Source organism: Sphingomonas sp., from assembly GCF_039595165.1.
In the GTDB taxonomy this organism is placed as follows: Bacteria; Pseudomonadota; Alphaproteobacteria; order Sphingomonadales; family Sphingomonadaceae; genus Sphingomonas.
In genome coordinates this window covers 1-45492 of the sequence record NZ_JBCNMA010000021.1, presented here as the reverse complement: position 1 = coordinate 45492, position 45492 = coordinate 1, and the positions used below count along the sequence as shown (strand labels likewise).

Sequence of the window (45492 nt, the reverse complement as noted above, 5' to 3'; positions counted from 1 at the left end):
CGGGCTTCGCCTGTTACGCGGTCGACCTGCGCGGGCGCGGCAAGTCGGACGGCGAGCGTTTCTTCGTCGACGATTTCGACAAGTACCTGTCCGACCTCCAACTCGCCTTCGATCGCGCGCGCGCCGACCATCCCGGCCTGCCCGTCTTCCTGATCGGGCACAGCGCGGGCGGCGTGATCGCGACCAGCTATGCGCTGCGCCACCAGAGCGAGCTCAAGGGGCTGATCTGCCACAGCTTCGCCTTCCGCGTGCCCGCGCCGCGGCTGGTACTCAACCTGCTGCAGTGGCTGAGCGGCCCCTTTCCGCGGCTCAAGGTGCTCAAGCTCAAGAACGAAGACTTTTCGCGCGACCCGGCATGGGTGGCGATGATGAACGCCGATCCGCTGATCGCGGACGAGAACCAGCCCGCCAAGACCGTGGGCGAGATGTGGAAGGCGGACAAGGTGCTCGAAGTCTCTTTCCCGAGGATCACCCTGCCCGTTCTCATCATCCATGGCAGTGAGGATCACGCCACCTTGCCTGCGGGCAGCCGGATGTTCTTCGACAATGCGGGCTCGGCCGACAAGACAATCAAGATCTATGACGGTCATTTCCACGACCTGCTCGCCGATACCGGCAAGGAGGACGTGATGGCGGACATCCGCGCCTGGCTCGACGCGCGGGTCTAACCCATCGTGCCTCTATCCTCCCCCAGCGGAGAGGATGGAACGCCGTTCTGTCCCACACCTGCGGCATTGACGGCGGCGGCCTGCGCCGCCAGATGCGCGGCGTACGCCGGTCGCCGACCGGCCCATGCGCCGCCTCTTTCGGGTTTCCGGCCCGCGCATGACGTTTCGAGCCCGTGACAGACCGGAGGTCTTATGGCGTGGCTCTTTCTCGGCATTGCAGTGGTTACCGAAATTATCTGGGCGCTCAGCCTCAAATGGGCGGCGGGCGCCGCCACGTGGCAGGCATCGGCGGTGCCGGTGACGCTCAGCTTCGTCAACATGGGCCTGCTCGCGCTGGTGATGCGCGACCTGCCCGCGGGCACGGCCTACGCGATCTGGACCGGGCTCGGCGCGGTCGGGGTGATCCTCGCCGGGATCATGCTCTTCGGCGACCGCGTGTCGCCGCTGCAGGCCGGGTTCATGGCGCTCACCGTGATCGGCGTCGCCGGAACCAAGTTCTTCGCTCCCGCGTGACTTTCCGCCCGCGAACGGGTGACTTTCGCGGCCGCCGCCTCTATCATCCTGGTCCGGTGAAAGGGAAACTGCTCTCGATGTCCAACCGATCGCGGCCGCGTGGTATTGCGGCGCTGCCTCTGCTTGTCCTCGCAACCGCCGCGCCCGCGCTGGCGCAGCAGGTGACCGCGCCGCCCCCGGCGACGAGCACCATCCCCGCGCCCGCGCAGAACGCGCCGCAGCCCGCGCCGGTGCAGATCGCGCCGATCCAGATCCCGCTGCCGACGCTCAGCGCCGAGCAGGCCGATCAGGTCCGCCGCCTGATCGTGCAGGGCCGCATCGCGCAAGGCCTGCGCTACTCGACCGCCGAGGCCGAAGTGCTGCCCGCCGACGACCAGGGCCTGGTGCGCACCGCGCTCGACTATGCCCGCGCGATCCATATCGGCCGGCTCGACACCGCCGACTTCCAGGAGGACTGGGCACTGCGTCCGGCCGCCTGGGATCCGCTGCCCGGCTTCGCGAAGGCCGTCGCCGACAACCGCATTCCGCAGTGGTTCGCCGGCCTCACGCCGCAGTACGAAGGCTATGACAATCTCCGCAAGGGTCTCGCCCGCTACCGCCGGATCGAGATCGCGGGCGGCTGGGGCACGATCCCGGCAGGCCCCGACCTGGCGATGGGAGCGAGCGGCGCGCGCGTCGCCGCGCTGCGTGCCCGCCTCGCGGTCGAGGATGGCGAAGCCATCGCCAAGGGCGACAAGTTCGACGCCGCGCTCAAGGAAGCCGTGGTCCGCGCTCAGCGCCGCTACGGCCTCGCGCCGACCGGAGTGGTCTCGACCGGCACGCTTGCCGCGCTCAACGTCCCCATTTCCAGCCGCATCCGCCAGATCATGGCCAACATGGAACGCTGGCGCTGGATGCCCAAGGAGATGCCGGTCGACCGCATCCAGGTGAACATCGCCGCGGCGCAGGTCGCGGTGTTCGAGGGCGACCGCCCGGTGATGTCGATGCGCGGCGTCACCGGCAAGCCGGGCGGCGGCGAGACGCCGATGCTCCAGTCGACCATCCATTCGGTGGTGCTCAACCCGCCGTGGAACGTCCCCGCCGGTATTGCGCAGCGCGAGCTGTTTCCCAAGGGCGCGGCCTATCTCGCGCGCAACGGCTTCAAGGTGATCGGCACCGGCGCCAATCGCCGGCTCCAGCAGCAGCCGTCGCACTCGGCGCTCGGCAAGTACAAGTTCGACTTCAACAACCCTTTCGCCGTGTACCTGCACGACACGCCGACCAAGGGCACCTTCTCGCGCTACGACCGACTCGCCTCGCACGGCTGCATCCGGCTCGAGCGCCCGGCCGACCTCGCCCGCCTGCTGCTCGAGGGCAGCACTGAATGGACGCCCGAGGCGATCGACGAGGCGCTGGCCAAGGGCGATACGGTGCGCGCCGGCCTGCCCAATCAGGTCGCTGTCTACCTGCTCTACTGGACCGCCTATGCCAGCGGCACCGGCACGATGAACTTCCGCGGCGACCCCTATGGCTGGGACAAGACGCTCGCGACCAAGATCGAGAAACGCTCCGCCGCCCAGGCGCTGGCGGCACGCTGAACCTACGCATGGAGAACCGAATGAACCGCCGCCTTCCTCTCGCCGCTGCTCTCCTCGCCGCCGCATCGCTCGCGGCCTGCTCGGGCGGATCGGACGAAGCCGCGCCGGTCGCCAACGAGACCGAGAATGTGGTCGAGGTGATCGACGAGGCGCCGGTGCAGAACTTCGCCGAGCCCGAGCCGATCCCGACGCCCACCGCCTCGCCCACCCCGATCGTCGAGGACGATCTCCCGACCGACGAGCAGGTGCAGGAGGACGCCGACGCGGTCGGCATGACCGCGCGCCTGCCGCGCGAGGAAGCGAGCAACGAAGGCACGCCGGTCGACTGATCCTGACGATGGTTAACGAAAAACTGGCCAATCGGCACTCGATACGCTAGCGGCACAGTCATGGCTTGGAGCGGGGACCATTGCCGCTCGGGGGATATGGCGTGGCGTTCATGGTGGCGCTCCTGATCGGGAGCGCGAGTGTCGGTTCGACTGGCCTGGTGGCCGAGACGCGGGTAGCGCCCGGCCAGCATGATGCCGCGGTCGCTCGCACCGTGGGCGGCATGATCAGCTACACTCGCTGGCCGGTCGAGCGCGCGGTGCTCAACATCTGCGTCAGCGGCGCGACCGCCTATGCCGGCGGACTCGGCCGCATCGACGACCTGATCGGACGGCATGTCGAGGCACGGCGGTTGCCGCCGGGCAACCCGGCGCAGAATTGCGACGTGCTCTATCTCGGCACGATGGGAACGGCCGACCGCCAGCGGGTGATGCGCTCGATCCGCGATCGCCCGGTCCTGTCGATCGCCGAGGCGGATCCCGATTGCCGCGGCGGCACGATCTTCTGCCTGCAGGTGATGCCCGACCGGATCGGCTTCCGCCTCAGCATCGACGCCGTGTCGCGCAGCGCGGTGCGGATCGACCCGCGCGTGCTGCGCATCGCCCTGCCCGAGGGAGGCGCAGGATGAGCGACGCGGATCGTCTCCCGACGCTGCGGCGCGTGCTCGCGCGCATCCATCTGCGCGTCACCTTGTTCGCGGTCGGGCTCACCGGCCTCACCGTGCTGCTCGCCGGCTTTGCCGCGATCGGCGCCTATGCCGGCCAGAATCTCCACCTGATCGGCCGCTCGGCCGGCTACAGCGCGGCACCTGCGCTGGTATTCGACGATCCCGTCGCCGCGCAGCAGAGCATCACGCCGATGCTGGAATCGGGTGTCGCGGAGGTCGCCGTGCTGCGCGAGGACGGCACCGCCCTCGCCACGGTCGAGCGCCAGGGCGACGACGCCTCGCTGGCGCGGATGATCGCCGACCGGCTGTTCTTCGCCGCGCCGGTCGAGGAACCGGTTACCCATCTCGGCCGGCGGATCGGCACGATCCGCGTGCGCGGCGAGGGCAGCGCGATCGCTTCCTATATCCGCGACGGGTTCCTCGGCACGCTGGTCTGCCTGGTGATCACCGGGATCGCCGCCTATCTGCTCTCGCGCCGGCTGCGCGCCGAGATCGTCGCCCCGCTCAACGCGATCGCCGAGGTCGCGCACGCCTTCCGCCGCGAGGAGGCGCTCGACCGCCGCGTGCCGCCCGCGTCGATCCGCGAGGTCGAGACGCTGCGCACCGATTTCAACGCGCTGATCGGCGAGCTTACCGACTGGCGCCAGCACATGCGCCGTGAGCACGAGACGCTGAGCCACAAGGCGAGCCACGACGCGCTCACCGGCCTGCCCAACCGCGCCTATTTCGAGCGCAAGGGCGCCGAAATGATCGCCGAAGCGCGGGCCGGCGACGCCAGCTTCGTGCTGCTCTACGCCGACGGCGATGGCTTCAAGCGGGTCAATGACGGCCATGGCCATGCCGCGGGCGATGCCGTGCTGGTCGAGGTCGCGGCGCGGATCCGCAGCTGCCTGCGCGCCCGCGACGTCGCCGCGCGCTTGGGCGGCGACGAATTCGCCATCCTGCTCGCCGCGCCCAGCGCCAGCGATGCGGCCGAGCGCGTGACGAGCGAGATCGCCGCGCGCATGGCCGAGCCGATCCAGCTGCCGTCGGGCGAGGCGTTCGCGATGCGCCTCAGCCTCGGCATGGCGATCTATCCTCGCGACGGCCGCGACCTCACGGTGCTCGTCAACCATGCCGATGCGGCGATGTACGCGAGCAAGGATGCCCGTCGCACGCAGAATCAGGGAGGCTAGACATCATGTTTGCGTTCACGCGTACCGGCCTGTTGCTCGCCGCCCTCGCCCTCGTCCTGGGCGGGTGTCAGATGTCGAAGAACGGTTCGCGCTTCACCCGCGCGCAGCTCGCCGTGTTCACCTCCGAAGGCTTCGCCGAGACCCCGCGCGGCTGGGAGTTCAGTATCAACGACAAGCTGCTGTTCGCGACCGACGAGAGCGGCGTGCTCCCCGACCAGGCGGCACGCATCCGCCGCGTCGCCGGGCGGCTGCTCCAGGTCGGCATCCGCCGCGCCGCGGTCGAGGGCCATGCCGACGACACCGGCAGCGCCGAGCACAACCAGCGCCTGTCCGAGCGCCGCGCGGCGACGGTCGCGCAGGTGTTGGTGGAGGCGGGCTTCCCCACGGCCGCCGTTTCCGCGGTCGGCCTCGGCGAACGCTTCCCGGTGGAAGACAACGGTACCGCTGCCGGGCGCCGCGAGAATCGCCGCGTCGTCATCCTGATCGCCGCGCCGTGACGCGGCGCGGTTGACTTTCCCAACATAGCCGTTATTGGCGCGCCTTCGCTTGCCGGGGCCCGCCCTGGCATGCGTACCGTCCGAGACAGTGGGTGACCGGAATTCTCCGGTCTTAATTTCCCGCCAAGACGGGGACAGAGATTTATACCGGGTCCTTCCGTGCGATGGAGTGTCCGGGTCAGCCCGCCGGAGCCATCCGGCCCTGACGATCATGCCCCTCGGACGAGAGGGCCGGGCGTCCGCCCTGCCCTCGGCGTAACCGGCTCCAACCCTCTGGGTTGGGGTATTTTGAGGAGACCGGCATGGATCGTGCTCAGAAGACCGAAGCCGTTGCCGAGCTGAACCGCACCTTTGGCGAGGTCGGCGTGGTGGTCGTCACCCGCAACCTCGGGATGACCGTCAAGCAGTCGACGGACCTCCGCAACAAGATGCGCGAAGCCGGTGCGAGCTACAAGGTCGCGAAGAACCGCCTTGCCAAGATCGCGATCGACGGCACCGATTATTCGGTGCTGGCGGACCTGCTTCAGGGTCCGACGGCGCTTTCCACCTCGATCGACCCCGTCGCTGCGGCGAAGGTGGTGGTCGACTTCGCCAAGACCAACGACAAGATCGAGATCGTTGGCGGCGCGATGGGAACGCAGCTGCTGAACGCGGACGGCGTGAAGGCGCTCGCATCGCTGCCTTCGCTCGACGAACTGCGCGGCAAGATCGTCGGCCTGCTTCAGGCCCCGGCGTCGAAGCTCGCAGCCGTCACCCAGGCGCCGGCGAGCCAGCTCGCCCGCGTGTTCAAGGCATATGCGGAGAAGGAGGCTGCCTGAGGGCGGCGTTCTTTCGCGAACATTTTCGAACCAATCTGACCAAAGGAAACTATCATGGCTGACCTGAACGCTCTTGTTGACCAGCTCTCCGAGCTGACCGTCCTCGAAGCCGCCGAGCTCTCGAAGCTCCTCGAAGAGAAGTGGGGCGTCACCGCCGCTGCTCCCGTGGCCGTCGCCGCCGCTGGTGGCGCTGGTGGCGCCGCTGCCCCGGCTGCGGAAGAGAAGACCGAGTTCGACGTGATCCTCACCGGCGACGGTGGCAAGAAGATCAACGTCATCAAGGAAGTCCGCGCGATCACCAACCTCGGCCTGACCGAGGCGAAGGCCCTGGTCGAGGGCGCGCCGAAGGCCGTCAAGGAAGGCGTGTCGAAGGACGAGGCCGAGAAGCTCAAGAAGCAGCTCGAGGAAGCCGGCGCGACCGTCGAGATCAAGTGAGCCGAGGCGCCGCAAGGCGCATCGGACTCATCCCGCGCAGGCGGGGATCTCGTGCGGCACGCGTTACGCTTGCTAATGAAGGGGCGGTCCGGCAACGGGCCGCCCCTTTTCGTTGCCGGCGAGGCGCCCTATCCCGAGATCATGACGACCGAGCATCCGATCAGCGTCGGCCTGGACGGCGATGGCGATGAGATCGCGGCGATTGAGGATGTCGAAGCGGCGTTCGGCGTCACGCTTGATATTGCCGACGCCCCTGAATGGGCGACGGCGGGCGACGTGTTTCGGTCCCTGGCCAAGGCGCTGCCCTCGGAAATCGCCGCGCATCCCGATACCTGGTCCCGGTTCGCAATCGCGCTCTCGCAACAGACCGGGATCAAGCCGGAGATGATCACGGCCGAAAGCCCGTTGCTGCTTTACGAAGCGCAGCGGTGGCGCTCGCCAAGCGCTGCAGCTTGTCTACTTTGGCTGCTCGCAGCCGGATGCGTCGGCATATTGTTCGGCGCGATCGCCTAAGCTCCTGCCCTCGGTACGTAGCGCTTCGCCGCGAGCTGCCCGAATCCGCTCGCCGCGCGCTCGACCCACAGCGGCCCGAGCTTGTCGCTGCCCGGCGCCGGCGCGGTGCCGACCATGAAGCTGTCGCGCAGCGTGCGGATGCTGAGGCCCGCGTACCATTTGAGCGCGAGCGGCACGATCGGCACGAACATCGCCTTGCCCTGGACCTGCACCACCTGCATCTGCTCGCCAGGCAGGCTGACCTGCGCGTTGAGCTTGTTCACCGCACCGGGCGCGAGGCTGAACGGTTCCGACCCCGCCGCAAGGCGCGACGCCGAATGGAAGCTCGCGATCTGCGCGTCCTGTTCGGCATTGGCGCCGAGCAGCGCGAGCACCGCGCGGATATTGTCGGCCGGTTCGTGGCCGCGATTCTGCACGAACAGCTCGAAGTCGAGCGTCACCTGGCCATCGCGGATCGCCGCGCGCAAGGGCCGGATCTCGGCGACGAGCGGCCCGTCGGGCGCCGGAACCGGCGCGACCGGCGCCTGCGCGCGCGCTGGTGATACGGGCGGGACCGGGGCAGCGGGCGGCGTGTTGCGCTCGAGCGGCGGCGGGCCCGGCGTCGGCGCCGGCGGTGCGACTGGAGCGACCATGACCTCTGCGTCGATCGCCTCTTCGCGCGCCCCGCGGCGGCGTCCGATCCACCAGCCGGCCAACCCGCCGCCTACGAGTAGTACGGCGCCGCCAAGCACCGGCCACAACCAGCCGGGAGCGCTAGACTCCGCAACGGGCGCAGGCGTCGGGGTCGGGACCGGCGTGGCCTGAACCGGGACGGTCGCGGTCGGCGACGGAGTCGATGCGGGTGAAGGTGTCGGCGTCGCCACGGGTGCCGTCGCCGCGGGCGTCCGTGCCGAGCGCGGCGCGCTCGCGCGCGGCGGCACGGCGCGGGTGAGTGTCGGCGTTGGAAGCGGGACCGGCTGCACGATCGGTGCCGCGGTCGGCGCGGGCGTCGGCGCGGCAGTCGGACGCGGGGTCGGCGTCTGGCCCGACGGTGGCAGGCTGAAGTCGCCCACCGGCGGCGTGATCACGACCGGCGCCTGGCCATCCTGCCCGGCGGCCGGCGCTGCGAGAAACACGAAGGGGATCAGCGCAGTCGTCGCGCGAAGGGTAAACACGGTCACGCGCGGCCCGTTAGCATGACCGACATGAACCGGGGCACCAAAAAATGCGTGCAACCGGCCTCAAACAATACCCGTCCCACCGTGCGACCAACGGCGGGACGGGTCGCGCTCCCGCCCGGTCAGACCTTGGCGGGAACGCTGTGAAGCCGTGCCTCGATGTCGGCATACATCGCCGGATCGTCCTGCAGCGCGATCGGAACGAGCTGCTCGCCGCCGTTGACGCGTCCGATGGTGAACGCGGCGGCGGTCCGCCCCTCGCTGCCGTCCGGCAAGCGATAGCGTGCGTCGGCGACCAGCACCGGTGTGAAGTCGTGGCTCTCGCCGGCGACCGCGTCGACCTGCTCGCGCGGCAACAGCACCGACGCGTTGAGCCGCTTGCCGTCGCCCGGTTCGATACGTTCGGCGGGGACGACGTGATCGGCCGGCGGATTGGTCAGCAAGCGCTCGATCTCCGACGCAGCCGCCGCATTGTCGCCCAGCATGAACGCGCCGATCCGCACGTCCTCGGCGGGCGTATCGCCGGCATTGGCCACGGTGAGCTCGAACGCGACGGTCGCGCCGCGGCTGCTCATCCCGGCCTGGGTCGGCCGCATCGCGAGCTCGAGCTGCGGGCGGCCGTCATGCTGCCGCGCGCCGCCGAGCACGGCGTCGATATCTTCCGAATCGGGCGTGACCAGCTCGGGATTCTCCAGCGCGGGCTGCACTTCGTCCGCCTGCCGGGCGGGGCGCGATGATGCCTCAGCGGGCTGGCGCTTGGCCTCGTCGAGCGCGGCGGGGGCCGGCTTCGTCACGAACAGCGGCGCGGCTGCGACCGGGTCGGGCACGCGCGGCGTCGGCGCGACCGGCGGCTCGTGCCGGGCGACGGGCGCGACGCGCTCAGGGGCTACCGCAACCGGCTCGCGCTCGGTGCGATAGGTCTCGTAAGCGAGGTCCTCGTCGCGCGGACGGCGGCGCAACAGCAGGAAGGCGGCGACCGCCGCGGCGGCGAGGCCGAGCGCGGCGAGGATCAGCCACATCGAGCTGCCCCCATTGACCGGCGCGGGCTCGGTCGTGGTGGTTTCGGTGGTGGTGGCCGCGGGCTCGACGGGAGCCGGCGCGACTTCGGCCGGTGGTGTGACTTCGGGCGTGGCGGCGACCGGCGCCGTCGGCTCGGGCGCAACCGGCGCCGCGGGTTCGGGCGCAGCGCGCGGCGCGGGCGCTTCGGCGCGGACCGGCGCCTCCGGGCGCTCCACGGCCCGTGTCGGGCGTGCCGGCCGCGAGGACCGCGCCTCGGCGCGGCGCGCGGCGGCGCGTTCCTGCGCCTCCTGCTGGGCCTGTTCGATCACGCCAGGCGCGATCCGCGTGCGGGATTCGCCGCTCTGAGCGGGTGCAGGAGCCGGTGCGGGGGCCGGTGCAGGCGCCTGCTGGCTCGGCACCAGCACGGGCGGCGGCGTCACCGTCTCCTGCGCCAGCGCGGTGGAAGGAAGGGCAGCGGCGGCAAGAAGCACCGCGATCGCCCGGCGATGCGCGCGACGCGCCATGTCCGGTTGGTGGGTCATAACGGGGGGTCAATGAATGGAACCCGGATTTCGCCGCTTGATCCGCACCCAAATTGCGACGAACCGTTGACTGCCATCGCCCAGACGAGAATCCGTTGCGTGCCCAAAACAAAATGGGGACGGCTCGCGCCATCCCCATATTATTTGCTCGATAGCCTGAATATTCGTTCAGGGAACCGTCACCGTCTTGAACTCGATCCCTTTCAACTCTGGCAGTGCCTGAAGCTGCGGCGTGATCACCTTGAGATCGCCGACGACGACCAATGTCATCTTGTCGAGCGGGAAGTTCTTCGCCGCCTCGCTCATTTGCGCCGGCGTCACCGCGAGCGCCGCAGGGACATATTTGTCCATCCAGTCGCGCGGCAGCCCGAGCGAGTCGCGCGTCGCGATCGTGCCGACCAGCGCGCCGGGGGTCGAGTTCTGGATCACGAACAGGCCGGCCATGTACTGGCGCATGCCAGCCGCCTCCTCCTCGCCCGGCGGGGTCGCCTGCAGCGTGCGGATCTCGTGGAACACTTCCTTGAGCGCAGGCCCGGTCACCGCCGTCGTGACGTCGGCGTTGAAGGTCCATACCGCGTTCGCAGGATAGAAGGCCACGCTCGACCCCGGCGAATAGGTATAGCCCTTCGCCTCGCGGATGTTGCGCGTGATGCGCGAGCTGAACGAGCCGCCGAGCAGCGCGTTCGAGACCCGCATCGGAATGTCCTCGGCGGTCCCCGCGCGCGGTGCCGGATAGGCGATGCTGAAGGTCGATTGGGGCGCGCCCGGCCGGTCGATCAGCAGCACCTGCGGCCCCGGCTTGGGCGTCGGCGGCAGCGACAGCCGCTCGGGTCCCGCGGCCCAGCCGCCGAACGCCTTCTCGATCGCCGCCTTCACCGCCGCCGTATCGAACCTGCCCGCGATGTAGAGGTGCGAGCGCCTGGCGCCGAAATTGGCCGCGTGCCACGCCTTGAGCTGCGCGGCGGTGTAGGCGCCGAACTGCTGCGGAGTCGGCAGCACCCGGCCATAGGGATGGTCCGGGCCATAATAGGCGCGGGTGATCGCCGCATTGGCGAGGGTTCCCGGCTGGCTCAGCGCCACCGCCAAGCGGCGGTTCCAATTGGCCTTGACCCGCGCCAGCTCACTATCGGGATAGCTCGGCCGCTGCGCGACATCGGCGACCAGCCCGATCGCGTCCGCCGCCCGCTCCGACAGCACGTTGAGCGTCACCGCCGAGCTTTCGAGTCCGGCATTGGCGCCGAGCCCGCCGCCCATGTCGGCGGCCTTCTGCGCGATCTGCGCGCCGGTCATCCCGGCCGCGCCTTCCTTCATCATGTCGACCGCGAGCAGCGCCAGCCAGGTATTCTGCTCCTCGTTGAGCGACCCGGCATAGGTCTGCAGCGACACCACCACCTTGGGTGCGACGCCATAGGGGATCAGGGTCACCTTCATCCCGTTGGCGAGCGTGTAGGTCTCCGAGGCCGGGACGTTAAACGCCTTGGGCGCCGGGATCGGCGGCGGCGTGGTGGGAAGCTCCTGCGCGACGACGGGGCCGGCGAGCAGGGTGGCAGCCGTCAGGCTTGCGATGAGGCGGCGCATCTTACTTGGCTCCCGCGGGCTTGGCGGCAGCGGCAGGCTGGGCCGCGCCGGGGTCGATCGCATAGATCGAGCGATTGGTGGGGCGCAGATATTCCTGCGCGGTCTTCTGGATCAGCGCCGGGGTCACCTTGGCGAAACCGTCCTCGATCTGGTTGACCTTGGCGGGATCGTTGTCGAACAGCGCATAGACCGCGAGCAGGTCGATCAGGCCGATCCGGCCCGTCCCGTCGATCGTCGAATACAGCGAGGAACGCATCTTGGTGCGCGCCCGCGCCAGCTCCTCGGCCGAGACCGGCTTGGTACGCAGATCCTCGATCACGCTGTCGACCGCGGCCTTGATCTCGTCGCGGCTGCGGTTGGCGTCGTGCGTGAAGTTGAAGCTCCACAGCATCGGGCCGTGATAGTTGAACATCGTGCCGAGCGGGAAGTTGATCCCGCCGCCGACCTCGCCCGCGATCCCGGTCTCGGCGACCAGCTTGCGATAAAGGCGGCTGTCCTGGCCCTTGACCAGCATCTGATCGATCAGGCCCATCGCATACCATTCGGGCGTGCCGCGCGCGGGGACATGATAGCCCGCCGCCCAGCCGGGCTTGGGTGCGAGGCGGTCGACGCGGCTCTTGAATTTCTCCGCGGTCTGGCGCGGCTCGGAGATGTCGGGGAGCTCGACCGGCGGCGCCTTGGGCATCCAGCCGAAATACTTCTCGACCATCGCGCGGGTCGCCGCATAGTCGATGTCGCCCGCCACCACGAGCACGGCGTTGGACGGCTTGTAGAAGGCATCGTGGAACTGCGTGGCGTCGGCCACCGTCGCTGCCTCGATCTCCTTCAATTCGCCGTAGAAGTTATGGCTGTTGTACCAGTTGGTATTGGCCAGCATCGGCAGGTCGATCCACGGCCAGGTGCTGTAGGGTTGGTTGAGGACGTTGACCTTGACCTCGTTACCGACCACGCCCTGCTGGTTCTTGAGTACCTCGTCGTTGATCACCGGGTTCGCCATGCGGTCGGCCTCGAGCCACAGCATGCGCTCGAGCGCGTTCGACGGCACCACCTCGAAATAATTGGTGAAGTCGAAGCGAGTCGATCCATTGAGGATGCCGCCGGCATTGCTGATCGTGCTGATGTGCACACCCTTGGGCGCGTTCTTCGATCCCTGGAACAGCAGATGCTCGAACAGATGCGCGAAGCCGGTGCGCTCGCGCGGCTCGATGCGAAAGCCGATGCCGTAATAGACGCCAACCGTGACCGTGGGCGAGATCGTGTCCTTCGCCAGCACCACGCGCAGGCCATTGGGCAGCGTGAAATACTGCGTCTCGACCGACAGTTTCTGGGCGGCGCCCTGCGCTGCCGCGGGCGTTGCCGCGAGGCCGAGCGGCAGCGCCGCCCCGGCCAACGCAAGCGCCGCCACCCACCGTTTCATCTTCATGTTGGTCCCCTAAGCAACGACGAACTGTGTTAGCTTATCAGCACAGCATCGCACGTAAAGGGGAGACGGACGGTTGCGCCCACCTTCAAAAGGTTCGTCATTCCCGCGCAGGCGGGAAACCATTGGCTGTGACGATGTGGTTCTTGCCCTGGATTCAGCCAGCCTGCGCGGGATGACGGATTTGGGAGCGGCGATCAGATTCCCCCTGGCACGACCTCGTACCCCGCGGCCGCGAGCTGCACGCCGAGTTGTTCGATGCACGCCTCGACCAGCGCGCCGTCGGTTGCGCGAACGACGAAGTTCGCCCCGGTACGCCCTTCGCGGAAGAAGGGGTAGCTGCCGATCGCGACGCCCTCGAACGCCTTCTCGGTCTCGCCGAGCAGCCCGGCGATCTCGCTCTCCGCGACCCAGCAGCCGATCGTCGCGCTGATCACCGGGCGGCCGCCCTCGAGCGTGCCGGTGAGCGCGTCGAGCATGCCCGCGGTGATGTGCGGCACCCCGGCGAGGATGAACAGGTTGCCGACGCGGATCCCCGGTGCGCCCGACATTCGGTTGGGGATCAGCTCGGCGCCTTCGGGGACGCGCGCCATGCGCAGCCGCGCCTCGGTGAGCCCGCCGCGCGTCGCGTAGTAGCGCTCCATCAGTTCTCGCGCCTGCGGGTGGACGACCACCGGCACGCCGAGCGCCACCGCGATCGCATCGACGGTGATGTCGTCATGCGTCGGGCCGATTCCGCCGGTGGTGAAGCAATAATCATAGCCGGTGCGGATCGCGTTCACCGCCTCGACGATGCGGTCCTGTACGTCCGGTACCACCCGCACCTCGGCCAGCCGGATGCCCTGCACGTTGAGCCATAGCGCGATCTGCGCGACATTCTTGTCCTGCGTGCGGCCCGAGAGGATCTCGTCGCCGATCACCACCAGGCCCGCGGTCCAGATGCGCTCGCTCATGGACCGGCCATAGCGCGCGCACCTCCCCTCGCAAAGCGGGCGCGTTTCGCCTATATCGGCGCGATGACCGAATATGTTGCCGTGACGGCCGACACCAATTTCGCCCGCGACGGGGCGATCAAGCTCTACGGCCCCGACGGGTTCGCCGGGATGCGCGCCGCCGGCCGCCTCGCCGCCGAGATCCTCGACGCGCTGGTTCCGCATGTCGTGCCCGGCGTCACCACGGCGGAGCTCGACGATTTCGTGCGCCAGCGCATGCTCGACGGCGGCGCTGTGCCCGCGACCCTCGGCTATCGCGGCTACACGCACAGCTGCTGCATCAGCATCAACCATGTCGTGTGCCACGGCATTCCGGGGCCCAAGACGCTCAAGGACGGCGACATCGTCAACATCGACGTGACCCCGCTGCTCGACGGCTGGCACGGCGACACCAGCCGCATGTATCTGGTCGGCGACGTGCCGCTCAAGGCCAAGCGGCTGGTCGACGTCACCTATGAATGCCTGATGCTCGGCATCGAGCAGGCCAGGCCCGGCAACACGATGGGCGATATCGGCCACGCCATCCAGAAATATGCCGAGAAGCACCGCTACGGCGTGGTCCGCGATTTCTGTGGCCACGGCCTCGGCCGCGTCTTCCACGACGCGCCCGAGGTCGTCCATGTCGGCCGTCCCGGCACCGGCCCGGAGCTTCGCCCCGGCATGTTCTTCACGATCGAGCCGATGATCAACATCGGCCGCCCCGACGTGAAGCTGCTCGACGACGGGTGGACCGCGGTCACGCGCGACCGCTCGCTCTCGGCGCAGTTCGAGCATTCGATCGGCATCACCGAGGACGGTTGCGAGATCTTCACGCAGAGCCCCACCGGCCTGCACAGCCCGCCCTACGTTTGATAATTGGCGCCTGATGTCCGACAGCAAGTTCGAGCGGCACCGCCAGCCCTGGCGGCCGGACGAGGTGCAGAAGCTGCACACACTGGCCAAGAAGGGCATGGCGCTCAAGGCGATCGCCAAGGCGCTGACGCGCAGCGAGGAATCGGTCAAGGACCGCGCCAAGGCCGACGGACTGTCGATCGCCAAGCTGCGCTAGCGCGCGCCGAGCACTACCTGCCTTAATCTTTCGGCATGGATGTGCGGCTAGTACGGCGGCATGGAGTCGCTCGCCTCGATCGTTGCCCTGCTCTGGCCCGGCGCGCAGGTCGCGGTGTTCGTGCTGGCGCTGGTCACCGCGATCGAGCTGCTCCTCCCGCGTGACAAGCACTCGTTGGCCAGCCGCATCCCCGCGCTGATCTTCTGGACGATCTGGTCGCTGATCGCGACCCTGATCTATGCCGCACTCAGCGCGTTTCGCGCCAGGCTCGGCATCGCCCCACTGATCGTCCTGCCCTCGGCCATTTCATGGACCGGAGCGCTGGCGCTGGTCGCCACGCCGCTCATCGCGGCGCTGGTCAGCGATTTCTTCTTCTATTGGTGCCACCGCGCCCAGCATCGCTGGCTGTGGCGCTATCACGCGGTGCATCACTCGATCCGCGAGCTCAACAGCGCCAATTCCTTCCACCATTTCACCGAGCCGATGATCCAGTCGCTGCTGATCGCGCTGCCGGTCAGCCTGATCCTGTCGGAAAGCGCGGCGACGGCGCCGCTGGTCGTGCTGCTGCTCCACCTGCAGTCGGCCTATATCCATTCCTCCGCTCGGCTGCATCTCGGCCCGCTGCGCCGGCTGCTGGTCGACAACCGGTTCCACCGCATCCACCATTCGCTCGAGCCGCGGCATTTCGACCGGAATTTCGGCGCGATCACGCCGCTTTGGGATCGCCTGTTCGGCACCGCCTGCTTCCCTGCGCGCGGCGAATGGCCCGCGACCGGCATCGCCGGGATCGACCAGCCGCGCACGCTGCGCGAATGGATCGACCTCCCGTGGCGCTATGGCCATGCCCCCCTGCCCGAGCCCGCACCGCTTGCCGAAGGATCGCGCAGCCCGGCCTAGCCGCCGCGCGGCAAAGCGGGCATGGAGCCGCGGTGCCCGCCCCATCCCCCTTCGACGCGATCATTCTCGGCGCCGGCGCGGCGGGGATGATGTGCGCCGCGATCGCCGGACAGCGCGGGCGGCGGGTGCTGCTGATCGATCATGCCGACCGCGTGGGGAAGAAGATCCTGATCTCGGGCGGCGGGCGGTGCAACTTCACCAATCTGCACGTGACGCCCGATCGCTATCTCTCGGCCAACCCGCATTTCGCCAAGTCGGCGCTGCGCCGCTATACCCAGCACGACTTCCTCGCGTTGGTCGAGCGCCATGGCATCGCATGGCACGAGAAGACGCTCGGCCAGCTCTTTTGCGACGGCAGCGCGAAGCAGATTGTCGAGATGATGCTGACCGAATGCGAGACCGGTGGGGTCGAGATCGCGCTCGGCCACGCGATCCGCGACGTGTCGCACGCCGACGGCGCCTATCGCGTCACCTGGGGCAATCGTGAGGCCATGGCCCCTGCCCTGGTCATCGCCGCCGGCGGGCCTTCGATCCCCAAGATGGGCGCCACCGGCTTCGCTTACGACCTCGCACGGAAATTCGGCCTCAAGGTGGTCGAGCCGCGTCCCGCGCTGGTGCCGCTCACGCTAGGCGGAGATGAGATACTGTTCCGCGACCTCTCTGGCGTCGCCGCCCCGGTCGAGGCGCGCGCGGGCAAGGCCAGGTTCCGCGAGGCGGCTTTGTTCACCCATCGCGGCTTCTCCGGTCCCGCGATCCTGCAGATCAGCTCCTATTGGCGGCATGGCGAGCCGGTCGAGATCGACTTCCTGCCCGATCGCGGCACCGGCTGGCTGATCGACACCAAGCGCGCCCAGCCGCGTGCCAGCTTGCGCAAGCTGCTGGGGGACGCCCTGCCCAACCGTCTCGCCGATACGCTGGCCGACCAGCTCGCGCTCGACACCGAACTCGCCAACATCGCCGACAAAAGGCTCGCCGAGGCCGAACGCCGCCTCGCCGCGTGGCGCTTCCACCCCAACGGCACCGAAGGCTTCGCCAAGGCCGAGGTGACGATCGGCGGCATCGCCACCGCCGGCCTCTCCTCGCAGACGATGGAAGCGCGCGACGTGCCCGGCCTCTACGCGATCGGCGAGGCGGTCGACGTCACCGGCTGGCTCGGCGGCTACAACTTCCAATGGGCCTGGGCGAGCGGCTGGGCGGCGGGGATGGCGATCTGACGTCTCCCTATCCTCCCCCGCCAGGGGGAGGTGGCGCCGCAGGCGACGGAGGGGGAGGATGGCGATGTCCTCAATCCTTTCGCGACCCGCGCCCTTCCCCTCCGTCAGCTACGCTGACACCTCCCCCTGGCGGGGAGGATAGGATCGCCGCCTCACTTCGTCGCAGCGATCCAGTCGTCGATCTTCTTCTCGAGCACCGGCATCGGCAGCGCGCCGGTATCCAGCACTTCCGCATGGAAGGCGCGCGGGTCGAACTTGGCGCCCAGCGCCGCCTTGGCCTTGGCCTTCGCCTTGAGGATCGTCAGCTGGCCGACCTTGTAGGCCAGCGCCTGCCCCGGGATCGCGATATAGCGCTCGACCTCGGCGACCGCGTCGGTCTTGGGCATCGGCGAGTTGGCGAGCATGTAATCGATCGCCTGCTCGCGGCTCCAGCCCTTGGCGTGGAGCCCGCTGTCGACCACCAGCCGCATCGCGCGCAGCATCTCGTCGCTGAGCCCGCCCATCCGCTGGTACGGCTCCACTGCGACGTCCAGGTCCTTGTACAGCGTCTCGGCATAGAGTGCCCAGCCCTCGACGAAGGCGGTGTTGCCGCCGAAGCGCATGAACGCCGGCAGCTGGTCATTCTCCTGCGCCAGGCTGATCTGGAAGTGATGCCCCGGCACCGCCTCGTGCAGGTACAACGTCTCCATGCCCCAGGTGTAGCGCACCGGCAGGTCGTGGGTGTTGTAGAAGAACACGCCCGGCCGCGACCCGTCGGGCGTGCCCTGGACATAGCTGCCCGCCGCGTCGCCCTCGGCGCGATAGTCGGGCACCGGGCGGATCTCGAGCGGGGTCTTGGGGATCAGCGAGAATTGCTCGCGCACGCGTGCGTCGACGCGCTTGCCGATCGCCTCATAGCCCTCGCGCAGCGCTTCGGCGCTCTTGGGCTGGAACTGCGGGTCGGTGCGCAGGAAGGTGAAGAACTCGGGCAGCGTGCCCTTGAACCCGACCTTTGCCTTCTGCACCTCCATCTCGGCGAGGATGCGCTTCACTTCCGACAGGCCGAGATTGTGGACGTAATCCGCGGTCAGCGGCAGCGTCGTGTTGCTCTCGATCGCATAGTCGTACACCGCCGCGCCGCCCGGCAGCGCGGAGGTGCCGACGCTGTCGCGCGCCGCCGCGAGATATTCGTTCGCCAGGAAATCCCGGATCCGCTTGTGCGCCGGGATCAGCACATCCTTGACCTGCGCCGCATAGGCTGCGCGCAGTCGCGCCTGGTCCGCCTCGCTCACCCCCTCGGGGAACTTCTTGACCGGCGCGTAGAACACCGAGCCCTCGACACCCTGCGCGATCAGCTTGTCGAACTGGCCGATCATGTTGCGCACAACCAGCTTGGGCTGGACGATCTTGCGCTTCATGCCCTCGCGGAACAGCCCGATCACCCGGTCATAGGTCGCGGCATATTCGACGTTGCGCTTCAGATTGTTGTCATAGTCGACCACCGTCTTGAACGGTGCCGCCCCCTGCCCCGACGCGAAGTCCGGGTAGAAGGTCTGGAAGCCGTTGAAATGATCGATCGGCAGATATTTGGTGACGCCGAGGATCGCCGGGCGGAAGCCTTTGAGGCCGCGCTCCTGATCCGCCTTGAACACGTCATAGGCGATCCGGTTGACCGGGCTCAGCTTCGTGCGGTCGATCCGCTTGAGCCCCGCCAGATCCGCCTCGGCCGCCGCCTTCTCCGCCGCGTTGAAGGCGTCCGTATAATAGGTGCCGAGCCGGTCGGCGTAGCGGAGGTCGCCACGGAAGATCGCTTGCAGCGGCTGGCGCTTGAGCAGCGCCTCGTCGCTGTCGTGGAACAGCTTGCGCAGCTTCGCGTCCTCCGCGCTCTCGCCCGGCTGTGCCGCCGGCGGCCGAGCCTGCTGCGCCTGCGCGGCGGAAATAGCGGTGCCGGCGAGCAGCGAGGCGAGAAGAATGGTGGCGATACGCATGCGGTGAATCCCCGGATCAGGTGTTATAGCAAACCGCTACACCCGCGCTCCGCGGCCCGCAAGGCTGCCCCGCAATCGCGCAGAATTTGCCGCCAGCTGCCCATTTGTTAGGCAGCCCTCGCCATGCCCCTGCCGCCCGCCTGCGGATTCCTTCCGGGCGGATTCTGGCACGGCTCGTGCAACCCGCGCGGCAAGGGGCGTTTCGCTTGATCCTTGTCCTTGCCTGCGTCAGCATCGGCGCGGGACCAGGCAAGCGGCCCAGCCCGCGATACGAAGGCCCATCAAGCAGGGGAACGACAGGCCGTGAAAAAGATCGAAGCCATCATCAAGCCGTTCAAGCTCGATGAGGTGAAGGAAGCGCTGCACGAAGTGGGGGTGTCGGGGATCACCGTGACCGAGGCCAAGGGCTTCGGCCGCCAGAAGGGGCATACCGAGCTCTATCGCGGCGCCGAATATGTCGTCGACTTCCTGCCCAAGGTGAAGCTCGAGGTGGTGGTCGAGGACGCGCTGACCGACCGCGTGGTCGAAGCGATCGCGACCGCCGCGCAGACCGGCCGCATCGGCGACGGCAAGATCTTCGTCACCGCGGTCGAAACCGCGCTGCGCATCCGCACCGGGGAGCGCGACGACAACGCGATTTGAGGCGCGTCATCGCAGCGTGACGTACCGCAGTTAACTTCAAGCGATTTGAGTGAGAAAGGGGCTTGGTTCCAATGGCTAATTCCGCCGCCGACATTCTGAAGATGGTCAAGGATCAGGAGATCGAGTGGATCGACCTGCGCTTCACCGACCCCAAGGGCAAGTGGCAGCACCTGACCATGGTCGCGAGCGTGCTCGGCGAGGACGAGCTGACCGACGGCCTGATGTTCGACGGCTCGTCGATCGAGGGCTGGAAGGCGATCAACGAGTCGGACATGATCTTGAAGCCGGATCTCGACGCCGTATGGGTCGACCCGTTCAGCGCCACCCCGATGCTTATCCTGGTGTGCGACATCGTCGAGCCTTCGACCGGCGAGCTCTATGCCCGCGACCCGCGCTCGACCGCGAAACGTTCGGAAGCGTACCTCCAGTCGCTCGGCATCGGCGACACCGTCTATGTCGGCCCCGAGGCCGAGTTCTTCATGTTCGACGACGTCCGCTTCGAGAACACCTATTCCTCTTCCTACTATCAGCTCGACGACATCGAACTGCCGGGCAACTCGTCCAAACAGTATGAGAGCGGCAACATGGGCCATCGCCCGCGCGCCAAAGGCGGGTACTTCCCGGTCGCGCCGGTCGACAGCGCCGTCGACATCCGCGGCGAGATGGTCTCGACCATGCTCGAAATGGGTCTGCCCTGCGACAAGCACCACCACGAGGTGGCCGCCGCGCAGCACGAGCTCGGCCTGACCTTCGGCACGCTGGTCCAGACCGCCGACCGCATGCAGATCTACAAATATGTCGTGCACCAGGTCGCGCACGCCTATGGCAAGACCGCGACCTTCATGCCCAAGCCGATCAAGGAAGATAACGGCTCGGGCATGCACACCCACTTCTCGATCTGGGACGGCGGCAAGCCGCTGTTCGCGGGCAACGGCTATGCCGGCCTTTCGGAGATGTGCCTCTATTTCATCGGCGGCGTGATCAAGCACGCCAAGGCGCTCAACGCCTTCACCAACCCCTCGACCAACAGCTACAAGCGCCTGGTCCCAGGCTACGAGGCGCCGGTGCTGCTCGCCTATTCGTCGCGCAACCGTTCGGCCTCGTGCCGCATCCCGTACGGCGCGGGTACCAAGTCGAAGCGCGTCGAGTTCCGCTTCCCCGATGCGCTGGCCAATCCGTATCTCTGCTATGCGGCGCTGCTGATGGCCGGCCTCGACGGCATCCAGAACAAGATCCATCCGGGCGATCCGATGGACAAGAACCTCTACGACCTGCCGCCGGAAGAGCTGGCCGAGGTGCCGACCGTGTGCGGTTCGCTCCGCGAGGCGCTCGACAGCCTGGAGGCCGACATGGACTTCCTGCTCAAGGGCGACGTGTTCTCGAAGGACCAGATCGACGCCTATATCGAGATCAAGCGCGCCGACGTCGCCCGCTGGGAGATGACGCCGAGCCCGGTCGAGTTCGACATGTACTATTCGTCGTAAGACGAACCCGTTCCCAAGCGTCGCTTCCGGGGGGAAGCGGCGCCGGACAGCGAGACGCCCGGACTGCGAAGTCCGGGCGTTTTCGTATCAGCTGTCGAGCCGCCGGAAGCCGCGCCAGCCGAGCACTCCGCCGCGCGCCGCGGCGTCCAGCGCCGCGCGGTCCGCGCCGTCGCGCGCCAGGATCGACATGCCCGTCTGCACGCTGAGCAGGAACGCCGCAGCCCCGGCGACGTCGAAACCGGAGGGTAGTTCACCCGCCGCCACTGCCCGCGACAAGCGCGCGGCGAGCTCGTCCAGATTGTGGCGCCGCCGGTCCCGCAGCTCGCGATGCGCCGGGTGGGCCTCGTCCGCGTCATGCTGCGCGCCGAGCACGATCAGGCATCCGGGCGGGTTATCGGGATCGGCATAGGCCTGCGCGGTGGCGGCCAGGAATCCTTCGACCGCCGCATCCACATCCGGCGCATCCCGCAGCGCACACCAGATTCCCGTGCTGTCCTGGTCGGCATAGCGCGCCACCGCCTCCCGGAACAACGCGTCCTTGCTTCCGAACGCGGCATAGAGGCTGGGCGCGTTGATCCCCATCGCGTCGGTCAGGTCGGCGAGCGAGGTACCGTCATAGGTCTTGCGCCAGAACAGTCGCATCGCGCGCTCCAACGCCGCGTCGCGGTCGAACCCGCGCGGCCTGCCACGTTCCGCCATACGCCTCCTTTCTGTAGTGATCGATATAGAAAGCGGTTGACGCAACGGCAAGCCGCTCCATATCTGTATCGATCACTACAGAAATGGAGATTCGACATGCGATTGGATGGAAAGCGCGCGCTGGTGACGGGTGGCAGCCGCGGGATCGGCGCGGCGATCGCACGACGGCTGGCGGCCGAGGGCGCGGATGTCGCGATCACCTATGCCGCTTCCGCCGATGCCGCGGCGCGCGTCGTCGAGGAGATCGAAGCCACGGGCCGCAAGGCGCTGGCGATCGCCGCCGACAATCGCGATGCCGCGGCGGTCGACGCGGCGGTCGCACAAGCCGCGGCGGCGCTGGGCGGGATCGATATCCTCGTCAACAACGCCGGAATCTTCCTCGCCGCCCCGGTCGACGAGCTCAGCCTCGAGGATTTCGACACGACCATGGCGGTCAACCTGCGCGCTCCGTTCGCCGCGATCCGTGCGGTGCTGCCGCACATGGGCGAGGGTGGCCGCATCATCGCGATCGGCAGCAACGTCGCGCTGGTGGCGCCGACCCCGGGTTTCTCGGTCTATTCGACGAGCAAGGCGGCAATCACCATGTTGCATCAGGCGCTCGCCCGCGACCTCGCGCCGCGCGGCATCACCGTGAACACCGTCCATCCCGGATCGACCGACACCGACATGAACCCCGCCGACGGGCCGCACGCCGCTGACCAGATCGCGCGCACCGCGCTGGGTCGCTTCGGCAGCGCCGGCGACATCGCCTCGGCGGTAGCGTATCTCGCTTCCCCCGAGACGCGCTCGGTCACCGGCACCGCGCTGCTCGTCGACAGCGGCGCCAACGCGTGACCCGTGCCACGGCCGCGCTGCTGATCTTCGGCGCGGCCGTGGTCGTCGCGGCGGAGTTCGTCGTGATCGGCCTCCTTCCCGCCATGTCGGCGGACCTCAAGCTCGAACCGGCGCAGGCGGGCTGGCTGGTCACGGTGTTCGCCCTCGCCTCTGCGCTGCTCGGCCCGCCCTTGGTCGCAGTGACCGCGCGGCTTCCCACTGCCCCGGTACTGGCGGCGGCATTGCTCCCCTTCGCCGGCAACCTGCTGTTGCTCGCCGCTCCGACCTTCGCGCTCGCGATCGGCCTGCGCATCCTTCAGGGCGCCACGCTGCCGCTGTTCATGAGCCTCGCCGGCGCTCAGCTCGGCGCGGCGCGCGGCACCGGGCCTGGCATTGCGCTGCTCTATATCGGAGTCACGATTGGCGGGACGCTCGCACCTCCGACGGGCAGCTTCGTCGCCGATCGCCTGGGCTGGCAGGTGCCGATCGCGGCGATCGGCGCGCTCGCGTCCATCGGTGCGCTCGGCTGCCTCCTCCAGGGCAAGCGTAGTCGCACCGATCGCGCGGGCAGCCCCTGGCGGCTGCTTGCCCGTCCGGCGATGCGGGTCCACCTCCTCCTCTCCGCGCTCACCTTCGCGGCGATGTTCGCCGGGTTCAGCTATATCGCACTGCTGCTCGGCCAGGCCGGGCTCGGCCGTGACTGGACCGCGGCGGCGCTGCTCGCCTTCGGTCTCGCCGGCCTCGCCGGCAACTGGCTGGCGGGCCGGCTTGCCATCCATGCCTTGCCAGCCACCGCCGGCGCCGCGCTCGCCACCGCCGCGATGACGCTGTGGATCGCGGCATCCCCCGGCGCTCCCGCGCTCGTCCTTGCCGTCCTCGGCTGGGGCGTCGCGCACGCAGCGGGCTTCGTCTTCTGCCAGGTTCGGGTGATGGATGCGGCGCCGCACGCCTCCGGCTTTGCCGGTTCGCTCAATATCGCCGCCGCGAATGTCGGTATCGCGCTCGGGAGCTTTGCCGGCGGCCGTGCAATCGAACTCGCCGGTGCCGGGGGCGCGGCCGGAACCGCCATGGCCTTTGCCTTGCTGACGGCCGTGGTCGCGGCAACGTGTCGTTTGCGCAACGTCATATTACCGTCATCATTCCGCAATCGAACCGAAACGGGAATCGCACCTGACTGACACGTGCCGCGCCTAGGCGCCCCTCGACTTCAATCGGGGGATCCCATGAACACCAGCTCGATCTTCGCCACCCTTGCGGGTGCCAGCTTGCCCGCGCTCGCGCTCTCGCTCGCCGCGCCCGCCGCGGCCCAGACCGCCGAGGCCGACGCCCAGCCGGCCGCCGAGGGCCAGATCGAGACCGCCGAGGAAGTGGTGGTCAACGGCACCATCGCCTATCGCAACCGCACCGAGGGCGCCGAGCCCGAGCTGGTCTACGACAATGAATTCTTCCAGCGCTTCGAGCCGCTGACCGCCGGCGACGCGCTCAAACGCGTTCCCTCGGTCACCTTCCTCTCGGACGTGATCGAGAGCGACGGTCCGCGCCTGCGCGGCCTTGATCCGGGCTATACCCAGATCCTGATCAACGGCGAGAAGGTGCCCGGCAACCAGGCCGATCGCGGCTTCTTTATGGACCGCATCCCGGCCGAGCTGATCAAGCAGGTCGAGATCGTCCGCTCCTCCTCGGCCCGCCGCACCGGCGACGCGGTCGCGGGCACGCTCAACATCGTGCTGCGTGACGGCTATCAGCTCGACGGCGGCTATGTCCGTGCCGGTGGCCTGTTCTTCGACGACGGTGAGGTCAAGCCGAGCCTCGGCGCGGTGCTCGGCACCAAGGCCGGCCCGGGCCGCCTGCTGCTCGGCGCCAATGTGCAGGGCCGCTACAACCCCAAGAAGAAGTACAGCCTGCGCTTCGACGGGCCGGGCGGCACGCTGCAGAACCGCGAGGACCAGTCGGACACCCGCGACGGCACCGACTATGCCTTCAATGCCAGCTACGACATCGACGGCGAGACCACCGATTTCGAGCTCAGCGGCTTCTACGTCCGCACCGATCGTCTCGAGACCGAGCGCTCGTTCGAATATAACAGCGCCACCGGCTCGGGCGGCTCGGTCCGCAACGGCGCGGGCGGCAACCTGCTGGTCGACAATTCGAACATCAACAATATCGACCAGTTCAACTACTCGATCGGGGCCAAGGTCAGCCACGAATGGTCGGCGGGCGAGACCAAGCTCAAGTTCGGCTACGCCAAGATGAACGACGAGCAGTGGGAGACCGAGAACGAGATCGAGTTCGATCGCGCGGCGCCCCGCTTCACCGGCGACCGCTTCGACACGCATATCGTCGATACCGAGCTCAGCGCCGGCTTCGAGCACAAGGCGCCGCTCGGCGAGGACATCGACCTCGCGTTCGGCGGCTTCTACCAGAACAAGGTGCGCAACGCCGATGTCGAGGAAGCGACGCGCCAGCGCTTCAACCTCGCGACCACCTTCCACACCAGCTACAGCCAGTTCGAGCTGAGCCCCGAGCTCTATGCCGCCGGCTTCGTCGGCTTCGCGCCGACCGCCGACAGCCGGGTCAAGGAAGAGCGCAAGGACGTGTTCGCCCTGATCGAGGGCGACACCGGTTCGGTGCGCTGGGAAGTTGGCCTGCGCTGGGAGAACACCAACAGCCGCATCACCAATCGCATCGACGACCTGTCCGTGCGGCAGGACTACGACCATCTGCTGCCGAGCGCTTCCGCGAAGATCGAGGTCGGCGGCGGCGGGCGCATCACCGTGTCGGGCGCGCGCACCGTCCGCCGCCCGCGCTTCGACCACATCACGCCGGGCATCTTCGAAGAGATCGGCGACAATGATCTGGCCGGCAATCCGCTCCTCAAACCCGAATCGGCGTGGGGCGCGGATCTCGGCTACGAGCATCGCATCGGTCGCACCGGCGTGATCGGGATCAACTTCTTCTACCGCGACGTGAAGGACCTGATCGAGGTCATCAATACCCAGGAAGAAGGCAGCAACGGCCCCGGCACCTTCGTCTACACCCCGGCCAACACCGGCGACGGCAAGGTCTACGGCATCGAGTTCGACCTCTCGACCAGCCTCGGCTTCCTCGGCCTGCCCGACACCGGCGTGTTCGGCAACTTCTCGTTGCTCGACAGCGAGATCACCGACGAGTTCGGCGAGCGCCGCTTCAACGGCCAGTCCGACTATGTCTACAATTTCGGCTTCATCCAGAACTTCCCGAGCTTCGGCGCGGCGTTCGGCGCGACCTACCGCAAGCAGGGCGGCGCGCTCGACCGCAATTATCTCGAAGAGGTCCACACCACCTACGGCGCCGACCTGGAAGTATTCGTCGAGAAGCGCTTCGGCAACAACATCACGCTCCGCGCAGTCGGATCGAACCTGCTCGACGGCGAGAAGCGCGAGGCCTTCGACAAGTTCAACACCATCACCGGCCAGATCGCCCGCAGCGACTATGAGGAATATGAGCTCGAGCGCGAGCGCGCTGGACCGGTCTTCCAGGTCATGGCACGCGTCGCCTTCTGATGAAGAAGAATAGCCTGATGATCAGCCTGCTGCCGCTTCTCGCGGCGGCAGGCTGCGCCTCCACCGGCCGCCAGGTCCCGGTGGTCCCGACCACCCCCGCCCAGACGGTCCAGGCACGCGGCGAGACCGAGGCGGTCGGCACCGCCAATGCCGACGCCGCGGACGATCCCGCGATCTGGCGCAACGCGGCGGACCCCGCCGCCAGCCTGATCGTCGGCACTGACAAGAAGGCCGGGCTCCATGTCTATGACCTGACGGGCAAGGACCGCTTCTTCATTGACGCGGGCCAGGTCAACAATGTCGACCTGCGCGACATGGGCGAGCCCGGGATCATCGTCGCGGCCAGCGACCGCAACGACCGCAAGAACGCCAAGGTCGCGCTGTTCCGCCTCGACACCACCGCCGCCAAGCTCGTCCCGCTCGGCACCGTGCCGGTCGGCGCGGGCGAAGCCTATGGGGTGTGCCTCTACCGTACCGGCGGCAAGCTTCACGTCTTCAACGTGATCAAGGACGGCACCATCCGCCAGGTCGAGCTCGACCTGTCGGGCGCGGCGCCCACGGGCAAGCTCGTCCGCACGATGAAGCTCGCCAGCCAGTCCGAGGGCTGCGTCGCCGACGAACGCACCAACCGGCTCTATGTCGGCGAGGAGAATGCCGGCGTGTGGCGTTTCGACGCGCGCGCCGAGGGAGCGGTGGCGGGTATCAACATTGCCGCGGCCGACGGCCAGAAGCTGGTGATCGACGTCGAGGGCGTCGCCCTTGCCGCCGAGGGCGAGGGCAATGGCGGCTACCTGCTAGTCTCGAGCCAGGGCGACCACGCCTATGCCGTCTATCGCCTGGCCGACGAGACGTTCGTCGGCCGCTTCCGCGTCGCCGCCGGCCGGTACGGCTCGACCGAAGAGACCGACGGGATCGAGGTGATCACGGGCGATTTCGGCCCGGACTATCCCGGCGGCCTGTTCATCGCGCAGGACGGCTACAACCCGCCCCATGCGCAGAACTTCAAGTTCGCCGCCTGGGCCGATATCAAGGCCGCGCTGAACCTCGACTGATATCGTGACCGCGCGGCCCGCCCGGCCGCGCGGTCATCCTTTCGCTAACCACGAGTCTTGCCGGAGCGCCGGGAACAAAGCCGGGCTGGCGCGTTTCGCCTGTGTCACGACGGGAGGAAACGATGCGGCTGATCATCCTCGGCATGGCGGCGCTGGCCGCCGGATGCAGCGGCGGTGGCGGCGGTGGCGGTTCGCCCACCCCGACGCCCACGCCCGGCCCCGCCAACCGCGCGCCCGCCTTCACCTCCGCCGCGACCGCCTCGGTCGCCGAGAACACCGCCGCGGCCTACACCGCCACCGCCAGCGATCCCGACGGCAACCCGCTCACCTTCTCGATTTCAGGCGGCGCTGATGCCGGCCGCTTCACGATCACCCCCGCCGGTGCGCTGACCTTCGCACCCCCGCCGAGCTTCGAGCTGCCCGCCGACGCTGACGGCAATAATGTCTATCAAGTCCAGCTGCGCGTCAGCGATGGCTCGCTCACCGCCACGCAGGACGTCGCGATCACCGTCACCGACACCCGTGAGGGGATCGCCGTGCGCCGCGTCGGCACCGGCTTCAGCCAGCCGCTTTATGTCGCGCCGATCCCCGGCTCAGCGCAGGTCTATGTCGTCGAGAAGGGCGGCGGCATCTGGCGGCTCGATCCGGCGAACGGCACCAAGACACTGGTCCGCACCGTCGGAAGCCTCGCCACCGACGGCGAGCGCGGGCTGCTCGGCCTCGTCGTCAACACCAACGCACCCGCCACCTATGGCGAGGCGCTGGTCGTCGCCACCGCCCCCGACGGCGCGGTCGAGCTGCGCTCGCTGTCGCTGAGCAGCCCCGCGACGCCCTACACCGTGGTGCTGCGCACGCCCCACCCGACCAACAACAACCACAATGGCGGCTGGCTCGGGTTCGGGCCGGACGGCAATCTCTACATGGCGATCGGCGACGGCGGCGGCAGCGGCGATCCCGGCAACAACGCCCAGAATACCAATGTCCGCCTCGGCAAGATCCTGCGCCTCGCCCAGAGCGGCGGCAACTATGTCCCCGCCCCCGGCAATCCGTTTCTCGCGGGCGGCGGCGACCCGCATGTCTTCGCGCTCGGCCTGCGCAACCCGTTCCGCGCGTCCTTCGCGCCCGACGGCCGGCTGATCATCGGCGACGTCGGCCAGAACGCGGTCGAGGAGATCGACATCGTCCGGCCCAACCAGCCCGGGCTCAACTTCGGCTGGCGCTTCCTCGAGGGCACGCGCCCGTTCAGCGGCACCGCGCCCGCCGGGCTCACCGCACCGGTCAGCGAGTATGACCACGGCACCGGCCCGCGCCAGGGCCGTTCGATCATCGGCGGCTATGTCTACCGCGGCCCGGTGACTTCGCTGGTCGGCGCCTATGTGTTCGGCGACTTCATCAGCGGCAATATCTGGAGCGTTCCCGCGGCCTCGCTCGTCCAGGGCAGCCTGCTCGCGGCGACCAGCTATGAGCGCCGCAATCTCGACTTCACCCCGGACGCCGGGACGATCGACCAGCTCGCCTCGTTCGGCGAGGATGCGGCGGGCAATCTGTTCATCGTCGACCTCGCCGGCGAGATCTTCATGGTCACGCCGGCCTGAGGCTTGCGGCGAGAGCGGCCAGCCGCTTTAACTGCGCGCCATGCTCCGCATCCTCGCTCCGCTCGCCCTGATCGCCGCCCTGCCCGCCGCCGCCCAGAACGCGGCCGAGCAGAAGATGGCGGCCACCGTCACCGCCGAGACCGAGCGCCACGTCGCGCTGCTCGAGAAACTGGTCAACCAGAACTCGGGCTCGCTCAACCTCGACGGCGTGACCCGGGTCGGCGCGATGGTCCGCGCCGAGCTCGAGCCGCTCGGCTTCCAGGTCGAATGGGTCGACATGAAGGAGACCGGCCGCGCCGGGCACCTGATCGCGACGCACAAGGGCAATGGCCGAGGCAAGCGCATCCTGCTGATCGGCCATCTCGACACGGTGTTCGAGCCCGAATCGCCCTTCCAGAAATTCGTCCGCGAGGGCGACCGCGCCAGCGGCCCCGGCATCGGCGACGACAAGGGCGGGGTCGTGGTGATCATCGCCGCGATGCGCGCGATGCAGGCGGCGGGGACGCTCAAGGGTGCCGACATCAAGATCGTGCTGACCGGCGACGAGGAGCGCACCGGCGCCCCGCTCGCGATCGCGCGCCGCGACCTCATTGCCGCAGGCAAATGGGCCGATGTGGCGCTCGAATATGAGAATCTGGCACGCGAGGATGGCAAGGACACCGGCACCGTCGCGCGCCGCAGCTCGACCAACTGGACGCTCACCACCACTGGCAAGACCGGGCATTCCAGCGGCGTGTTCGGCGCCAGCCTCGGCTATGGCGCGGCCTATGAGCTGGCGCGCATCCTCGACGAGTTCCGCCGCACGCTGCCCGAGGCGAACCTCACCTTCAACGTCGGCGTGATGGCCGCGGGCACCCCCGCGACGCTCGCATCGAACAATTATCAGGTGAGCGCCGGCGGCAAGACCAACATCGTCGCCGAGCAGGCGGTCGCGCGCGGCGACCTGCGCGCGCTCACCCCCGAGCAGGAAGCGAAGACCCGCGCCGCGATGCAGGCGATCGTCGCCAAGAGCCTCCCCGGCACCAGCGCAAGGCTCGACTTCCAGGAGGGCTATCCGCCGATGGCGCCGACCGACGGCAATCGCGCGCTACTGGCCAAGCTCAATGTCGTGAACCGCGATCTCAAGCTCCCGGAGATGGCCGAGATGGACCCGGCGCGCCGCGGCGCCGCGGACAGCGCCTTCGTCGCGGCGGACGTCGACACGCTCGCCGGCCTCGGCGCCTCGGGCGGCGGCGCGCATGCCGAGGGCGAGTGGATCGACCTCACCTCGCTCCGGCTCCAGGCGCTGCGCAGCGCCGCGTTCATCACGCGGCTGAGCAAAGAGAAGCGCCAATAATCCTCCCCCGCAAGGGGGAGGTGGCAGCCGAAGGCTGACGGAGGGGGCGGATGCCAGAACGCTGGTGGCTCGCTTCCTCCGTCGCGCTTCGCGCGCCACTTCCCCCTGGCGGAGGAGGATTGGAAACGATCACGGCACCAGCAGCGTCGCGCCCATCGTCTCGCCCGCCTCGATCGCGCGGTGCGCATCGGCGGCATCCTCCAGCGCGAACCGCTGCCCGATCTCCACGTGCAGCACGCCGCTCGCGACCAGCTCGAACAGCCGCGCCACCCCCGCCTCGCGCTCCGCGGGCGTCGCATAATAGTCGAACAAGGTCGGCCGGGTGACGAACAGCGAGCCGTGCTTGCTCAATACGCCGAGGTTGACGCCCTCCACCGGCCCGCCGGCATTGCCGAAGCTCACGATCAGCCCGCGCCGTGCCGCCGATTTGAGCGAGGCTTCCCAGGTCGATCCGCCGACCCCGTCGAGTATCACCGGCACGCCTTCACCGCCGGTGATCTCGCGCACCCGCGTCGCGATGTCCTCCCTCTTGTACTCGATCACATGGTCCGCGCCGAGCGCCCGCGCCCGCTCCGCCTTGTCGCGCGAGCCCACCGTTCCGATCACCGTCGCGCCGAGATGCTTGAGCCACTGCACCAGCAGCTGCCCGGTCGCGCTGGCCGCGGCATGGACCAGCACGGTCATCCCCGCCTGCACCTGGGCGGCGCGCTCGACCAGATACTCCGCCGTGCAGCCCTTGAGCATCACCGCCGCTGCGACCTCGTCGGAGATCGCGTCGGGCAGCTTCACCAGGATTTCCGCCGGCACATTCCGCTCGCTGGCATAAGCGCCCAGCCCGGGCCCGAAGGTCGCCACCCGGTCACCCTGCGCCAGCGAAGCCACTCCCTCGCCCACCGCCTCGACCACCCCGGCCGCCTCGCTGCCCAGCCCGCTCGGCATCGCCACTGGATAGAGTCCCGAGCGATGGTAGGTATCGATGAAGTTGAGCCCCACCGCGGTATGCCGCACGCGCACCTCGCCCGGTCCGGGCGGCGGCAGATCACGCTCCACCCACTGGATCACCTCGGGCCCGCCGGTCCGTTCGATCACCGCCACACGCGCCATGCACTCGCCTCCAGTTTCAGGTTGCAACCCGTCGCTTGCGCCGCCATCTAATCGACCATACCCGATCTTGGAAAATCCGGAGGCGAGGATGCGCAGCTATCTCAACCACTATATCGGTGGCGAATGGGTCGAAAGCGAGGGCGGCACGCGCCACGAGGTGATCAATCCCGCCACCGAGGCCGCCGTCGCCGAGATCACGCTCGGCTCGGAAGCCGATGTCGACAAGGCGGTCGCGGCGGCGAAGGCTGCGTTCGAGACCTTCTCGCGCACCAGCGCCGAGGAACGCGCCACGCTGCTCGAAGCGATCCTCGCCGAGTACAAGAACCGCGCCGGCGACCTCGCCGAGGCGATCGCGTCCGAGATGGGCGCCCCGATCAGCCTCGCCAGGACCGCGCAGGTCGGCAGTGGCATCGGCCACCTCATGTCCACGATCAAGGCGCTGCGCGACTTCCAGTTCGAGGAGCAGATCGGCAACAGCCTGGTCGTCCACGAGCCGATCGGCGTGGTCGCGCTGATCACCCCGTGGAACTGGCCGATGAACCAGATCGTCGCCAAGGTCGCGCCCGCGCTCGCCGCCGGGAATTGTATGGTGCTCAAGCCCAGCGAGGAGGCCCCTTCCTGCGCCACGATCTTTGCCGAGATCATGGACGAGGCCGGCGTCCCCGCGGGCGTGTTCAACCTCGTCCAAGGCGACGGGCCCGGCGTCGGCACCGCGCTCAGCCGCCACAAGGATATCGACATGGTGAGCTTCACCGGCTCGACCCGCGCCGGCGTCCAGGTCGCGAAGAACGCCGCCGACACGGTCAAGCGCGTCCACCAGGAGCTCGGCGGCAAGTCGCCCAACGTCATCCTGCCCGGCGCCGACCTGTCCAAGGCGGTCCAGGTCGGTCTTTTCAGCGTGCTCATGAACTCCGGCCAGAGCTGCATCGCGCCCGCGCGCATGCTCGTCCACGAAAGCCAGGCCGCCGAGGCCGCGCAGATCGCGACGGGCGTGATGAAGGCGGTCGAGACCGGCGACCCCGCCGCGGAAGGCCGCCATATCGGCCCGGTGGTCAACAAGACCCAGTGGGAGAAGATCCAGGGCCTGATCCGCAAGGGGCTCGAGGAAGGCGCCAAGCTCGAGACCGGCGGCCCCGGCCGCCCCGACGGCGTCGAGACCGGCTATTTCGTCAAGCCGACGCTGTTCTCCGGCGTGCGCAATGACATGACGATCGCACGCGAGGAAATCTTCGGCCCGGTCGTCACGATCATTCCCTACAAGGACGAGGAAGAAGCCGTCCGCATCGCCAACGACACCGACTACGGCCTGTCAGCGGTGGTGTTCGGCTCGCCTGAGGAAGTCAAGCGCGTCGCGCCGCGGCTGCGGGCGGGCATGGTCTATGTGAACGGCGGCCAGCCCGATCCCAGCCTGCCCTTCGGCGGTTACAAGCAGTCGGGCAACGGCCGCGAGCACGGCAAGTTCGGCCTCGCCGAGTTCATGGAAGTCAAGGCAATCGTCGGCGCACTGGCGTGACCTTCAATCCCCCCCGACAGGGGGAGGTGGCGCGCAATGCGCGACGGAAGGGGAGGAAGCGAGCCGCTGGATGGTCCGCCGTCCCCCCTCGGTCAGCCTGCGGCTGACACCTCCCCCTCGCGGGGGGAGGATTTGAAACCTCAATCGAACAGTTCTTCGAGGAAGCTCTTCCTGCGCTTGTGCTTGTAGCGCGGGTCGTAACCGTGCCCGTAGCCCTGCTGCGGATAGCCCCCGCCTTGCTGCCACGGCCCGCCCTGCTGCTGGGGCGGTGCAGGCGGCGCGGCCGGCGGCGCGGGCGCTTCAGTCGCGCCGCTACGCTCGATGATCTTGTCGAGCTCGCCGCGGTCGAGCCAGATGCCGCGGCACTGCGGGCAATAGTCGATCTCGATCCCCTGCCGGTCGCTCATGTGGAGCCCGGTCTTGCACACGGGACACAGCATTCCGGCAACGGCTTCGGGGGTTCGCATCATCGGCTCCTCTGATTGTCCAGTCCAAGCTAGGGAGCCGCGCGGCGCCCCGCAACTCACGCCACTGGCCACACCCACAGGATCAGCGGCGTGCCGACCACCAGCACCAGCAGCGACAACGGCGCGCCCAGCCGCGCATAATCGCTGAACCGGTACCCTCCCGGTCCCATCACCAGCGTGTTGCACTGGTGCCCGATCGGGGTCAGGAAATCGCACCCGGCACCCACCGCGGTCGCCATCAGGAACGCCTCGGGCCGGTAGCCGAGATCGGTCGCGAAGGTCGCGGCGATCGGCGCCATCACCAGCACCGTCGCGGCGTTGTTGAGGAACGGCGTCACCGCCATCGCCGCCGCCAGGATCAGCGCCACCGCGCCCCAGGGCGGCAGCGAAGCGGCGGTCGCCGACAGCCAGGTGCCGATGATCTCGGTGACCCCGGTCGAGCGCAGCGTATCGCTCACCGGGATCAGCGCGCCGAGCATGATCAGGATCGGCCATTCGACATGATTATACGCCTCGCGCACCGGCAGCGCGCCGGTCAGTACCACCGCGGCCGCGGCGGCGAAGAAGGCGATCGCCACCGGCACCGCGCCGCTCGCCGTCGCCGCCATCGCCACGGCGAGGATGAACAGCGGCAGCAGCTCCCTGCGCGCGCTCCCCAGCCGCATCGTGCGCTCGGCGAGCGGCAGCGCGCCGAGCTCGTTGAGCGCCTCGGCCAGCACGCCGAGCGGCCCCTGCAGCACGATCACGTCACCCGCCTGGAACACCACGTTCGGCATGCGCCGCACGATCCGTTCGCCCTGGCGGGACACCGCGATCAGGTTGAGTCCGAAGCGCTGGCGTAGCAGCAGCGACCCCGCGGTGCCGCCGACCAGCGGCGACCCGGTCGAGATCACCGCCTCGATCACCCCGATCTCCTCGCCCTCGGGACTCTCGGGGGCCTCGCTGGTGCCGACGAAGTCGAGCTTGTCGCGCGCGATCACGCGCTCCAGGCTGTCGGGCGCGCCGCCCAGGATCAGGATGTCGCCTTCCTGCAGCACCGTCGTCGGAAGCGGCGTCACGCGCAGTCCGTCGCGCAGGAACAGCGAGATCGACACCTCATGCTCGTGCCGGGCGAGAAACTCGCCGACGCTCTCGCCGACCGCAGCCGACTGCGCCACCACCTTCGCCTCGGTCGCATAGTCGTGGATGTCGAGCGCCTCGCCCATCGTCGGCGCGGCGCGGCGGTCGACCGGCAGCAGCCGGTAGCCGAAACGCAGGAAGACCAGCCCGACCACCGTCAGCCCCAGCCCGACCGGCGCATAGTCGAACATGTGGAAAGGCTGTCCCGTCATGTCCTCGCGCACGCGGCTGACGATGATGTTGGGCGAGGTGCCGATCAGCGTGATCAACCCGCCGAGCAGCGACGCGAACGCCATCGGCATCAGGAACACCGACGGCGAGGCGTCTGACTTCTTCGCCATCTGGAACGCGGCCGGCATCAGCATCGCCAGCGCGCCGATATTCTTGACCAGCGCCGAGGCGAAGCCGACGCTGGCGGCGAGCAGCAGCAATTGCGAGCGCACGCGCTTCACCCGTCGCTGCAGCCGCCCCATCAGCAGCTCGACCGCGCCCGAGCGCTGCACCGCGCCCGACAGCACCAGCGCCGATCCCACGATGATCACGATATCGTCCGAAAAGCCGCGAAACGCGTCGGCCGGCTTGACGATGCCCGCCGCGACCGCCGCCAGCAGCGCCATCACCGCGACGACATCGTAGCGGAACTTGCCCCACAGGAAGAGCGCCATCATGCCGACCAGCACGGCGATCGACAGCATCTGCGGCAATGTCATGCGGGCCCCATGCGCTCTAAACGCCGGGAAGCGAACAGGTTTCCGTCAGCGGCCGAAAGTCAGCGGCCGAAGGTCAGTGGCCGAAGGTCAGTGGCCGAAGGTCAGTGGCCGAAGGTCAGTGGACGGTGCCCACCGCGCGGTTGACGCTCATCAGTACGATCAGCCGCTCGATCTGGCGCCAGCGGCAGAAGTTGATGTGGTTGCCGAGGTCGCGATAGCGGTCCGCGCGCGCCGCCGCCTCGAACCCCGCATCGTCGCCGAACAGCGCGATCAGCTCCGCCGCGTCGGTGACGTGCGCGCGATCGGCGAGATAGGGCAAGGCGGAGGTGGCGGACACAGCGGACGACATGAGCGGGAGGCACTCCGGCGTGGGAACGCGCGCCAGCACGCACTGCCCGTGCCAGCCGGGAGAACCCCGGCTTTTCCGCGCATCGCGAGGGTAAATTCATGGAAACCATAGCGTTTCGGACGTTCCAGCCGTGCCGCAACGGGACGGTGGCGTCCCGCCGCGGGACGTGGCAAGGACAGACGCATGGACCGCAAGCCAGCCCCCGCCGCCAAGGGCGCCCCGATCGCCGGTGGCGCGTTGCTCGCCCTCAGCCTGATCGTCGGCACGGTGATCGGCGTGCTCCGGGGTCAGCCCTCGCTCGGCTTCATCGGCGGGCTCGGAGTCGGCCTGGCGCTGTTGCTGATCGTCGCACTGGCCGATCGCGCGCGCAACCGCGGTTGAACGCATTCGGGCAAAGGGGACAGTCCGTGAAACCGTTTCTGCTCGCCGCAGCGCTGCTCGCGTCGTCCGCGCCGGCCCTCGCTCAGGAGCCGGTGTTCGACATGCACGTCCACCTGCACAAGGGCGAAGCGTCGATCCCGGATTACGAGGCGCAGCTCAAGGCGGCCAACATCGTCGTCGCCGGCTTCGGCGCGATGTGGTTCGGCGGTCCGCACCAGGCGCCCGAAGGCGAGATCGAGCAGACCCGCGCCAACAACGACACGCTGATCGCGATGGCCGCGCGGCACAAAGGGATGCTGCCGATCGCCACCGTCCATCCCTATGACGGCGCCGCCGCGGTGGCCGAACTCGAGCGGGTGGCGGCGCGCGGGGTCAAGGTGCTCAAGATCCACCCGCACACCCAGCGCTTCGACGCCGCCGACCCGCGCGTGCTGACGCTGGCGAAGCGCGCCGGCGAGCTCGGCGTGGTGGTGATGATGGACAATGCCGCGATCGTCCCCGACGATTGCGAGAAACTGTTCAACCTCGCCCTCGCCGCGCCGAAGACCAAGTTTCTGTTCGCGCACATGGGCGGGCTCAACTTCCGCTTCTGGAACATCCTCGCGCTCGCCCGCACCGCCGAGAACCTGTTCGGCGACAACATCTATTTCGACCTCTCCGCCGTCGCCAACATCAGCGCCGGCTCGCCGATCGCGGACGAGCTGGTCTGGACGATCCGCAATGTCGGCGTCGACAATGTCCTGATCGGCTCGGACTTCCCCCAGCTCACGCTCCCCGCGACCCTCGCCGCGCTCGACAAGTTGGGGCTCAGCGAAGAGGAGAAGGCGAAGATACGCTACGCCAACGCGAAACGGCTGTTCGGCCTGAAGTAGTTCGAGCTGGACTCGGTGCGCGGCAGCCCGGGGGCACTCTTGATCATCGCGGCATGACAATGCAATCGCTGGAGAATGAACGCACTTCTTCTGCTCACCGCTGTGTCAGCACAGGCTTCGAGTTCCGCCTCGCCTCAGCCGCAGCGTTGGACAGTGGATTATGGCGAGACGTCTTGCACGGCCTCGCGGCAGCTGGGCAGCGCGGACAAGCCGATTCTGCTGGCTTTCCGGCCCTCCGTTCCCGGGTCCACGATTCGCATCATGGTGCTGCGCGAAGCCCCCTGGCGACCCACCCGGCACCTCCCGCTGCAGGTTTCGGGTGTTCCCGCAACCGGCCTGCGATTTGCCGCGACCGACCGTGCCAAGCAATTGCTCTGGATCAACCTCGATCGCGCGAAGTTCGACCGGGCGACCTCGGGCCCAACGCTGCGGCTGACCGGCGAAGGTATCGATCTCGACTTGCCGTTGCAGGGCGTCGCCGCCGCGGTCAAGGCGATGGACATGTGCAACGCCGACCTGCGCGGCTACTGGAATGCGGACGAGGCGGGGCGTGCCAGCATCGAGACGCGGCCGAAGCCGCTGAAGCCGATCGAGCGGCTGATCTCGCATGAGGACTATCCCGACCAAGCGATGAGCGAGGGCAAGGGCGGAACCACCCAGGTCGCGCTGCTCATCGACGAGAAGGACACGCTCCGGGATTGCCTGGTCGAAACGCATAGCGGAGTCGCGTCGATCGACGCGCAAACCTGCACGATCATCATGCAACGCGGCAAGTTCGCGAGCGCGCGCGACAAGGCCGGCAAGCCAGTCAAGTCGCTCGTCAGTCTTCGCTTCGGATGGCGGGTCGAATGACGACGTCCGCCTGACCGCCCGCCACTCACACCAGCGCCCGGTGCAACCACACCACGCGCCCCACCACGTCGATCGCCCGCGCCGGCACCACCTCGTCCGCGAAGGCGGGATTGTCGCTCACCACCTCCACCTCGCCGCCCATCGTCCGCAGCCTTTTGACCGCCACCAGCCCCTCGCGCCGGAAGACATAGATCGCCGGCCGCACGCCGATCGCCCGCCGCGCGCCGTCGACCAGGATCTCGTCCCCGTCGCATAAAGTCGGCTCCATCGACGCCCCCTCGACCCGGATCGTCGAGGCCATGTCCGCCCGCACCCCCAGCCGTCGCAGCAATGCCGGATCGAGCAGCAGCGTGCTCCGCCGCTCGCTCTCGACCAGCCGCCCCCGCCCCGCCGCCGCGCCCGCATCGACTCGCGCCACCGGCACCAGCCCTTCGGCCGCCGGCCCGCCCAGCACGGTGTCGCTGATGCCCAGATAGCGCGCCAGCTTGCGCCGGTCGCCCTCCGCCAGCAGCTTCGGGCTGCCGCGCGTCACGAATTGCTGGAGATAGGCCGCGTTGCGCCCGATCAGCCGCGACAGCGCCGCCAGCGACTCCCCCCGGACGGCAGCCGCGCGCTCCAGCGCCTCACGTTGCTCGATCGATTCCATGTCGCATCCATAGCCGTAGGATTTTTCCTAGACAAGTTGGAAATGAGAACATTTAATGAACATCCGAGTCGGAATCGGTGGGAAAGGAACGGGTGTGATCGATGGAAATTTTGAGCAAGGTGGAGCGGTATCTGCGCAAGCACGATATGCCCCAGACCAAATTCGGGCGGCTGGCGGTGCACGACCCGCGCCTGGTGGGCGACTTGCGCAATGGGCGCGAATTGCGGGCACGTACGCGGGCGCGGGTCGAGGCGTTCCTCGCCGCGCCGCCCCCGCCGGAGCAGCGGCCATGAGCCGGTGGGCGGACGCGGGCACGCAGCTCGAACGCGCCCTGCTGCGAGACGCCGCGGCGGAGGGGATCATGCTCACGACCCTCGCCACCGACGGGACGCAATGGGCGAGCGTGACCTTCACCGGCACGCGGCATCGGATCACGATCGCCGCGATCGGCTCGCCCCTGCTCGACCGCTGGCTGGCGGCGCTGCCTGACGCCGAGATCCAGCTGCGCGGACATCTCGTCGCGGACCTCGTGGTCGCGGGCGAGCGGCGCGGCGGCGAACGCGTCGAGATCGAGCTCGAGGCGCTGACGGTGGAGGACTGCTAGGCGCGGACCGCCAGCTTGCGCAGCGCGGCGAGCGCGCCCTCCAGCCCGGGCATGTCCGGAATGGGGGACGTCTCGGCCGCCGGCGCGAGAGCGGCTTCGGCCTGCGGCGCCTGGTTCTGCTCGCCGCGGCGGGCGATCCCGCGCTCGAGCCGGTTGAGCAGCGCGTGGACGCTCGCCTCGGTTTCGGGCGCGGCGAGGCTCTCGGGACGCGGCGCGGTCTCCGGCGCCGGCCGCATCGAGGGCGGCACGGCCGCTTCGGGCGGGGCGGCCGGGCGCGCGGGCGGGGTCAGTTCGAAGGTCTCGAACCGCTCGCCCTGGGCGAACACCGGCGGAGGCGCGCGGTGCAGCGGCTTGAGCGGCGGCGGCGGCGCCAGCGGATGCGCGGGAATCGCCTCGGGATCGAAGGCCGAGAGCGGCTGGTCGAGATCGGCGGGGAGCGGCTGCGGCTCGAGCGGCGGCGCTGAGCGCGCGACGATCGACGGGATCTCCGCCGCCGGCTCCACTTGCGGCTGGGGAATAGCGACGGCGGGAACCGTCTCGGCCGGCGGCGTCGATACGCCCATCGCGATCACCGGTTCGGGCGGCAGTTCGGGAAGATGAAGATCGCGGACATCGACGTCGACTTGTTCCACCTTCGCCTCCGTAACGGGGAAAATCCGCGCGTCGGTCAGCGGATCGTCCGATTCCGTTTCCACTTGTTCCACCTTGGCGTGGAACGGCATGCCGAGGTCGCGCGTGGCGAGCAGAGGGGGCCGCGGCGGCGCATCGGGATGCGCATCGGCGCGGCGCACGACGGGACGCCGCACGACCTCCTCTTCCGCCTCTCCTCGCGAGTCGCGCCAGACGAGCAGCGCCGAGAGCAGGAACCAGGCGATCAGCGCCCCGGCGCCGCCGGCGAACACGCCGACGCAGATGCGCGCGGTGATGCCCAGCGGCGGCTCGGCGGCAGGAACGAACGCGGCGATGCCGCTCGTCACCACGAAATTCTCGAGTAGCGGCGCTGGAATCGCCAGCGTCGCGAGCGCCACGAGCACGCCCGCCAGCCCCGCGCCGGCCAGCGCGAGGTTGGGACTCAGACGTTGAACGAGGGTGTACGCAACCATTTCCCAGACCGTCCGCGTGCTTCGATAAGCTTTTGGTAAACGGGTTCGTAGCGTGAAATGTTTGACGACCAGTTACGCTCTTTCTCGACAAATGTCCGCGCCCGTTCGCGCTGCGCGTCCCAGCCGGCGCGATTGTCGAACACCGCCGCCACCGCCTGGGCCAGCGCCGCGGGATCGTCGGGCGGGAACAGCGTGCCGGTATCGCCGTCGCGGATCAGTTCGCGGTGCCCGCCCACGTCCGACGCCGCGACCAGCCGCCGCTGCGCCATCGCTTCGAGCGGCTTCAGAGGCGTGACGAGGTCAGTCAGCCGCATGTGCTTGCGCGGATAGACCAGCAGGTCGATCAGCGAATAATAGCGCTCGACCTGCTCGTGCGGCACGCGCCCGACGAAGCGGATCGCGTCCACCGCGCTCGACGCCGCCGCCTGCGCCCGCAGCTTCTCCTCCATCGGCCCGCCGCCGACCATCAGCAGCCGCACCTTGGGCCTGAGCGAAACCAGCGCCGGCATCGCCGCGATCAGGTCGTCGAGCCCTTCATAATCGTAGAAGCTGCCGATGAAGCCGATCACCTCCGCATCGTCGAGCCCCAGTTCGGCCGACAATGTCGCGTCACGCGCGGGCGGCTCGCCGAACAGATGCAGGTCGACTCCGTTGGGCGAGATCATGATCTTGTCCGCATCCACGCCACGCGCGATCAGGTCGCGCTTCAGCCCCTCGCAGATCACCGCCACGGCATCGGCGCGCTGGCACGCCCAGGTCTCCAGCCCCCGCGTCGCGCGGTACTTGAGCGATCCCTCGCGCCCGGTCCCGTTGCCCACCGCGGCATCCTCCCAGAAGGCGCGAATTTCGTAGAGCAGCGGGATCCCGTGCTTCCTCGCCGCGCGCATCGCCGCCAGCGGATCGATCACCGGCGAATGCGCGTGGAGGATGTCAGGCTCGAAGCGCTGCACGACCTGGTCGATCCGCCGCGCGAACGCCGCGATCTCCGCCGCCTCGCCCATCACCGGCGGCAGGCGCCGCATCTGCCGGGTACGGTGGAAGTCGATTCCGTCGAGCGTCTCGAACGGTGCATCGCCGGTATGGTAGCGCGGCCCGGTCACCCCGGCGACCGTCCAGCCGCGCTCGATCTGCGCCTTGAGGATCGCGCGGGTGCGGAAGGTGTAGCCGCTGTGCAGCGGCAGCGAATGGTCGAGGACGTGCAGGATGCGCATGACGCAATGCCCTTGCCACGCCAGCACTTAACGCCGCGTCAACCGAGCCGGGCTAGGAAGACCCTCGGTTTCACGCGCGTAGAGGGACGGCAATGATCGACAGTCTGGTGCTCGCCCTCACCCATGGGCTGCTGCTGCTCACCGCGTGGCGCCTGATCAACAGCCCCGCGCTCGATGACGAGACTCCGCCGCCCGCCGACAATTCGGCTCCCAAGAACCGCTGGGGCCGCAAGCGTGCGTGATCTCGCCTTTATCGGGTTTCTCGCGGCGATCTTCGCGCTGGGATTCCGGCGCCCGTTCCTGTTCGTGCTGGCCTATGTCTATATCGATATCGTCTCGCCCCAGCGGATGAGCTATTTCCTGCTCAACGCCTTCCCGATCTCGGCGATGGCGGTGGGCTTCGCGGTGCTCGCCTGGCTCGCCCTCGACGACAAGAAGGATACGCGCTTCGCCCCGCGCCAGGGGCTGATGCTGGCGCTGCTCGCTTATTGCTTCTGGACCACGACCAAGGCCGATTTCCCGATCGACGCGGCGTTCAAATGGGACTGGGTATGGAAGGCGCTGGCGTTCGCGATCTTCCTCCCGCTCACCTTGCGCACCAAGCTGCGGATCGAGGCGCTGCTGCTGTTCATGCTGCTCTCGGTCGCCACGATCATCATCTCGGGCGGGGTCAAGACCGCGCTCGGCGGGGGCGGCTATGGCCAGCTCAAGCTGATCGTCGACAACAATTCCGGCCTGTTCGAGGGCAGCATCATCTCCGCCGTGGCGATCTGCATCATCCCGCTGATCCTGTGGTTCACCCGTTTCGGCACGATCTTCCCGCCCGACTGGCGCGTGAAGCTGTTCGGCTATGCGCTGATCTTCGCCTGCCTGCTGATGCCCGTGGGGACCGAGGCGCGCACCGGCCTGGTCTGCATCGCGCTGCTCGCGGTGCTGATGCTGCGCGACGTCAAGCGGCGCATGGTCTATGTCGGCGGCGCGGCGCTGCTCGGCCTCGCCGCCATCCCCTTCCTCCCCACCGCCTTCACCGAGCGCATGGGCACGATCCGCACCTACCAGGCCGACGCTTCGGCCTCGACCCGGATCGAGGTGTGGAAATGGACCTGGAACTACGTGAAGGACCACCCGCTCGGCGGCGGGTTCGAGGCGTATCGCCAGAACGAGATCAAGTACGACAAGATCTCCGTCGTCGGCGAAGGCGCCAACCTCACCGTCGTGCGCTCGCCCGAGGTCGACAAGGCGCGCGCCTATCACTCGGCCTTCTTCGAGATGCTGGGCGAGCAGGGCTGGCCCGGCTTCATCCTGTGGCTGATGATCCATCTCGGCGGCATCCTGCGTATGGAGGTGCTGCGCCGCCGCTACTGGAAGGCGGCCGAGCAGGCCCCGGACTATGTCTGGGTCTCGCCGCTCGCCACCGCGCTTCAGCACGCGCACATCATCTATCTTGTCGGCGCGCTGTTCGTCGGCATCGCGCTCAACCCGTTCGTCTACATGCTGGTCGGCGCCCAGATCGGGCTCGACACCTATCTCGCCCGCAAGCGCGCCGAGGAAGGGCTTCAGCCGATGCGCAAGCGGCGCGATTCGCCCGCGCCAGCCGCAACCTGATCGGCTAGAGGCGCTCCATGGCCGGCCTGTTCCTTGTCCGTAACGACGACCCCGCCTTTACCGACTCAGCGCTCGCCGCGGCGCGCGCCGCGTTCGCCGCGCAAGGCTTTCCCGCGCCTGCCGCGCACGCGCTCTCCGGCTGGCAGCTGCTTCACTTCCCCTATGTCCTTGGCGGACCCGATGCGCTGCTCGCGCGCGGCGACGATCTCGCCGCGGTCGCCGGCACCCTGGTCGCCGACGGCAAGCTCGGCCGCCCTGCGCTCGAGGCGCTGCTCGCGATGGACCCGCTCGCGCTCGACTGGGAGCGGCTCGGCGGCCAGTTCGTCGCGCTGGTCCGGCGCGGCGGGCGGAGCTTCCTGTTCGGCGACTATTTCTCGGCGTTCCAGCTGTTCCGCGACACCGGAGACCGGCTGTTCTCGACCTCGCTGCTCGCCGCCGCGCAGGCCTTGCCGAAGCTCAGCTTCGACCCGCAGGGCGTCTACGAGCTCGCCTTCAACGTCATGCCGCTCGGCGACGACACCGTGTTCGCCGAGCTCAAGACGCTGTCGCCCTTCCGCGTCGTCGAGCTGACCGGGCAAGGCGCAGTCCACCACCGCGTCGAAAAGCCGCTTCCCGCCGCGCCCTCGAAGCTCCCGCTCGCCGAGCAGATCGCGCGCCACCGCGCCCCGCTCGCCGCGATCGTGGGCGCACACACCGCGCAGTTCGGCGACCATGTCCGCAGCCCGCTCTCGGGCGGTCTCGATTCGCGCCTCGTCTTCGCCGCGCTGCGCGAGGCGGGCTGCGACCCCCAGCTCTATGTCTATGGCGTTCCCGGCGACGAGGACGTCGTGATCGCGCAGGCGATGGGTGAGGCGCTGGGGTTCGAGGTCGCGTGGACCGACAAGGAGGCCGCGGCGCCGCCGCCCGACGCCTTCCCCGCGCTGGTCGAGGGCAACTTCCACCAGTTCGATGGCCTGCCGACCTTCGGCAACATCTTCGACAACGGCTTGCACGGCACGACTCAGCTCGAGCGCCACGCCGGCGGCGCGCTGGTCGTCTCGGGCGGCGCCGGCGAGATCTACCGCAACTTCTTCTATCTGCCCGACCGCCGCTTCTCCGCGCGCGACGTCGCGCGGACCTTCTTCGCGCGCTTCGTCCCCGGGGACGCCACCGATCTCTTCGACCCGCGCGGCTTCCTCGACACGGTCGCGGCCAAGATCGCCATCGCGCTCGAGCCGCCCGCCGCCACCGGCCGGCTCGACCGCGCTCGGATCGAGCAAATCTATCCGCGCATCCGCTGCCGCGCGCTGTTCGGCCGCGAGATCAGCCTCGAGGGCCGCTACAGCCCCTATCTCATGCCCTTTCTCGACCATCGCGTGGTGGCGCAGGCGATGACGATCCCGCTCGCGCTCAAGCACGCCGGCCGGTTCGAGGCGGCGTTGCTCAACGCGATCGACCCTGCGCTCGCCGCCCAGCCTTCGGCCTATGGCCACGACTTCAGCGGCCCGCCCGGCCGCAAGCACCGCTTCGGCGAATGGTCGACGCGCATCCGCCCGGTGTGGCTGCGCGAGCAGACCTACGCGCTCCGCCGCCGCCTCGGCCCGATGGGCGACGAGCATGGCGGGATGCTCGAGCCCGAGTACATGAACCGCGTGATCGACCCCGATTTCCCGGCGATGCGCCGCTTTTTCCGGATCGAGAACATCACCGACAGCGGCCTGTGGCGCCGCGTCGCCAACCTCGAATATCTCGCGGCGAAGCTGGGCTCGAGGCTCGTATAGGAAGTTTGCTTCACGCGAAGGCGCGAAGACGCGAAGAAGAAGTAGTTCGCGCAGAGCCGCAGAGATGTTCGCCCCTGCGCGAAGCGCTCGCTCATCCCCGACGCTGTGGCAAGCGGTGCCAGTGAAGAAACGACAGCCGCTGACGCGGCAGAACCACATCTCTGAGCTCTCTGCGTCTCTGCGCGAACCATTCTTCTCTTCTTGTTCTTCTTCGCGCCTTCGCGCCTTCGCGTGAATCAAAACTTCTCTTGTTTCAGCCCACGCTAAGCCAGCGCTTTCCCGAACAGCGCCAGCAGCCGCCCCCAGGCCTTCTCCGCCTGCGCCTGATTGTAGGCGGGGCTGTCGGGCGGGCACCAGCCGTGCATCGCGCCGGCATAGACCTCGATCTCGGCCGGCAGCCCGGCATCGGCGAACGCCTTGCGCACCAGCTCCTTCTCGTTCGGGTTGCGCTGGTCGTCATTCTCGGCGACCGCGAACAGGAAGCTCGCCTTCATCTTCGGCACCAGCAGATGCGGGCTGTCGGGCTTGTCCGTCGCAAGCCCGCCGCCATGGAACGAGGCGCCCGCGCGGATCCGGCCGGACACCGCCGCCGCGGTCTGCATCACCATCGGCCCGCCCATGCAATAGCCGGTCGTGCCCATGCCGCGCCTGGTATTCACCTCGGGCTGCTTGTCGAGGAACGCCGCGAAGGCGGCCGCATCGCGCATCACCGCTTCGGGCGTCAGCAGCTTGCGCCATTCCATCAGCTTGGCCCGGACCTCAGGCTGGCCCCAGCTCTCGCCGTCCTTGACGATCGGCAGCGGCGCCGAGCGGTAGAATTGGTTGACCGTGAGCACCGCATAGCCCGATTGCGCCAGCCGCTCGGCCATCTTGCGGAAGCTCGGGCGCAGGCCGCCGATGTCGGGCCATACCAACACCGCCGGATGCTTGCCCTTGGCCGGCGCGACGAAATAGGCCTGGGCGGTGCCGTCGGGCGTGCGGATCGTGATGTCGCGATGCTTGAGCGTCTGGGCATTGGCCGGCGCCGGC

General features: G+C 68.6%; 46 protein-coding genes. 31 read left to right on the top strand and 15 right to left on the bottom strand.

Translation table 11 applies throughout. The features are described from left to right. From ABDV68_RS06030 to ABDV68_RS05985, 10 genes are all read left to right on the top strand, one after another. Positions 1-668 (top strand): lysophospholipase (locus tag ABDV68_RS06030; RefSeq protein WP_343518804.1); only part of this gene is annotated, 668 nt, incomplete at its 5' end. Between the two features lie 192 nt (positions 669-860). Next, on the top strand, positions 861-1181 hold the full coding sequence (locus ABDV68_RS06025; protein WP_343518803.1) for a multidrug efflux SMR transporter: 321 nt from the start codon (positions 861-863) through the stop codon (positions 1179-1181). Positions 1182-1258: 77 nt separating this feature from the next. Further along, positions 1259-2758, top strand: coding sequence for a L,D-transpeptidase family protein (locus ABDV68_RS06020; RefSeq protein WP_343518802.1), 1500 nt, complete (start codon positions 1259-1261; stop codon positions 2756-2758). 20 nt (positions 2759-2778) lie between these two features. Beyond that, complete coding sequence (locus tag ABDV68_RS06015; RefSeq protein ID WP_343518800.1) at positions 2779-3087, top strand: hypothetical protein; 309 nt, start codon at positions 2779-2781, stop codon at positions 3085-3087. An 80-nt stretch (positions 3088-3167) separates the two neighbouring features. After that, positions 3168-3713: a YfiR family protein gene (locus ABDV68_RS06010; RefSeq protein ID WP_343518798.1), complete on the top strand. Its 546-nt coding sequence runs from the start codon at positions 3168-3170 to the stop codon at positions 3711-3713. Further along, on the top strand, positions 3710-4927 hold the full coding sequence (locus tag ABDV68_RS06005) for a diguanylate cyclase (RefSeq protein ID WP_343518796.1): 1218 nt from the start codon (positions 3710-3712) through the stop codon (positions 4925-4927). The genes ABDV68_RS06010 and ABDV68_RS06005 overlap by 4 nt, the downstream gene beginning before the upstream one ends. A 5-nt stretch (positions 4928-4932) precedes the next feature. After that, positions 4933-5424, top strand: coding sequence for an OmpA family protein (locus ABDV68_RS06000; RefSeq protein ID WP_343518795.1), 492 nt, complete (start codon positions 4933-4935; stop codon positions 5422-5424). 302 nt (positions 5425-5726) lie between these two features. Then, positions 5727-6242 carry a 50S ribosomal protein L10 gene (rplJ, locus tag ABDV68_RS05995; RefSeq protein WP_343518794.1) on the top strand — a complete coding sequence of 172 codons (516 nt, stop codon included), beginning with the start codon at positions 5727-5729 and terminating at the stop codon, positions 6240-6242. A gap of 54 nt (positions 6243-6296) precedes the next feature. Next, positions 6297-6677 (top strand): 50S ribosomal protein L7/L12, encoded by a 381-nt coding sequence (gene rplL / locus ABDV68_RS05990; protein WP_343518793.1) that lies wholly within the window; start codon positions 6297-6299, stop codon positions 6675-6677. Between the two features lie 141 nt (positions 6678-6818). After that, positions 6819-7190: a hypothetical protein gene (locus ABDV68_RS05985; protein WP_343518792.1), complete on the top strand. Its 372-nt coding sequence runs from the start codon at positions 6819-6821 to the stop codon at positions 7188-7190. On the opposite strand, the gene ABDV68_RS05980 is transcribed toward ABDV68_RS05985, so the two are convergent. The 5 genes from ABDV68_RS05980 to ABDV68_RS05960 form a co-directional block, all read right to left on the bottom strand. Then, on the bottom strand, positions 7187-8350 hold the full coding sequence (locus ABDV68_RS05980) for a hypothetical protein (RefSeq protein ID WP_343518790.1): 1164 nt from the start codon (positions 8348-8350) through the stop codon (positions 7187-7189). The two genes, ABDV68_RS05985 and ABDV68_RS05980, sit on opposite strands and share 4 nt — an antisense overlap. A 119-nt stretch (positions 8351-8469) precedes the next feature. Then, positions 8470-9888, bottom strand: a complete 1419-nt coding sequence (locus ABDV68_RS05975; protein ID WP_343518789.1) for a hypothetical protein — start codon at positions 9886-9888, stop codon at positions 8470-8472. A gap of 168 nt (positions 9889-10056) precedes the next feature. Beyond that, on the bottom strand, positions 10057-11466 hold the full coding sequence (locus tag ABDV68_RS05970) for a pitrilysin family protein (RefSeq protein ID WP_343518788.1): 1410 nt from the start codon (positions 11464-11466) through the stop codon (positions 10057-10059). Position 11467: 1 nt separating this feature from the next. Next, entirely contained in the window at positions 11468-12889 is a 1422-nt protein-coding gene (locus ABDV68_RS05965; RefSeq protein WP_343518787.1) for a pitrilysin family protein, read from the bottom strand. A 194-nt stretch (positions 12890-13083) separates the two neighbouring features. Continuing rightward, the gene (locus ABDV68_RS05960) at positions 13084-13839 is read right to left on the bottom strand and encodes a molybdopterin-binding protein (RefSeq protein ID WP_343518786.1); all 756 of its coding nucleotides are present in this window, start codon (positions 13837-13839) and stop codon (positions 13084-13086) included. Positions 13840-13902: 63 nt separating this feature from the next. Here ABDV68_RS05960 and map point away from each other — a divergent pair, with 63 nt between their 5' ends. From map to ABDV68_RS05940, 4 genes are read left to right on the top strand one after another with little or no spacing between them, the layout of a single operon-like run. After that, on the top strand, positions 13903-14730 hold the full coding sequence (gene map / locus ABDV68_RS05955) for a type I methionyl aminopeptidase (RefSeq protein ID WP_343518785.1): 828 nt from the start codon (positions 13903-13905) through the stop codon (positions 14728-14730). Between the two features lie 13 nt (positions 14731-14743). Beyond that, positions 14744-14926, top strand: coding sequence for a hypothetical protein (locus ABDV68_RS05950; RefSeq protein WP_343518784.1), 183 nt, complete (start codon positions 14744-14746; stop codon positions 14924-14926). A 60-nt stretch (positions 14927-14986) separates the two neighbouring features. Further along, a complete protein-coding gene (locus ABDV68_RS05945) occupies positions 14987-15823 on the top strand; it encodes a sterol desaturase family protein (RefSeq protein WP_343518783.1) in 837 nt (278 codons plus the stop codon). Positions 15824-15855: 32 nt separating this feature from the next. Further along, a complete protein-coding gene (locus ABDV68_RS05940) occupies positions 15856-17037 on the top strand; it encodes an NAD(P)/FAD-dependent oxidoreductase (RefSeq protein ID WP_343518782.1) in 1182 nt (393 codons plus the stop codon). Positions 17038-17189: 152 nt separating this feature from the next. On the opposite strand, the gene ABDV68_RS05935 is transcribed toward ABDV68_RS05940, so the two are convergent. Beyond that, positions 17190-19004, bottom strand: a complete 1815-nt coding sequence (locus ABDV68_RS05935) for a DUF885 domain-containing protein (RefSeq protein WP_343518781.1) — start codon at positions 19002-19004, stop codon at positions 17190-17192. A gap of 303 nt (positions 19005-19307) precedes the next feature. Here ABDV68_RS05935 and ABDV68_RS05930 point away from each other — a divergent pair, with 303 nt between their 5' ends. Further along, entirely contained in the window at positions 19308-19646 is a 339-nt protein-coding gene (locus ABDV68_RS05930) for a P-II family nitrogen regulator (protein WP_265118857.1), read from the top strand. A gap of 71 nt (positions 19647-19717) precedes the next feature. Beyond that, complete coding sequence (gene glnA / locus ABDV68_RS05925) at positions 19718-21130, top strand: type I glutamate--ammonia ligase (RefSeq protein WP_343518780.1); 1413 nt, start codon at positions 19718-19720, stop codon at positions 21128-21130. A gap of 87 nt (positions 21131-21217) precedes the next feature. Here the strand turns inward: glnA and ABDV68_RS05920 are convergent, their stop codons facing one another. Continuing rightward, positions 21218-21829, bottom strand: coding sequence for a TetR/AcrR family transcriptional regulator (locus tag ABDV68_RS05920; RefSeq protein ID WP_343518779.1), 612 nt, complete (start codon positions 21827-21829; stop codon positions 21218-21220). A gap of 96 nt (positions 21830-21925) precedes the next feature. Here ABDV68_RS05920 and ABDV68_RS05915 point away from each other — a divergent pair, with 96 nt between their 5' ends. The 6 genes from ABDV68_RS05915 to ABDV68_RS05890 all read left to right on the top strand — a co-directional run bounded on the left by ABDV68_RS05915 (position 21926) and on the right by ABDV68_RS05890 (position 30167). Next, positions 21926-22663 carry an SDR family NAD(P)-dependent oxidoreductase gene (locus ABDV68_RS05915; protein WP_343518777.1) on the top strand — a complete coding sequence of 246 codons (738 nt, stop codon included), beginning with the start codon at positions 21926-21928 and terminating at the stop codon, positions 22661-22663. Continuing rightward, positions 22660-23820 carry an MFS transporter gene (locus ABDV68_RS05910; RefSeq protein ID WP_343518776.1) on the top strand — a complete coding sequence of 387 codons (1161 nt, stop codon included), beginning with the start codon at positions 22660-22662 and terminating at the stop codon, positions 23818-23820. The genes ABDV68_RS05915 and ABDV68_RS05910 overlap by 4 nt, the downstream gene beginning before the upstream one ends. Before the next feature lie 45 nt (positions 23821-23865). After that, positions 23866-26184 carry an outer membrane beta-barrel protein gene (locus ABDV68_RS05905; protein WP_343518775.1) on the top strand — a complete coding sequence of 773 codons (2319 nt, stop codon included), beginning with the start codon at positions 23866-23868 and terminating at the stop codon, positions 26182-26184. Beyond that, entirely contained in the window at positions 26184-27236 is a 1053-nt protein-coding gene (locus tag ABDV68_RS05900) for a phytase (protein ID WP_343518773.1), read from the top strand. Before ABDV68_RS05905 ends, ABDV68_RS05900 begins: the two co-directional genes overlap by 1 nt. Positions 27237-27358: 122 nt before the next feature. After that, positions 27359-28831 (top strand): PQQ-dependent sugar dehydrogenase, encoded by a 1473-nt coding sequence (locus ABDV68_RS05895; RefSeq protein WP_343518772.1) that lies wholly within the window; start codon positions 27359-27361, stop codon positions 28829-28831. A 40-nt stretch (positions 28832-28871) separates the two neighbouring features. Continuing rightward, entirely contained in the window at positions 28872-30167 is a 1296-nt protein-coding gene (locus ABDV68_RS05890; RefSeq protein ID WP_343518771.1) for a M20/M25/M40 family metallo-hydrolase, read from the top strand. Between the two features lie 129 nt (positions 30168-30296). Here the strand turns inward: ABDV68_RS05890 and ABDV68_RS05885 are convergent, their stop codons facing one another. After that, entirely contained in the window at positions 30297-31271 is a 975-nt protein-coding gene (locus tag ABDV68_RS05885) for a quinone oxidoreductase (protein WP_343518770.1), read from the bottom strand. Positions 31272-31359: 88 nt separating this feature from the next. On the opposite strand from ABDV68_RS05885, the gene ABDV68_RS05880 reads away from it, so the two are divergent. Further along, positions 31360-32784 (top strand): aldehyde dehydrogenase family protein, encoded by a 1425-nt coding sequence (locus ABDV68_RS05880; RefSeq protein ID WP_343518769.1) that lies wholly within the window; start codon positions 31360-31362, stop codon positions 32782-32784. A 140-nt stretch (positions 32785-32924) separates the two neighbouring features. Here ABDV68_RS05880 and ABDV68_RS05875 read toward each other — a convergent pair whose 3' ends face one another. The 3 genes from ABDV68_RS05875 to ABDV68_RS05865 all read right to left on the bottom strand — a co-directional run bounded on the left by ABDV68_RS05875 (position 32925) and on the right by ABDV68_RS05865 (position 35429). Then, positions 32925-33251, bottom strand: a complete 327-nt coding sequence (locus ABDV68_RS05875; protein ID WP_343518768.1) for a zf-TFIIB domain-containing protein — start codon at positions 33249-33251, stop codon at positions 32925-32927. Between the two features lie 56 nt (positions 33252-33307). Beyond that, complete coding sequence (locus tag ABDV68_RS05870; RefSeq protein WP_343518767.1) at positions 33308-35080, bottom strand: SLC13 family permease; 1773 nt, start codon at positions 35078-35080, stop codon at positions 33308-33310. A 115-nt stretch (positions 35081-35195) separates the two neighbouring features. Next, on the bottom strand, positions 35196-35429 hold the full coding sequence (locus tag ABDV68_RS05865) for a hypothetical protein (protein WP_343518766.1): 234 nt from the start codon (positions 35427-35429) through the stop codon (positions 35196-35198). 183 nt (positions 35430-35612) lie between these two features. On the opposite strand from ABDV68_RS05865, the gene ABDV68_RS05860 reads away from it, so the two are divergent. From ABDV68_RS05860 to ABDV68_RS05850, 3 genes are all read left to right on the top strand, one after another. Further along, positions 35613-35810, top strand: coding sequence for a hypothetical protein (locus ABDV68_RS05860; RefSeq protein WP_343518765.1), 198 nt, complete (start codon positions 35613-35615; stop codon positions 35808-35810). Positions 35811-35836: 26 nt separating this feature from the next. Further along, positions 35837-36682 (top strand): amidohydrolase family protein, encoded by an 846-nt coding sequence (locus ABDV68_RS05855; RefSeq protein ID WP_343518764.1) that lies wholly within the window; start codon positions 35837-35839, stop codon positions 36680-36682. Positions 36683-36757: 75 nt separating this feature from the next. Further along, positions 36758-37534 carry an energy transducer TonB gene (locus tag ABDV68_RS05850; RefSeq protein WP_343518763.1) on the top strand — a complete coding sequence of 259 codons (777 nt, stop codon included), beginning with the start codon at positions 36758-36760 and terminating at the stop codon, positions 37532-37534. A gap of 25 nt (positions 37535-37559) precedes the next feature. Here ABDV68_RS05850 and ABDV68_RS05845 read toward each other — a convergent pair whose 3' ends face one another. Further along, positions 37560-38180, bottom strand: a complete 621-nt coding sequence (locus tag ABDV68_RS05845; protein ID WP_343518762.1) for a S24 family peptidase — start codon at positions 38178-38180, stop codon at positions 37560-37562. A 101-nt stretch (positions 38181-38281) separates the two neighbouring features. On the opposite strand from ABDV68_RS05845, the gene ABDV68_RS05840 reads away from it, so the two are divergent. Beyond that, a complete protein-coding gene (locus tag ABDV68_RS05840; RefSeq protein ID WP_343518761.1) occupies positions 38282-38473 on the top strand; it encodes a hypothetical protein in 192 nt (63 codons plus the stop codon). Continuing rightward, entirely contained in the window at positions 38470-38784 is a 315-nt protein-coding gene (locus ABDV68_RS05835) for a hypothetical protein (protein WP_343518760.1), read from the top strand. The genes ABDV68_RS05840 and ABDV68_RS05835 overlap by 4 nt, the downstream gene beginning before the upstream one ends. Here ABDV68_RS05835 and ABDV68_RS05830 read toward each other — a convergent pair. Then, positions 38781-39887: a hypothetical protein gene (locus tag ABDV68_RS05830; protein WP_343518758.1), complete on the bottom strand. Its 1107-nt coding sequence runs from the start codon at positions 39885-39887 to the stop codon at positions 38781-38783. The genes ABDV68_RS05835 and ABDV68_RS05830 overlap by 4 nt on opposite strands. After that, positions 39857-41098 carry a TIGR04063 family PEP-CTERM/XrtA system glycosyltransferase gene (locus ABDV68_RS05825; protein ID WP_343518757.1) on the bottom strand — a complete coding sequence of 414 codons (1242 nt, stop codon included), beginning with the start codon at positions 41096-41098 and terminating at the stop codon, positions 39857-39859. The genes ABDV68_RS05830 and ABDV68_RS05825 overlap by 31 nt, the downstream gene beginning before the upstream one ends. Positions 41099-41190: 92 nt before the next feature. On the opposite strand from ABDV68_RS05825, the gene ABDV68_RS05820 reads away from it, so the two are divergent. Genes ABDV68_RS05820 through ABDV68_RS05810 form a run of 3 tightly spaced genes read left to right on the top strand, consistent with a single transcriptional unit; the run spans position 41191 to position 44463 of the window. After that, complete coding sequence (locus ABDV68_RS05820; protein ID WP_343518756.1) at positions 41191-41340, top strand: hypothetical protein; 150 nt, start codon at positions 41191-41193, stop codon at positions 41338-41340. Further along, the gene (locus ABDV68_RS05815) at positions 41333-42703 is read left to right on the top strand and encodes a DUF5935 domain-containing protein (RefSeq protein ID WP_343518755.1); all 1371 of its coding nucleotides are present in this window, start codon (positions 41333-41335) and stop codon (positions 42701-42703) included. Before ABDV68_RS05820 ends, ABDV68_RS05815 begins: the two co-directional genes overlap by 8 nt. Positions 42704-42720: 17 nt before the next feature. Next, entirely contained in the window at positions 42721-44463 is a 1743-nt protein-coding gene (locus tag ABDV68_RS05810) for a hypothetical protein (protein WP_343518754.1), read from the top strand. Between the two features lie 263 nt (positions 44464-44726). On the opposite strand, the gene ABDV68_RS05805 is transcribed toward ABDV68_RS05810, so the two are convergent. Continuing rightward, positions 44727-45492 (bottom strand): dienelactone hydrolase family protein (locus ABDV68_RS05805; protein WP_343518753.1); only part of this gene is annotated, 766 nt, incomplete at its 5' end.

Excerpts from the sequence above, each read along its gene's own strand:
- ABDV68_RS06025 (WP_343518803.1), top strand. The coding sequence starts at position 861 with ATGGCGTGGCTCTTTCTCGGCATTGCAGTGGTTACCGAAATTATCTGG.
- ABDV68_RS06020 (WP_343518802.1), top strand. The coding sequence starts at position 1,259 with ATGTCCAACCGATCGCGGCCGCGTGGTATTGCGGCGCTGCCTCTGCTT.
- ABDV68_RS06015 (WP_343518800.1), top strand. The coding sequence starts at position 2,779 with ATGAACCGCCGCCTTCCTCTCGCCGCTGCTCTCCTCGCCGCCGCATCG.
- ABDV68_RS06005 (WP_343518796.1), top strand. The coding sequence starts at position 3,710 with ATGAGCGACGCGGATCGTCTCCCGACGCTGCGGCGCGTGCTCGCGCGC.
- ABDV68_RS06000 (WP_343518795.1), top strand. The coding sequence starts at position 4,933 with ATGTTTGCGTTCACGCGTACCGGCCTGTTGCTCGCCGCCCTCGCCCTC.
- rplJ (WP_343518794.1), top strand. The coding sequence starts at position 5,727 with ATGGATCGTGCTCAGAAGACCGAAGCCGTTGCCGAGCTGAACCGCACC.
- rplL (WP_343518793.1), top strand. The coding sequence starts at position 6,297 with ATGGCTGACCTGAACGCTCTTGTTGACCAGCTCTCCGAGCTGACCGTC.
- ABDV68_RS05985 (WP_343518792.1), top strand. The coding sequence starts at position 6,819 with ATGACGACCGAGCATCCGATCAGCGTCGGCCTGGACGGCGATGGCGAT.
- ABDV68_RS05975 (WP_343518789.1), bottom strand. The coding sequence starts at position 9,888 with ATGACCCACCAACCGGACATGGCGCGTCGCGCGCATCGCCGGGCGATC.
- ABDV68_RS05970 (WP_343518788.1), bottom strand. The coding sequence starts at position 11,466 with ATGCGCCGCCTCATCGCAAGCCTGACGGCTGCCACCCTGCTCGCCGGC.
- ABDV68_RS05965 (WP_343518787.1), bottom strand. The coding sequence starts at position 12,889 with ATGAAGATGAAACGGTGGGTGGCGGCGCTTGCGTTGGCCGGGGCGGCG.
- ABDV68_RS05960 (WP_343518786.1), bottom strand. The coding sequence starts at position 13,839 with ATGAGCGAGCGCATCTGGACCGCGGGCCTGGTGGTGATCGGCGACGAG.
- map (WP_343518785.1), top strand. The coding sequence starts at position 13,903 with ATGACCGAATATGTTGCCGTGACGGCCGACACCAATTTCGCCCGCGAC.
- ABDV68_RS05950 (WP_343518784.1), top strand. The coding sequence starts at position 14,744 with ATGTCCGACAGCAAGTTCGAGCGGCACCGCCAGCCCTGGCGGCCGGAC.
- ABDV68_RS05945 (WP_343518783.1), top strand. The coding sequence starts at position 14,987 with ATGGAGTCGCTCGCCTCGATCGTTGCCCTGCTCTGGCCCGGCGCGCAG.
- ABDV68_RS05935 (WP_343518781.1), bottom strand. The coding sequence starts at position 19,004 with ATGCGTATCGCCACCATTCTTCTCGCCTCGCTGCTCGCCGGCACCGCT.
- glnA (WP_343518780.1), top strand. The coding sequence starts at position 19,718 with ATGGCTAATTCCGCCGCCGACATTCTGAAGATGGTCAAGGATCAGGAG.
- ABDV68_RS05920 (WP_343518779.1), bottom strand. The coding sequence starts at position 21,829 with ATGGCGGAACGTGGCAGGCCGCGCGGGTTCGACCGCGACGCGGCGTTG.
- ABDV68_RS05915 (WP_343518777.1), top strand. The coding sequence starts at position 21,926 with ATGCGATTGGATGGAAAGCGCGCGCTGGTGACGGGTGGCAGCCGCGGG.
- ABDV68_RS05905 (WP_343518775.1), top strand. The coding sequence starts at position 23,866 with ATGAACACCAGCTCGATCTTCGCCACCCTTGCGGGTGCCAGCTTGCCC.
- ABDV68_RS05900 (WP_343518773.1), top strand. The coding sequence starts at position 26,184 with ATGAAGAAGAATAGCCTGATGATCAGCCTGCTGCCGCTTCTCGCGGCG.
- ABDV68_RS05895 (WP_343518772.1), top strand. The coding sequence starts at position 27,359 with ATGCGGCTGATCATCCTCGGCATGGCGGCGCTGGCCGCCGGATGCAGC.
- ABDV68_RS05890 (WP_343518771.1), top strand. The coding sequence starts at position 28,872 with ATGCTCCGCATCCTCGCTCCGCTCGCCCTGATCGCCGCCCTGCCCGCC.
- ABDV68_RS05885 (WP_343518770.1), bottom strand. The coding sequence starts at position 31,271 with ATGGCGCGTGTGGCGGTGATCGAACGGACCGGCGGGCCCGAGGTGATC.
- ABDV68_RS05880 (WP_343518769.1), top strand. The coding sequence starts at position 31,360 with ATGCGCAGCTATCTCAACCACTATATCGGTGGCGAATGGGTCGAAAGC.
- ABDV68_RS05875 (WP_343518768.1), bottom strand. The coding sequence starts at position 33,251 with ATGCGAACCCCCGAAGCCGTTGCCGGAATGCTGTGTCCCGTGTGCAAG.
- ABDV68_RS05870 (WP_343518767.1), bottom strand. The coding sequence starts at position 35,080 with ATGACATTGCCGCAGATGCTGTCGATCGCCGTGCTGGTCGGCATGATG.
- ABDV68_RS05865 (WP_343518766.1), bottom strand. The coding sequence starts at position 35,429 with ATGTCGTCCGCTGTGTCCGCCACCTCCGCCTTGCCCTATCTCGCCGAT.
- ABDV68_RS05860 (WP_343518765.1), top strand. The coding sequence starts at position 35,613 with ATGGACCGCAAGCCAGCCCCCGCCGCCAAGGGCGCCCCGATCGCCGGT.
- ABDV68_RS05850 (WP_343518763.1), top strand. The coding sequence starts at position 36,758 with ATGAACGCACTTCTTCTGCTCACCGCTGTGTCAGCACAGGCTTCGAGT.
- ABDV68_RS05845 (WP_343518762.1), bottom strand. The coding sequence starts at position 38,180 with ATGGAATCGATCGAGCAACGTGAGGCGCTGGAGCGCGCGGCTGCCGTC.
- ABDV68_RS05840 (WP_343518761.1), top strand. The coding sequence starts at position 38,282 with ATGGAAATTTTGAGCAAGGTGGAGCGGTATCTGCGCAAGCACGATATG.
- ABDV68_RS05835 (WP_343518760.1), top strand. The coding sequence starts at position 38,470 with ATGAGCCGGTGGGCGGACGCGGGCACGCAGCTCGAACGCGCCCTGCTG.
- ABDV68_RS05830 (WP_343518758.1), bottom strand. The coding sequence starts at position 39,887 with ATGGTTGCGTACACCCTCGTTCAACGTCTGAGTCCCAACCTCGCGCTG.
- ABDV68_RS05825 (WP_343518757.1), bottom strand. The coding sequence starts at position 41,098 with ATGCGCATCCTGCACGTCCTCGACCATTCGCTGCCGCTGCACAGCGGC.
- ABDV68_RS05820 (WP_343518756.1), top strand. The coding sequence starts at position 41,191 with ATGATCGACAGTCTGGTGCTCGCCCTCACCCATGGGCTGCTGCTGCTC.
- ABDV68_RS05810 (WP_343518754.1), top strand. The coding sequence starts at position 42,721 with ATGGCCGGCCTGTTCCTTGTCCGTAACGACGACCCCGCCTTTACCGAC.